The sequence below is a fragment of the Bacillus sp. 7884-1 genome (genome assembly GCF_002272245.1).
Taxonomy (GTDB): Bacteria; Bacillota; Bacilli; order Bacillales; family Cytobacillaceae; genus Neobacillus.
Window position 1 is genome coordinate 1 of sequence record NZ_NPDD01000153.1, and the last position, 49,667, is coordinate 49,667.

22 protein-coding genes and 1 pseudogene are annotated in these 49,667 nt (G+C 37.0%); 20 read left to right on the forward strand and 3 right to left on the reverse strand.

The annotated features are described in order from the left end of the window. Positions 1-149 precede the first annotated feature (149 nt). From CHI06_RS17970 to CHI06_RS18035, 14 genes are all read left to right on the forward strand, one after another. Positions 150-4,289, forward strand: coding sequence for a S8 family serine peptidase (locus tag CHI06_RS17970; protein ID WP_095250003.1), 4,140 nt, complete (start codon positions 150-152; stop codon positions 4,287-4,289). A 1,074-nt stretch (positions 4,290-5,363) separates the two neighbouring features. Next, entirely contained in the window at positions 5,364-8,522 is a 3,159-nt protein-coding gene (locus tag CHI06_RS17975; RefSeq protein WP_095250004.1) for a family 43 glycosylhydrolase, read from the forward strand. 57 nt (positions 8,523-8,579) lie between these two features. Continuing rightward, a complete protein-coding gene (locus CHI06_RS17980; RefSeq protein ID WP_095250005.1) occupies positions 8,580-8,768 on the forward strand; it encodes a hypothetical protein in 189 nt (62 codons plus the stop codon). Between the two features lie 582 nt (positions 8,769-9,350). Then, positions 9,351-10,289, forward strand: a complete 939-nt coding sequence (locus CHI06_RS17985) for an N-acetylglucosamine kinase (RefSeq protein WP_179292676.1) — start codon at positions 9,351-9,353, stop codon at positions 10,287-10,289. An 18-nt stretch (positions 10,290-10,307) separates the two neighbouring features. Beyond that, on the forward strand, positions 10,308-11,435 hold the full coding sequence (locus tag CHI06_RS17990; RefSeq protein ID WP_095250007.1) for a MupG family TIM beta-alpha barrel fold protein: 1,128 nt from the start codon (positions 10,308-10,310) through the stop codon (positions 11,433-11,435). A 92-nt stretch (positions 11,436-11,527) separates the two neighbouring features. Further along, complete coding sequence (locus tag CHI06_RS17995; RefSeq protein WP_095250008.1) at positions 11,528-12,895, forward strand: sugar phosphate nucleotidyltransferase; 1,368 nt, start codon at positions 11,528-11,530, stop codon at positions 12,893-12,895. Positions 12,896-12,922: 27 nt separating this feature from the next. Next, entirely contained in the window at positions 12,923-13,639 is a 717-nt protein-coding gene (locus CHI06_RS18000) for an SIS domain-containing protein (RefSeq protein WP_095250009.1), read from the forward strand. A 372-nt stretch (positions 13,640-14,011) separates the two neighbouring features. Further along, on the forward strand, positions 14,012-15,943 hold the full coding sequence (locus tag CHI06_RS18005; RefSeq protein WP_095250010.1) for a BglG family transcription antiterminator: 1,932 nt from the start codon (positions 14,012-14,014) through the stop codon (positions 15,941-15,943). Between the two features lie 124 nt (positions 15,944-16,067). Next, a complete protein-coding gene (locus tag CHI06_RS18010; RefSeq protein WP_095250011.1) occupies positions 16,068-19,706 on the forward strand; it encodes a hypothetical protein in 3,639 nt (1,212 codons plus the stop codon). A 147-nt stretch (positions 19,707-19,853) separates the two neighbouring features. Continuing rightward, positions 19,854-21,212, forward strand: a complete 1,359-nt coding sequence (celB, locus tag CHI06_RS18015) for a PTS cellobiose transporter subunit IIC (protein ID WP_095250012.1) — start codon at positions 19,854-19,856, stop codon at positions 21,210-21,212. A gap of 110 nt (positions 21,213-21,322) precedes the next feature. After that, the gene (locus tag CHI06_RS18020) at positions 21,323-21,859 is read left to right on the forward strand and encodes an RDD family protein (protein ID WP_179292677.1); all 537 of its coding nucleotides are present in this window, start codon (positions 21,323-21,325) and stop codon (positions 21,857-21,859) included. Positions 21,860-21,873: 14 nt separating this feature from the next. Then, positions 21,874-22,182, forward strand: a complete 309-nt coding sequence (locus CHI06_RS18025) for a PTS sugar transporter subunit IIB (protein ID WP_095250014.1) — start codon at positions 21,874-21,876, stop codon at positions 22,180-22,182. 232 nt (positions 22,183-22,414) lie between these two features. Next, positions 22,415-22,726, forward strand: coding sequence for a PTS lactose/cellobiose transporter subunit IIA (locus CHI06_RS18030; protein WP_095250015.1), 312 nt, complete (start codon positions 22,415-22,417; stop codon positions 22,724-22,726). Continuing rightward, positions 22,726-24,045 (forward strand): 6-phospho-beta-glucosidase, encoded by a 1,320-nt coding sequence (locus CHI06_RS18035; protein WP_095250016.1) that lies wholly within the window; start codon positions 22,726-22,728, stop codon positions 24,043-24,045. The genes CHI06_RS18030 and CHI06_RS18035 overlap by 1 nt, the downstream gene beginning before the upstream one ends. Positions 24,046-24,329: 284 nt before the next feature. Here CHI06_RS18035 and CHI06_RS18040 read toward each other — a convergent pair whose 3' ends face one another. Together CHI06_RS18040 and CHI06_RS31115 are read right to left on the reverse strand one after the other, a co-directional pair. After that, on the reverse strand, positions 24,330-25,115 hold the full coding sequence (locus CHI06_RS18040) for an SDR family NAD(P)-dependent oxidoreductase (protein WP_095250017.1): 786 nt from the start codon (positions 25,113-25,115) through the stop codon (positions 24,330-24,332). Positions 25,116-25,178: 63 nt separating this feature from the next. Further along, positions 25,179-25,259, reverse strand: coding sequence for a hypothetical protein (locus tag CHI06_RS31115; RefSeq protein ID WP_373558156.1), 81 nt, complete (start codon positions 25,257-25,259; stop codon positions 25,179-25,181). Positions 25,260-25,511: 252 nt separating this feature from the next. Between CHI06_RS31115 and CHI06_RS18045 the strand changes: the two genes are divergently transcribed. The 3 genes from CHI06_RS18045 to CHI06_RS18060 all read left to right on the forward strand — a co-directional run bounded on the left by CHI06_RS18045 (position 25,512) and on the right by CHI06_RS18060 (position 35,401). Continuing rightward, a complete protein-coding gene (locus tag CHI06_RS18045) occupies positions 25,512-26,243 on the forward strand; it encodes a M15 family metallopeptidase (RefSeq protein WP_257009353.1) in 732 nt (243 codons plus the stop codon). Positions 26,244-27,141: 898 nt separating this feature from the next. Then, a complete protein-coding gene (locus CHI06_RS30950) occupies positions 27,142-30,702 on the forward strand; it encodes a S8 family serine peptidase (protein WP_095250020.1) in 3,561 nt (1,186 codons plus the stop codon). A 613-nt stretch (positions 30,703-31,315) separates the two neighbouring features. Next, positions 31,316-35,401 (forward strand): S8 family serine peptidase, encoded by a 4,086-nt coding sequence (locus tag CHI06_RS18060; RefSeq protein ID WP_095250021.1) that lies wholly within the window; start codon positions 31,316-31,318, stop codon positions 35,399-35,401. A 211-nt stretch (positions 35,402-35,612) separates the two neighbouring features. Here the strand turns inward: CHI06_RS18060 and CHI06_RS18065 are convergent. Beyond that, positions 35,613-36,836 (reverse strand): annotated as a pseudogene (locus tag CHI06_RS18065) (IS110 family transposase). Positions 36,837-38,235: 1,399 nt separating this feature from the next. Here CHI06_RS18065 and CHI06_RS18070 point away from each other — a divergent pair. From CHI06_RS18070 to CHI06_RS18080, 3 genes are all read left to right on the forward strand, one after another. Continuing rightward, positions 38,236-41,748 carry a S8 family serine peptidase gene (locus CHI06_RS18070; protein ID WP_095250022.1) on the forward strand — a complete coding sequence of 1,171 codons (3,513 nt, stop codon included), beginning with the start codon at positions 38,236-38,238 and terminating at the stop codon, positions 41,746-41,748. 472 nt (positions 41,749-42,220) lie between these two features. Further along, positions 42,221-45,772: a S8 family serine peptidase gene (locus CHI06_RS18075; RefSeq protein ID WP_095250023.1), complete on the forward strand. Its 3,552-nt coding sequence runs from the start codon at positions 42,221-42,223 to the stop codon at positions 45,770-45,772. A 590-nt stretch (positions 45,773-46,362) separates the two neighbouring features. Continuing rightward, positions 46,363-49,667 (forward strand): S8 family serine peptidase (locus CHI06_RS18080; RefSeq protein WP_095250024.1); only part of this gene is annotated, 3,305 nt, incomplete at its 3' end.

Below are 49,667 nucleotides of genomic sequence, written 5' to 3' on the forward strand. Positions count from 1 at the left end.
GTTAATAGCACTTTAAAAACAATATTTTTATTAAATTTTTAAATTAAAGTTTAAAGTGTCATATGAAATCCCCCAATTTACTCTTTTAATAAATGCAAGTATATTAAAATTTGTATTTATTAATTTTTATTTGGGTGGGGTATAAGAGAATGAAAAAGAAGTTTATTAAAAAAGCGACAACTCTTGCATTGGGACTAGTTTTGGTTTCTAGCAGTCTATCAAATACATATCTTAGTCTACCAACTAAAGTACGTGCTGAGGGGACGCTATTATCGCCTTTTCAAAGTGGAGCTGTAACTAGTACAAAGTCCGAACAAATCTTGGCTTCACTGACCAAAGAGCAGCGGGACGCATTGACTAAGCTTCAAGCCACGGAAAACTATGGGCCACAAGGATTTAATGAAGAAGAATTAAAGAGTGATAATGAAATCTCTGTTATTGTCGAGTTTAAGACCAAGCCTGAGAAAGTTGCGGTTCTTGATGCTGCATTAAAGGGAAAGAAATTAACAGCTGAGCATGCGAAAAACAAAATTAACCATGAGCACGCTACTTTTGAAGAGGATGTAAAGAGAATTTTGCCATCCACTCTAGAAAAAAGTGAAAAAAAGGCTTATCAAATAACGCGTTCCTTTAAAACAGCCTACAACGGGGTTTCTATGAAACTACCCGCGAACGAAGTAGAGACTCTTCTTCAATCAGATGCTGTAAAAGCGGTTTATAAAAGTGTTACCTTTACGATCGATCCGCCAATCCAATCAGATTCTAGTAAAGAAGAAGAATCCACTAAAAGAATAGAGAGTATTCCATTTCTAGGTGTAGACAAGTTACATAAAGAGGGTGTTACTGGAAAAGGAGTGAAGGTTGGAGTCATTGACACAGGTATCGATTATCACCATCCTGATTTAAAAGATGCATTTAAAGGTGGATATGATTTTGTAGATAACGATCTTGATCCAATGGAAACATCATACGACGATTGGAAAAAGTCTGGACTTCCAGAGACTAATGAAGGTGGTTCACCATATTATACGAGTCATGGTACGCATGTTTCAGGTACGATTGCAGGGCGAGCAAAAAATACGAGCGGTGTAGCTGTAAAAGGAATTGCACCTGATGCTGAAGTTTATGGATATCGTGTTTTAGGACCATATGGAACAGGTGGACTGGAAGATATTCTAGCGGGTATAGAAAAAGCAATTATAGATGGCATGGATGTTATCAATCTATCATTAGGGATCAACATCAATGATCCACAGTATCCTACAAGTACAGCTATCAACTATGCGGTTTTACATGGTGTGACTGCCGTTGTTTCGGCTGGTAACTCTGGACCTTATTCATATACTCTTGGCTCTCCGGGAGCGGCTGCTTTAGCATTGACGGTTGGTGCAAGCAGCACACCAATTCCGGTAGCAAAATATACAGGTGCAGTAGCTGGTTCTACAACAGAATTTCTTTTAAGCAATCTATACAGTGATTTGGTAACAGATTTGAGTGTTTTTAACAATCATCAATATGATGTCATTGATTTAGGGGTCGGAAGGGACTCCGATTACGCTGGGAAGGATGTCACTGGAAAAATCGTTCTTGTGAGTACCGGCGTTATTGGGACTCAATCTAAAACCATTTATGCTAAGAATCACGGTGCCGCTGCCATCATCGCCTATAATAATATCCCAAATGCTGGGACAACGCCTTTTGTACGAGAGGATCAAAACTTCATTCCAGCTTTTTCAATCAGCTATGAGCAAGGATTGGAGCTAAAAGCACAATTAGGGGCAGGCAATACAAAATTGACTTTGAAAAATTTTAATGAAGAGTACACAGAAGGCGATCAGCTTGCTAGGTTCAGCTCTCGCGGGCCATCACGCAATAATTACGATATGAAGCCAGAAATCACCGCGCCAGGTGTGAGCGTTTTATCAAGCGTTCCAGCTTATACAGTTTATCAAAATGATCCATCTAATTATCAATTCGCTTATAACCGCATGTCTGGTACATCAATGGCCGCACCTCATGTAACAGGAATTTCTGCTTTATTACTACAGGCAAATCCTGATCTTGAGCCAAGTGATATTAAAACGATTTTGATGAATACAGCTAAACCATTAGCAGACCAGTATAGTGTATTTGAAGTAGGCGCAGGTCGTGTCGATCCATATCGTGCCGTCCACGCAGGAATGGAGCTTCAAGTTCAAGATGAAACTCCAATTCGCGTCAATGAAGAAAACATTGTCATGAAAGAAGAGACAGGCGGACTTAGTTTCGGTAATCATTATGCAAACGAGGAAACGATTATTAAAAAGACTGTAAATATGACAAATTTAGAAGATAAAAAGAAAAAGTTTGATGTGGATGTCCAATTTCAAACAGATGTAAACGGATCACTAGATGCTAGTTCTAATAAGGTGAGCTTAGATATTCCAAAGGTTATTCCAGTACAATCTTTCCAAACAAAAAAAGTGCCTGTTACATTGACAATTCCAGCGACTGCCAAAGCTGGCATTTATGAAGGCTATCTTATCATGACAAACCAAGACGACAAAAACGAACAATATCGGATTCCGTTTAGCGTTCGAACAACTGAAGAAGGAATTGAATCTACATCCCTTTCTTCAAATGCAATTGCACCTTACCATTTACAAGCGATCCCAATTAGTGCTTCTACTTGGTATGAAAGATTGAATTTCAGATTAAAGTCTCCTATGAAATGGCTGGATTTAGTTTTGGTAGATGGAAAAACTGGAGAGGATATAGGATTTTTAGAAACTATTTATACGCAAGATTTATATGATAATACGAACTATTTTGTTGAAAGGATATTTGATGGTAAATACTATGCGTTTACTGGAAATCCAGAAAAGCCCATCTCCGCTCAACAGAGTTATGTAAAACCTGGATATTACCAGATTAAAGTTATTGGTACAAGTGAGCGTGATCATTATTTTATAATGAATAATGATATATATGTTGACGTTAACAGCCCAACGTTGACAACAAATTTTGATGGAAATGAATCACCTGTCTTTGAATATCAGCCGGGACAAAAAACAGTTCCTCTTCAAGTTAAAGTTACTGATGATGAAGTGGAAAAGATGTTTGCATCGGGAATGAATGTAAATCAGTCAATCATCTCCGTCAATTATGCTATTAACGGAATCACTAAGCCTGTCCTTCCTGTTGGGACAGATGGAACGTTAAATTTTGACTTTCCGATAAATGAAACCAACCCATTCAATCGCTTTACAGTAAATGGACAAGATGGCGCGAAAAATCAGACTCCAAAGAAAAATTACTATTTTGTTAAAGCGGGTACACCGTACGGATATATGAAGACTGATAAAACAAACGTTAAAATGGGAGAAACGGTATCCGCCACCCTCGTTTTAAATAACGTAGATAAGTTAAAATCAGCAGAATGGACACTCACGAACATCGGACAAAGATTTGAAATTGTTGATGCTAAGGCGAATGATGCCCTTGCGAATTACGGTGCATCCGTGGTGAATGTTGAAACGACAGGCAACACTTCAAAAGTGAAGTTGGCTATGGATGGAACGAAAACGGTGAGCGGAAAAATTCCTGCAATCAATCTGACATTGAGGGTGAAGGATACAGCCATTGTTGTAAGTGCAGCTGTAAATCCGACGATTGCTTATACAAATGAGCTGGGTAATCGTATATCTATCTCTTCTGCGGGAATGGAATGGCAACTACAGTCAACCTTCTCAGAAGTAACTGGCACATTAAGAGGATCTGCCGTGCCATTCAAAGATTGGACAAAAATTGGTGCATCTATCCGATTAATCGATGCGAACGGCACTGAGTATGATGGCACATCGACCCTTAATGTAAATGGAGATTACCGTATTTCTAAACTTCCGATTATTGACAATTCATTCACTTGGGAAATGAAATTACCAGGACATTTTATGATGAAACGCCAAATTCAAATCGGGGTTGAGAAGAATGGAAACATTTGGGGACAGCTTCGTTTATACTATAGCGGTATGGGAGCATCCTTTTATGAGTATGCTGTTGCTGGCGATGTGAATCAAGATAATGTGATTGATATCCAGGATGCGCTAACCATCCAAAAGGCTTGGAATACAACTAACAGAGCGGCGGATATTAACTTCGACGGAATTGTGGATGCAAAGGATATGTATTGGGTTGAAAGAAACTATCTAAAACAAAACCATGAAGCTGACAATCCACCGGTACCTGTCCAACAAGTTGATGGAAAGACATTGCAAGATATTATAAAAGAATTGCAAATCTCGGCCTAGCATTTAAATTATCTTTTAATTCATAATGTGTGTGGCTCATGCCGATTAAGTAAGGCACAATTACCTTTCTATAACGAAAAGACGCTATTCCTTCTAAAATATTGGAAGGAATAGCGTTTTTTATCTTACGCACACATTTCAAAAAAGAAACAACTTCCTTTGTGGCCAATGCGTATAAGTCCAATAATCATCTAATAACTAGTCTAATAGGTACAGGTGCCTAATACTGTATATCAGACAGTTTAGAAATTGACAGGGTTGAGGTCACTGGTTCGATTCCTTCACAGAAAATCGATAAAGGCCCCGATATTCCCAAGGCCTTTTCATTTTTTTAATTTCGTTGTAAATTCTCCTGCGGTAACTATTGTTAGTAGGATTTTTACAAAGGCGTAAATGTCTGTCCACTTGAATAATTTTGTTAAAACTTTCCCCCAAAGCGCCCCCAATTCCCCCCCCATTTCTTTGGGGGAGAATACTTATTCTACTAAGTAGAGTAAAAATAAAAAACCCAAAAAGCGTTGATATAACGCAGTTTCTAGGGTTTTTGTGATTGCTATTTTATAAGCAAATCAATTAACGAGAGTAATGCTCAATGGTAGTGAAAACCTTGCATTTTTTGCAAATGACACAAATTTTTTCATGAATAATTTTGTTCTTATAATAAAACTGTTACAGGAATTTTGTTCTTATTGGAGAATTTACTAAGATAATAAAAATATTTATTTAGCCCACTGATCTCCCAAACTATACATTTCAATAAACCAAGGTGGATAAATGATATTGACACATCAAAAATCAGCATGTACTATTTACTTATCATTTATTTGAAAATTATGTATATTAAAAAAGTGCGCATGATTTTTTTTATTTATTCATGAAACCGGTTTCATGAAATGGGTTTCATTAATTAAAGAACTCTAACTTGAAAGGGGTGGTTATTCTATAAGGTTAGTCCTAGGGAATTGAAAACTGGAAATGGAAAAAACATTTACACTATTCTGGACCTCTTAGAATAAACATCTATGAAACAATCGGTCTATCAAGATTTATAGAGATTTGTAAGGAGGGGTACTGTTGGTAAAGATAAACAAAAGAATTTCAACTTTTTTGGCTTTGATCCTCATTGTTTTACCCGCGTTGTCAACTAGTAAACCTGTTTCTGCGGAGACAGTGAATTTGGATTCAGACATTCTGTATTTTGTAAATGCAGGTGATGGTACACCTAACACCGTTGAAGGAACGGACAAAATGGGACTATATTCTAGTAAAACGGAGCAGATGTATGGTAAAGATGAAGTTACAGGGAAAAAGTGGGGTTTGGTAACTACTACTAGTGGTACTAGTGGTTCTAGTAGCAGTGATAAATTAGGATCTCTTCGATATTATAATGGTCCGCAAGTCCGTGATAAGGCATTAGTATATAAATTTGAATTACCGAATGGTGACTATGACCTTACTCTAGGATTCAAAAATCCATGGAGTGGCCGAAGTGTCAATATTATCAGTGAGGGCCAAAATCTATCAAATGGCGATTATGATATTGGAAGCTATTCCACGGTTAAAGAGGTAGAATATCAACAAATAACTGTTAACGACGGAGAATTAGAAGTTAAGATCCAGGGACCTTCAACAGGAAGCTTATCAAACTATAATGATCCACTCGTTAATTACATTATCGTCAAGAAGTACCAAGCGGTTTCTCTTTTTGATTTGGAAACAAAATTAGCCTCTGCAAAAGAAGTAGCGCAAAAAACAGAAACCTACACTAAATACAGTTTAGTGGAACTTAATAAAGCTATTGTGCAGGCAGATAATTTGGTTGATAATATAAACGAAAATGGATTAGATATTAACATGAAAACAGTCCAGGCACAAATACGGACTAGTTTGAAGAACTTAGATACGGCACTAGCAGGCCTTATCGTATTCGCCCCAAACGATTCATTTAAACCTGGACAGGTTTGGACAGATACATATGGTGCTCCAATCCAAGCACATGGCGGCGGTATCATGTATGACGAGGAAACGAAGAAATATTATTGGTACGGTGAAGATAAAACCAACGGATACCTTCCCGCTAGAGGTGTTAGGGTTTATTCATCAACAGATCTTTATAACTGGCAAGATGAAGGTCTCGCTCTAACAGCCATTGAATCGATGGACCAATTTGAAACAGATCCACTTATCTCCAAACTTTATGAAGGCAGAGAAGATAAAGCTGATATAAAAAATGATATTGGTACAGACAGGATTATTGAAAGACCAAAAGTAATCTACAATGATAAAACAAAGAAATATGTGATGTGGATGCATACCGATGGTCCTTCTGCTACGTCAAATGCAAACTATGCAAAGGCGGAAGCAGGCTATGCATTAAGTGATTCTCCTACCGGACCTTTCGTCTATCAAGAAAGTAACCGTATGGACCGAGTTCCTGAAGGTGCGGAATATAATGGACAGCCAAACCAGCCTGGTATGGCTCGTGATATGAACTTATTCAAGGATGACGATGGTACAGCCTACCTAATTTATTCCAGTGAAGAAAACATGACGATTTATATTTCGAAATTGAATGACTCATATACGGATATTGTAGGCTGGCATAAGGACGGAAAGGTAGAACGCGATACTACATACAAATCTGTCTATGGTGAGGATTATGTAAGAGTATTTCCAGGTGCACAGCGAGAGGCACCCGCGATGTTCAAATATAATGGAAAGTACTATTTAATAACATCTGGTGCGACAGGATGGGCACCGAATTCAGCAAGATATACGGTTGCTGATGAAATTTTCGGAGAATGGAAACCTATGCGCGATCCTTCAATCGGTGAGAAAGCTTCCACAACATTTGATTCACAAAGCACCAATGTCATTACAATTGATGCTAAAAAGGGAAAATTTATATTTATGGGTGACAGATGGAAGGAAAGCGATTTAAAGGATTCTCGATATATTTGGCTTCCAATCGAATTTGGCCAAGGTGATGAAATTAGTATGCAATGGTATGACGATTGGAAACTGGATACTTTAGACAGAATGGGGAAAGTCACAGTTAATACGGAGCTGCCAGCCAAGGTATCTGTTGATCAAGTACCTAATTTACCAAAAATGATTAATGTGACCAATTCAGAAGGAATCCAAATGGACACGTCAGTAACATGGGACGTTAATATTGAGGCATTCTCGAAGCCTGGAACAGTAGTGGTTGAAGGGACACTTTCTGAATTAGCTAATAAAGTGATCAGAACAAAGATATTAGTTTTGCCAGAACATGTAAGATATTTTGTTCATGGTGGCGGGGCGAAAACAAATGATTACGAAACATGGTCGTCTTTTATGCAAGGTACACTCCTTAATAAAGATATCATTGATCAAAAGTATGACCCAGCAAATGGACAAACATGGGGGTATATTGGGGATCGTACAAAACCTTCGGGCAGTAACAGTGGAGATTTATTTTCTTCGTTACGTTACCTTTTAAGTAATTCCGGTGATGATCTCTCATATAAGTTTGACTTGAAAAATGGTAAATACACTGTATATACCGGACTCTACGATCCTTGGTACAGTTCTACAAAGGGTAGCAGAAAAGCTGATATATTAATTAATGGTGAAACCAAAACGAAGGGCTATGTATTTACGAGTTCTTACGATGTCAAAGGCTATAAAAATGTGAACGTAACGGATGGGAAACTTGACCTCACTGTTCGCAGGGTAGCTGGTTCACCTGATCCTCAAATCAGCTGGATTATGATTGTGGAAGAAGATACAACATCTCCTGTAATCACAGTAACCGGTAATAAGGAAAGTTATTCTGTTGATTCAAACATATCTATCACTTGCAGTGCAACTGATGATTTGTCTGGAATTGCTTCTGTCGATTGCCCGTCCATAGAAGGGCCGTCATATGATTATAGTGTAGGAGTAAATAAATTCACAGCCAAAGCTATTGATCGTGCAGGTAATGCAGCAGAAATAGAATACCAATTTACGGTAACTGTGGACTTTGATAGTTTAAGCCGATTAACCGAATCTTTTGTAACGAATACGGGGGTTGCTGAATCACTGACTACCAAACTTAATGGAGCAAAAGAAGCAGCAGCGAAAGGTAATCAGAATGCCGCAGAAGGTAAACTTAAGGCGTATGTAAATGAGTTATCTGCTCAAAGTAATAAGTCACTTACGAAAGAAAAGGCAAATCTATTAATTTCTTTGTCTGGAAATCTGTGAATAAAAAAGGTGATTTCATCATATTTATCATCAATGAGAGGTTAAAGAGGTGAAAACATGTTACGCAATGTTGGCAAAAGATTCATCTGGTTCCTGTTCGGAAGTACGGTTTTTGCTACTTTTATCGGATATGTCTTGTTTAAGGCTGGCCTCATTTCATTTCAAGGTATTCCTAAATCCCAAAGAGCATTGAATATTAAAGAACGTGATCGAAGCAAAAGAGTCGGTAGAATTCGAGTTACTTAGAGATTTCTAGATCACCACTTTAAACTTTTAGTTGCTCAAATCTTTAAAATAGGAAATAAATAAACAATTAAGATGAAGTCATTAATAACCAACTTGGTATGCCTATGGGCTGCCAAGTTTTTTGTCATTTTATGCTAACAGAAACTTATTGTGTAGGGAAATGAGTTACATGCAACATAATAGTATAAACATCCAGAAGGTTAAATAATGGATGAAAAATACATAACTCTTCAATTAAAAAATTGTAGTACGACCACTGCCTTGGTCTGCACTACTGAAGGAATTTATACCTTTTCACATATATACAAACACACGGCAACCCCTTGGAACAAAATGGGGTAACCGTGTGTTTTTCAGGTTCTATGGAAGGACGACTGGCAATTATCTGCATTTAAAGCTTCTTACTATTTTTCGAAGCTTTACGATAAAGTCCTCTATCTACCATGGTATCCCTTTAATACACCGGGAAAATGACAATTAATATTGCGAAATATGTTGGAAAAAATCCAACTGTTTAATGTATTGAGTGGTAAGTATACTAGAAAGAAATAAATGATTAATGAAAGGATGAATGAACTGATAATGAGTAATAGATTGATTATTGGATTGGACGGCGGAGGAACGAAAACGAGAGTCATGGTCAAAGAACGACAAGACGGAGAAATACTATTTGACCAAAATTTTGGGATGTCAAATTATAATAACATCGGCGTAGAAGGTCTTAAACCAGTATTTTGCGAAATTTATGAAGCTTTATTTACTTGTTTTCAAGAGCAACTGCAAGATGCGATTCTCGTACTAGGTTCTGCAGGTGTTGATAGACCGAAGGATGTTGAAATCTATTTGACTGCATTAAAAGAAAGCGGATTTACTTGCCATCTAGAAGTGGTGAATGATGCAGAAATTGCTCTTGTTGGCGGCAACGGAGATCGAAAAGATGCTTTGATGATCGCTGGAACAGGTTCCATTGTTGTGGGAGTTGACTCAAAAGGAAAAATCGTACGTTCTGGTGGATGGGGCGGATTGATAAGTGATGAAGGAAGCGGTTTCCAAATTGGTCGACATGCGATTGCAGCTGTTATGCAAGAGTACGACAAAGTTATTGCACCTACATCCTTTACTGAAAAGTTGCTGGCTCATTTTCAGTTGACTTCTCCAGAAGAATTTATCGATTTATTATATTTGGAAGATAAGCTGCCAGTTGACAAGGTAGCTTCATGTACGCCAATTATTCTAGAAGCATGGGCAAAAGGAGACGAAGCTGCTCGGACGATTGTTGAAGCCGAACTAGAGAAATTAGTTCGTTTAGTCGTTGGAATCAGTCGACAAATGGGATCAGGAAAATTCCGTCTCTCTGTTGCAGGCAGTTTGTTGACGAAATCAACAGATTATTTCGGTACGTTAAAAGAGAAGTTAAGAGTGGTTTTACCACATGTAGAGATTTCTCCACCACTATATGATCCCGTATTCGGTGCCATCATTATTGGTGCGCGGGTACAAGTAAATACAAATTATGAATAGTAAGGAATGTGACGTAACATGCGTGAAATAGGAATTAGTGTGTATCCCAACTTTTATCCATTAGTTCAAATCAAAGATTATTTGGAAAAGGCCCATTCGTTGGGTTTTAAAAAAGTATTTGTTTCACTGATTTTAAATAATCATGGTTTTGAAGGTGCAGAGGACGTAAATGCAAACACTTGGAATGACATCCTGAGTTACTGTAAAAAACTTGGTATGACTGTATCAGCTGATATGAATGATGAAGTTTTCAACGAGCTGGGTTGTATATTGACCGATCTTACAGCGTTACAAAATATGGGCATCACAAAACTCCGTATTGATGGAGGTTTTACGAGCCAAGAAATAGCACTTCTTTCAAAAAATCAGCAGGGGATTCAAATAGAAGTAAACGCTTCGATGTCTTCTTCTGATAATCAGAATGGAAGCGCTATACGTGAATGTCGTGAATTTTTAGAAACGGTAGAAAAAGAAGGAAATATTGGTCAACTAACCGCTTGTCACAATTTTTTCCCGCTGCCAGATACAGCATTGTCTCTTGAGGACATTCGTCCAATTAACGACTTGTTTGCCTCATTCGGTGTGCCGGTCGGTGGGTTTGTTGCATCGCAGCTTTCACCTAAAGATTTGCACCACTTAGGTCATGGGGTTTGCACGATTGAAAAACACCGCTTTTTGCCTTGTCATATTGCAATGTTAGAGTTATTTGCAAATGGTTTTGATGATGTGCTAATTGGTGACTCGTTTGCCGACCTTTCAGAGCTTATCGAAATGGCAAGGTGCTACAAACAAGATTATATTGAGATTCCAGTAGTATTTAATCAGTTTGTTCCTCATAATACAAAAATGACAATTCAAGAGTCAGTCCTAATTTCAAGAGTTGATCAGCCTGCAAATCTAATTCGGGCGACTGATACGAGAGGAATGGAAGTGCCTCCTTGCTTTTGTGCACCAAGAGGAAAGCATACGATTTCTGTTTTAAATAATAGAAGTGCGCAATATGAAGGGGAATTGCAAATCTCATTGAAAGATTTAGGACAATCGGTTGAGCACAATGTGATTGGATTTGTTCATCCTTTTGCAAAAGATTTATTGACTTATCTTTTAGCAGGCAGAAATAAATTCCGATTAGTAGAATATAAGTAAAAAATTTTATAGTAGATGAATGATTTTAGACTGTTATTTGATGTGTTTAAAAAACAAAGTTATAAAACGTTAATGAAACCAGAGGTGATGGAATGGTGAAAAGCGCCATTATTCTTGCGGCAGGCAAGGGCAGTAAAATGTTCCCTTTCAATGCGGTTCGCTCCAAAACAACAATAAAAATCGCAGGGAAGCCATTAATCCGCTATAACATTGATTCCATTGTGGAAATGGGAATAGAAGAAATTGTTGTTGTCGTTAATGAAGAACATCAAAGAGAAATAGAAAATCTTTTATCAGATATTGAAAACGTTAAATTTGTAAGTGATCAAACCAATTTAGGAAGCGCAGAAAGTCTGGTAAAAGGAGCTGAGAAACTCTCTGATACGAAGGACTTTATCGTTCTCTATGGGGATACCATCGTTGAACAAAAGGATTTAGAGAACTTAGTGAATTCAATAAAACCTGCTGTGTTGTTGAAAAATTTAGAGGAATCCTCAAGAAACTGGATTGGTGCGAGTATTGAAAATGGGTTCGTTCAGTCGATCGGTGCCCACTATCGTGGGAACAGCATTACCCATCAATTTGCAGGATTTCACTTTGACGATACAATTTTAGATTATGTGAAAAGAACTCCAGATTATTTTCCAGATGTAAAAGTAGGTGTAGGTGTTCCAAAAGAGAGATATATTGAAGCTGGGCTTCTGAAATCGCTTGATAAACTAAAATTGAATGCTATCGAATGTAGTGGATATTTCTTTGATATTGACAAGCCTTGGCATATGTTACAAGCGAACCAATTTATGGTAGATCATTTTTGTCATGCACTAAAAGAGAACCAACTTGCAGAAGGTGCGACGATTTCAGCACATGCAACCATTCATGGCCATGTAAAACTGGGCAAAAACTCCTCAATTGGTGAACGAGTTGTCATTCACGGTAACCTGATTGTGGGTGACAATACAAACATTGATAATGGAGCCATTTTTAATGGCAATGCTGTGATTGGTGATCATACAAAAATTAGTAATTACTGCATCATTTACGATGGAGTATCGATAGGATCGAATTGTATATTCGACCATTGTGCAGAGTTCCTTGGCGGAATGGTGATGGATAAGGTATATCTTTACCACTATGGCGAGTTTTATGGTGCAATTGGCAGTCATACGGATATCGGAGCAGCAACCGTTTGCGGAACATTACGCTTTGATGACGGAGAAACGGAGCACGTTGTGAATGGACGAAAAGAAGTACCCTTACATTTTTCAAATGCTGCTTATCTTGGCGACTATTGCAGAACGGGCGTAAATACAATTATTATGCCTGGTTGTAAAATAGGTGCTTATAGTGTTCTCGGAGCTGGTGCAATCATAGATAAAGATATTGAAAAAAATAGCCTTGTTTTCGTGAAACAAGATCTAATTATTAAAAAATGGAGCGAAAATAAGTACGGGTGGTAACAAATCAATAAAAGGGGAATAGTCATCATGGAGAATTATTACCAATATGTGACAACAAATCTCGAAAAACTGTATACGACACAGATTGATAAAATGGATGAAGCGGCCACATGCATTTTTGAAGCACTTCAAAATGGCGGACGCTTCCTAGTTACAGGTTCAGGTCACTCCCATATGTTTGCAGAAGAATTTTACGTAAGAGCGGGTGGATTTGCACAAGTCTCGCCTATTTTGCCAAATGAGTTTTTATTACACGATCATCCTTTAAAAAGTACTGTGATTGAACGCTTAGAAGCCTATGCAAAAGTTATCTTTGATTTATATAAAATCAACTCAAAGGATGTACTTGCCATTGCTTCCAATTCAGGAAGAAATGGAATGACGGTTGAACTTGCAAAAATGGCACAGGAGTGTGGTACAAAGGTCATTGCTTTTACAAATCCGAATCATCCTGCAGGTTCAAAATCAAGACACAGTAGCGGAAAATATCTATTTGACTTCAGTGATGTCGTGATTGATAGTTGCACTGGACCTGGTGATGCTTACTTTTTTGTAGAAGAAGCAAACACAGGTATGGGGGCAACTTCTACTATGGCGGGAGCTTTTGTAGCTCAAACCATTTCTATATTGTTAGCAAAAAAGTATCACCAAGCTGGACTGAAACCGCCAGTGTTTAAGAGCTCTAATGTTGATGGCGGAGATGAATGGAATAAAGAACTTTTTGCAAGGTATTATGGTGTTTAATTTAGCCCTAATAAGTAACTGGTAAAGTGAATAGGAGCTTAATGAGAAAAGTGTTCCCAAGTCCTGGGAACGCTTATTTGGCTTATAGGAAATTTTCCATGTACTGGACATGGAGGAAAATTTAAGGGATATAGAAGTGTTACTTAACTTGTATGAAGTAATACTTAATTTTTAATCGTGTAGAACTATGTTAAGATTCGTTCAGATTATTTTTTAAAATTGTCGATCGTGCCATTTAGCTTCAAATTTATGAGCTACTATTAATTTGTTTCAAATTGCTAGGAATAATGGAAAAAATCAAACTGTTAAATGTATTTGGCGGGTAGTAAACTTAAACCAACTAGAAGAGTTTCTAGAGTGATGGGGTAATGTATGCGAAGAGATCTAATTTTACAATATTTGTATCAAAAAGGCAAAACACTTACATCGCATGAACTTGAATCAGAATTCGCCATTTCAAATCGGACATTACGAAATGAATTGAAAGAATTAAACGTTATTGGAGAAAAATCTGGATTTGTTATTCAGAAAAAACGCGGTGAAGGATATTTACTTCATGTAGAAAATCAAGAAATGGTTCAATCGTATTTAGAAGAAATTAAGGGAGCTTTAGCCCCGGATTTACCTCGTGTTCGTGTAATCAATATTATTATGCTATTGCTTCAAACGACTGAGTTTCAAACCATTGACATGTTTGCTGATAGCCTAATGATCAGTAGATCGACAGTTCTTAGCGACATGGTTGAAGTTGAAAAGCAAGTTAGGATTTTTGATTTAAAAGTAGAAGCAAAATCACGTTACGGTGTTCGTTTACTAGGTGACGAAACAAATTTTAGAAGGGCGTTTTCCTATTTCTTAAGTCAAAAAGAAACAGGATTGTTAAAAAAATCTAATTATCTAAATTTCGAGAAAGCGTTTCCATTTGAAGAAATTAGAACTGTTTTGAGTGAAGAGGTACAAATCAATCATTTGAAATTAAGTTATTTTGCCCTTGAGAACATATTAATGCATATTCAAATACTCTCGTTTCGAGTAACTCAACACAATTTTATATTGCCTAATCAAGAAAAGAAGTTAGATGTTTCCCTGATTAAGCCATCTTATATGAATATAGCCAAGAGAATTTGTGAAGTACTTTCTGAACTATATCATGTTGTACTACCAGAGAGTGAAATGATCTATCTTGCTGCACATATAAGTGGTAAATCGAGTGTGGATGATATTGAGGAACAAGAAAAGAATGATTTGGAACAAAAACTAAAGCATTGTTTTGAAAAATTAGATCAAACTTTCTTGACACAGTTTTCAGGTGATCAACAACTTTTAGATATGCTTTTGATGCATATGTATCCTTTGTTAAGAAGAATATATTTCAACTTAAAGCTTACAAATCCATTGATAGATGACGTATACAGTAGATATTCCGACGTCTTTATGATTGCTTTAAAATTTTCTGAAATGATAAAGGAAATTTGGGGATTCGAACTTTCTAGTGATGAAATGGGATACATTACCATGCATTTTGCAGCTCATATGGAAAGAGAGAAGCAAAAACAATTAAGTTCCTATAAGAAAATTCTACTATCGTACGGATCAGGAGCAGGGTCGGCTGATTTACTTAAAATGAGACTCGAAACACTTTTCCAAGGTGCAGCCATTAATGTCGTTCTATACAGTGAACTTCAATCGGTTCATCTAGAAGAATATGATTTATTAGTTTCATCTCATCCGATTCGTTTTGACAATAGTTCAATTCCATATATTCAAGTAGCACCAATACTAACTGAGACGGATATCCAGAGAATTCTTCGTACGCTTACTGGGTATCCAGCGAGTAGAGTTAAGGAAAATGCACCAACACTCTTATCTCTGTTTCATTCAGAAATGTTTTATATAGAAGATACTAGAGAGTCTTTTGACTACAAAGCTTACATTAAAGAAAAAGCGAAAAGAGTTGTTGAATTGGGTTTTGCAACACCTGACTTTCCTGATTTGGTTGTCGAACGGGAAGAAAAAATATCGACGATTCTCCAAAATGGGATAGCAGTGCCACATGCATTAAAAATGGTTGCTATTCAAGATTCGATAAGTGTTGTGATATTTAAGAATCCAACAACTTATGATGGAAAGGTAGTACAAATACTATTTTTAATTAATCTTCGTGCGGGAGACTTGTTTTTACACAAGGAGTTAAGTCGATTAGTTTTACATTTAATGGAGCATCCCGAAGCGAAACAGAGAATTCTGAAATCAACTAACTTCAATGATTTTCAATACGAGGTTTCTAAAATATTATTCTGCTAGACTTACAAGATTCAGCCAATTATATGAAAGGGGTTGATAGTAGAAGGGGAATGAAGGGTTTAGAATGTATGGTTAAATCTCTGAGTAGAAAATGGATTCGAATATATTATATAGGAGGAACATAATGAAAAGAAGTAAATTGCGTTTTGGTAAACCTGTTACGGTTGCTGTTTTAGCTGCTACAATCGTTGCTGGTAATTTTAGTGGTGTAGTTGTTAAAGCTGCTCCTACTATTTCAACTCAATCTTTTACTGTAGCTCCTGTTTCAACTGGCACAAGTATTTATATGAACACTACACATATCACTCATGCAAAACCTACTGGTTTAGATACAACAAAGCCAGTAAAATGGACAACTTCTGATCCATATGTTGCATATGTTGATATGGTTGGCAACGAAAAAGGTGATTTCAGCGGAAAGATTTTAGGGGTATCTGGTGGTACGGCAAAAATCACTGGTACTGGAGTGGATACAACTGGTGCTGCTAAAACTGTCGTGATTACTGTTACTGTAGTAGAAGCACAAGCTACTACTAATCTTGAAAAATTAGTTTACTACTATAATGCTGGGGATAATAGGATACCAGCTGCCCTTTCAACATCGACTTGGAAAACAACTAATATTCCTTCGGCTCCAGCAGGAAAGAAGTTCCCATCAAAGAGCTATGTAGGATATGTTGAAGGAGAAGACGGTGTAAAATGGTTAATTTCAAAAGACACTTTAATCAAGTCAAATGACAAAATCATCTTGGGTGATGAGAGAGCGCATGGAGTAATTACTGGTATCGTATCTGATGCAATTACACTTTACGATCCTAACTTATCTTCGGCTGATCAAATTCAATATTTGCAAGGTGGGAGATATATTCCACAAACTGGTGAATCTTCAGGTTCTGGTACTAATAATGCTGGTAATACTGCAACATTTAACGCAAAAGAAGTGATTACCAACATCATGCCTGATGGTAATAATGGACTTTGGATTCTTGGCGAAAAAGGAAACGCAACTCACATTGTGAGAAAGCAAATGTCCTTACAAAGTAAAGCATTACTTCAAACAGAAATTTCAAGAAACTATACAGACAGATACGGATTCCAATCTGGTAATATGAGATTCACTACTCAAGAGGACATGATTAAAGCGCTTATGACAGGTGATAAAGATGTTGCTAGAGGAAACTATGATACAGACAATGACGGTCTTTGGACGACAATGTATGCTTCTGGTGAAATCTGGAGATACAACTACATGAAAAATACATTTGGTCCAAATGATGAAAGAACAAAAGATGCAAAAGCATCTGCTATTCGTGCAGTTGAATCAATCGTAACGCTTGGTTATGTATCTGGTACGCAATTAAAAGTTACTTCTCAATACAATGTAAACGACTATGTGTACGTTGTTAACTCTTATGGTGGAAGCGTAAAAACTATCGCTGAAGCAAAAGCATGGCTTACTGCTAACGAAGGAAAGCCAGTATTCGTTGATGAAAAGGGTAAATATACATTGACTGACACTGGAAATCCTGCTTCTGCTGGTTTCTTTGCTCGAACGTACAAAGTAGACACAAGTAACAATGGCGCTACAATTCCAGAAGCTAGGACATGGGATAATGCATGGATTCAAAAGAAGGCAGGACAAGCTGAAGATATTAATGGAAAAACAGTTTGGTATAATGTCCCTGGATCTTTCAAAAATGGAACTCAAACTGATCTTAAAGCATATGACACAGTTGCAGTACCTCCACGTTTAACTGAAATATTTGCAAACCAAAACGAAGGTTTTGATGCGGATTCAATGGATTTAGACTCAAATAAAGTTTATTACAAAGCAACAACATCAACAGATGAATTAGTAGGTCATTATTTTACATTAGACCTAGCATATAAGGCATTCAAAGAAGATGATCCAGAACTAGCAGCGCTTATCAAAAATGATATGATTAACCACACAAATGCACTAGTTCTAAACAACTATTTCCAATTGACTGTTAATGGTGAGAACCCAGCTGAATCTCGTTTTGCTAGTGGTTCTGTTCCTGGAAATGGATTAAACGGTCCGAATGCTCCAACTAGATGGGCAAATATGAACCCTGAATACCTTGATGGTAATAAGGATGCATGGGGAAGAGACGCAGACTATGAAGACGGTCCATTAAATGCGCAATTACAGTTACAAGCACTTGTAGTTGCAAGAGATTTGGGTACGTATACTCCTGAAGAAAAAGCAATCCTTGAAGATCAAGGCATTGATGTAATTGAACCACTTGATTATGCAAACGAATACAAAGTAATGAATGGCGTAAAAGCGTCAGAAAAAGCTAATGAACACAATGATTTTGAAGTAAGATATCCAAAAACATATAACTCAAAATCGATGCTTGATATGACATTACAATATCTTGCAAGATACTTTGGTATTGCTGCTCATAACGGTGATGATATCGGTGTAAGTGGTGTAACTCACGAATCATACATGAACTATTCTGATGAAGAAGAAGAAGCACTAGCATACTACACATTATCTCACCATGCTGATAAGTTTAACGGTGACGAAATCTTAGAAGGCATGAACCAATGGTGGACAAACGAAAAGAGAGAGAAAAACCCATTCATGACAACTTTCTACGCGGCTTCTCTAGGTGCATTGAAAGCTAAAGGTATTGATATCGGAAACGCACAAGTTGACCTTGCAGGTTCAGATTGGTATATGACACGTATACCTAACAATTTCATGAACTTTGATGTATTATCAGCAAACAGAAATGACGTAACACACGTAGCACCAAATCTTATGGTTGACCAATTAATCCCTCGTGATGAAGTTATGATGTCCAAGTATAACACAAACATTTTTGGAACGATGGATAGAAGAACGATTGACTCTGGTAACAGTTTAACAATGGAATCTTCAACTGTCATTTCAATGCCTTACTGGATCACTCAAAACCCTGAAGATGCTGCTTATGTAGAAGATTTAGGATCAAAAGTTACTACACCAGTTAATAATGGTACAGAAAATCTTGAATACCCAACTAATCTAGCATCTATGAATCCGCATGCTAAATATAATGCAGACACACATACATTTACAATTAACGTAGGTGATTCTGTAAAGCTTGATGCTAAAACAACGGGATATATTAAGAATGTGTCTTGGGCAACGAATGCTTGGGATCAAGCAGGATATATCAATGGATTACCTACACAAATTAATGCTGAATCAGATGTATTTCAAGTTATTGACCTAAGAAATATAGCAACATACGGTGATGAAGGAAACGTAAGACCAACGGATTTAAGTGTAAATGGCGAGTACTATGGTGCTTATGCAACTGGTTTAAAACCGGGAACAGCTACCGTTACGGCGTATGTTATTGATGGATTCTTTAGAACGCCTGCTAAAATAACATACACAATCAATGTTGTTGATCCTAAGAAATCAGCAAAGCCAATTGCTCCTACTGTGCTTGACAAGAATTCTTTTGCCTATCCAACATGGTTGAAAAATGCAATGGCTGATTCAAAATTAAATACAGATGGAAATAAATTTGTAGAAGTTAGTTACGAATCATCTTCACCAGACGATGTAGCTGTTGATAGTGAAACTGGAGAAGTTACGTATAAAACAGATAAGCAAGCTTTCATCATTGCTACTGTTCTATACTCTGCAATGACAATTGATGGAGAGCCTAGATTTGAAAACGATAGCCACGTGATGACTTTTGTAAGACCTGTTTCTAAGAATTCGCATCATAAATAATATTAATGTAAACAGTAGCTGCCTTACTATAACTATTTGCCTAATATTATTCCTTATTTAAATTAAATAAATTATGTTAAAAGGATCTTGGTATAAGGGAAATTTCTGATTTACCAAGATCCTAATCCTTTTAGGAGTGATAATTCAATGAAAAGTAATTTTTTTGAAGAGAAATTTTTACCGATTGCTTCGAAAATAGGTAATCAAAGACATTTGCTTGCCTTACGTGACGGTATTATGTTTGCAATGCCTCTTATGATAATTGGTTCGTTTTTCATTATCGTAGCTTGGTTAGAAGCAGAATGGTATCAAAACTTCATGGCAAAAACCTTTGGGGACAATTGGAATGCTTTTGGAGACATCGTTTATAACGGTACAATGGGTATCATCGCTTTAATTGCTGTATTTGGTGTAGCATACTCACTAGCAGGCAGTTATAAAGTCGATGGAAAGAATATTGATGGTGTTCCAGCTGGTGTTTTAGCATTAGCAGGATATTTAATTGTTAACATTATGAGCACTTTCACAGTTGATGAAGAAAGCGTATCCGCTTGGTCACCTGATATTTTTAGTGCACAGTATTTGTTTGTTGGATTAATTGTTGCCATTATTACCGCTGAAATTTATCGTTTCTTCTTACAAAAGAAGATGATCATTACATTACCAGATACTGTACCACCAACTGTTTCACGTTCTTTTACAGCCCTTATTCCTGGTTTGGTTATTATTATTTTCTTCTTATTTGTTAGATTTATATTTGCGCAAACTAGTTGGGAAACTTTCGCAACTTTTATACAGGTCGTTGTCACACAACCATTTACGATCTTAGGTTCAACCTACATTGGTACGCTTATCGCAAGTTTAATGGAACATCTCTTATGGAGTTTTGGAATCCATGGTTCATCCATCATCACTTCTGTAATGGAACCTATTTGGATTACAAATGCAGATGCAAACTTAGCAGCAGTAAAAGAGGGTGCAAAGACACTGCCGCATATCATTACGTATACATTCTATGAGAATGGTATCTGGATGGGTGGATCAGGTGCTACGTTACCAGTTGCTATCTATATGATGTTTTTAGCAAAATCAAAACTGCTTAAGAAAGTTGGACGTTTGGCGATGGGACCTTCCCTTTTTAACGTCAACGAACCCATAGTGTTTGGAGTTCCGGTTGTCTTAAACCCATTCTTAATGATTCCTTTCATGCTGGCACCAGTAGCAGTTTTAACCGTTACTTATTTTGGGACGTCGATGGGTATTTTCCCACAAACGACGGGTACGATCATTCCGTGGACAACCCCATATTTCATCAGTGGTTATCTTATGACTGGCGGTAAAATTATGGGTGTGGTCATGCAATTGGTTGCTTTTGCCGTTGCCTCTGCAATTTGGTTCCCATTCATTAAGATGTGGGATAAGAAAAACTTAGAAATGGAGAAAGCTTCTAATACTAAGATGTGGGATAAAAAAAACTTAGAAATGGAGAACGCTACAATTAATTAAGGCGTGACTTCTTTCGGGTGTCAATCTTTTCAAGTTTGACACCCATTATATCCGTTATTGAACACGCTAGATCCAAACGGACGTCTTAATTTTTTATGCGAATACCTACTATGGACATCAAAAAGAAAATATTTACTCCGTTACGATTAAAAAGAATGGCTGCTTTTGTAGTAGATGCGGTGATTATCTCAATCCTACTTTCCATTGTTTATCGAATATCAGGATTTGCAGACTTTCCTGGAGTCTTAACAAAGATGATTGAAATTCAAAAAACAATGAGTGAAGCAGCTAGTCAAGAGGCTACTGTACAGGTAATGGCTCTTTTTAATGAAGCTTTTCTCCAATCGCTTCTAATCTGGTTTTGTTATGATGTCTTAACAACCTTATTATTAAGAGGTTCTACAATTGGGAAGATGATTTTTCGATTGAAACTAACACACATCCATAACAAAAAAGGTAAGCTTGCTTATGGATTATTAGTGATTGTTAGAAGTTTCTTTAAATTTTTATCGATGTTTCTTTTTCAGGGCCTTCCTTTTTTGATATCCGTTATAAGCATATTTGCTAATCCAAACTCATTAGCTGCACACGATCGATTAGCTCGATTAGTCGTAGTCAATAAGAACGTCGTTACTAGCTTAGAATAGAAGGGGAAAAAATAATGAATATTTTACTTTGTTGTGCTGCCGGCATGTCTACAAGTCTAATCGTTACAAAAATGGAAAAAGCTGCTGCGTCAAAAGGGATTTCAGCACACATTTGGGCAGTTTCTGAATCTGTTGTTCGCTCAGAAATCGAAGAGGCGGATGTGTTATTGTTAGGACCACAAGTACGTTTTCTTTTGAACGAAATGAAAAACATCTGTGGGGAGAAAAACATTCCAGTTGAAGTTATTGATATGATGAATTATGGCATGTGTGATGGTGAAGCTATTCTCGAGCAAGCAATAAAACTAATAGTAAATAAGTAGTATACAATTCTGTAAGTCTCTCTTCCTATATAATGCCTCTTGAAAGCAAATGACTTTGAGTTCAAAGGACATTATGAATGACATGAAAAAACACATGAAAATAAAAAATTTTAAGTTTGAAAATTTTATGGAATACAAGAATACCCAAAGGGGTTTTTAACATAGAAAATTTGTGGCCATAAGCTTTGCAGAGTTTCAAAATTTCTCTTGAAAGAGAAAGGAGGTCAGTTTTATGGTAAAACATGAAACAGAAATTTTTACATTGATTTTACATGGTGGAAATGGTCGAAGTGCAGCAATGGAAGCCATTCATGCCGCAAAAGAACAGAATATGGATTTAGCACGCAAGAAATTAAAAGAAGCAAGTGATTCTTTAAATGAGGCACATCATATTCAAACATCGCTCATTCAATCAGAGATTGGTGGAAATCCAACAGAAATTTCACTTTTAATGATTCATGCCCAAGATCACTTGATGAATGCGATGACCGTAAAAGACTTGGCAAAAGAGTTCGTTGACATGTATGAAAGGGGCCTCAAGTAATGTCAAAGAAATTTAAAGTTGTGACAATTGGTGGGGGCTCTAGTTATACGCCGGAACTAGTTGAAGGCATTATTAAGCGTTATGAAAAAATACCAGTTACAGAACTTTGGCTTGTTGATATCGAAGCAGGTCGCGAAAAATTAGAAACAGTTGGTGCGCTAGCAAAGCGTATGATCAAAAAAGCTGGGGTTCCAATGGAGATTCACCTTTCGTATGATCGTCGTGAGGCTTTGAAGGGTGCTGATTTCGTTACGACACAACTTCGTGTTGGGCAATTGGCTGCACGTGCACTTGATGAAAGAATTCCATTAAAACATGGTGTAATCGGTCAAGAAACCAATGGTGCAGGTGGTTTGTTTAAAGCGCTCCGTACGATTCCTGTTATACTGGATATTTGTAAGGAAGTGGAAGAGCTTTGTCCAAATGCGTGGGTACTTAACTTTACAAACCCTGCAGGTATGGTGACAGAGGCAGCATTAAGATATTCAAATGTTAAGAAATTTATTGGCCTTTGTAATATACCGATTGGAATGGAAATGGGTATTGCGAAACTTTTAAACGTGGATCACTCTCGTATTCGTATTGATTTTGCAGGTCTTAATCATATGGTTTTTGGAATAGAAGTTTATCTAGATGGAGTAAGTGTAAAAGATAAAGTTCTTGAAATGATCATGGATCCTGCCAATGCAAGTTTTGTAAAAAATATTGACGCGGAGGAATGGGCACCTGAATTCCTAAAAGGTATCAATGTCATCCCATGCTCATACCATCATTACTACTACAAAACATCTGAGATGTTGGCAAGAGCATTGAAAGAATTTGAGTCTAATGAAACACGTGCAGAAGTCGTACAACGGATTGAAGCATCTCTATTTGAAAAATATAAAGATGAAACGCTAGATGTAAAACCACCTGAGTTAGAAAAACGTGGTGGAGCCTACTACTCCGATGCGGCTTGTCGTTTGATCTCATCTATTTACAATGATACGCGAGATATTCAACCATTGAATACAATGAACAAGGGGGCAATTTCAGGCTTACCATATAACGGTGCTGTTGAAGTTAGTTGTGTCATTACGAAGGATGGTCCGGTTCCATTATCGATGGGAGAATTGCCAGTTCCAGTTCGAGGATTGATACAAACGATTAAATCTTTTGAGCAGATGGCCATTGAGGCTGCGGTAGAAGGAAGTCGTGAAAAAGCAATCGTTGCATTGACGATCAATCCGCTTGTTGCAAACGATAAAATGGCTATAGCGATTGTAGACGAAATGCTAGAGGCACACAAAGCATATTTACCAAGGTTTTTTAAAAAATAGCCAATCTGATTGTCAGGTATTTTATCTGATTTCTTGATAATAGAAAAAAGTCGTATACACTTAAAGCAACGTTGATACATAAAACCCACCGGATCATTATTCGGTGGGTTTTGTTGATGATCAACAAAGTTATTTAAGAGAGCTTTATCATTGAACAATCGATCAATTCGGATGTAATAAGTTCTATAAGCATTATAAAAATCAAAATTAAAAAAACAGAGGAATTAGGTAGCCTCTGTTTTTAGTGCTCTATTAAATTATCGAACTAAGGCTGGGTATAAATATTACTTAGCCCCGAGTCCGCCATCAATACCCAATATATTTCCATTACAATAATCAGAGGATGCCGAAGCAAAATAAATGACAGCTCCAGCTATATCACTATCTCTGCCTAATCTCCTTGAAGGAGTCTTAGTACCTTCCCCGCCCAATCTATTTGCAAGTGTACCTTCTACTTGCGGATCATTCATTCCAGTAGTCATGATTCCAGGTGCAATAGCATTCACAGTCAGTCCATGACGTGCCCACTTGACTGCAAGATCCTTCGTTAATGTGTTAACGGCACCTTTACTTGCTGCATATCCTACAGAGTCTACTACTTCTGGGTCCGTACCCCTAGTTGCAACAGTTGAAGAAACGTTAATGATTTTTCCGTATTTATTTTCAATCATATGTCTTCCAACAGCCTGGCACATTAAGAATGTACCTGTCAAATTTGTATCGATCATAACTTGCCATTCTTTAAAAGGCATCTCCGTCGCAGGGATTTCATAAGCAACTCCACTAGCGTTGACTAAAATGTCGATCTTGCCAAATTGAGAAATTACCTTCTCTACAGCTTGTCCAACAGATTCAGGATCTGTTACATCCAATGCCAGGGCAAATGCTTGTCCTCCTAACGTTTCAATTTCTTTTACAGCGTTCTCGCAAACTTCTAAACGACGTGAACCTACTACAACGTTAGCACCAGCTTTTGCAAGTGCAATTGCCATTTGACGGCCTAACCCGCTGCCGCCTCCAGGAACGATTGCTGTCTTTCCTGTTAAATCAAAAAATTGGTTCAATGACATGCTGATTTCCCCCTGTATTAGAAATATTCAAAGATTTTAAAATCTTAACAATATTCATTATACTTATAAATGATAATTAAATAAAATTAACGATTTTAATGTGTAAGTAAGTATTACTAATATTAAAACAGGGGCTGAGGTCACAAAATTCAGTTTCAATTTATTAAATTATACGGAAGTGGGGGGGAGCTAAAAAATATCTTCATTACCAGGATTGATGAAGTTTCTAGTCTTAGCGTTTATGTAAACTTTAAAAAATCGGTAATATTAAGCTTTACTTCATAACATGTTAAGCTTTCTGTAGTTCATAAAACCAAGTCACCATGATAAAATCTATCTGTTAATTTAAAATCCAAATGAATCTATGTATACAGTTTAATAATGGATGTGGCTAAATTGGACAAACTATTAATCAGGGACTGCATTATTATATTTGCAGTGTTATTAACTAGTTTTACAGATATTAATCGAGATATAAAAATCAAACCTGAATCAACAACGTCCGTACATGCAAAACAGAATGATGAAAGTATCCATGTTGACGTTAACCCAAAGAGCATTTCTGTTCTCGTAAATAACCTACATAAGCTTCCAGAAAGTTATTCCCCACCAGATCTTATTTTTGTGGATATTCCATTTATTTTCCAAGAGAAAACTGAAAAGCGAAAAATGCGTTCAGAGGCAGCAGGAGCGATTAAAGACCTATTTACTGATGCAAAATCACAAGGTATTTCATTAATAGGTGTTTCGGCTTATCGATCACATGCAACTCAAACAGCATTATTTCAGTCTTATGTAAGTAAAGATGGATATGAGGAAGCAAAAACATACAGTGCTTTGCCTGGCACGAGTGAACATGAAACCGGTCTTGCAATCGATGTTACTGGAGGAGATGGGCAGTGTCCTGCGGAAGACTGCTTTGGGGGAACAAAAGAGGCCCTTTGGCTAGAGGCGAATGCAGCGGATTACGGCTTTATTATTCGATATCCAAAAGGCAAAAAAGCCATTACTGGTTATCAATATGAGCCTTGGCACCTACGTTATGTAGGTAAATCGATTGCTCTTAAAATCATGAACAATGGAATTACACTGGAAGAATATTTTCATGCAGAACCAGTTAATAAGTAATAAAAAGAGTCCATTTCCTAAAGGAGCTTGGCAAATATTTACCTTTTATTTCCATCTTTATTTACTCGCCCAGGAAGCGATAAAACAGGCATCAAATGAAATTTCACCTGCCGTAACTCATGTACAAAAGTCATCTCAAGTACAATCGACAGAATGTTAAAAATCGTTTTTGCCTGATATTACAATGTAAATAGTTGCAGATCCCCATGATAATATCAGGGGATTTTATTATAGGGTTTAATTGTTGTTGTTCTTAAGCTACCATGAAAATAAGTTTCTTCAGATTAAAAAATGACAATACTTAATAAGACCCTACTCAATCATTTAAAAAAGTGGAGAGCGATAATAAGTTAGACATATTATTTTATAGGCTGCTACTAGGGCTTGAATTCGGTACTATACTGGACTCAGGCCCTTTAATTTAGCTTTAATTCATTTGGAAATTCAGTTATCAACTTGTACTCAATGCGTTTTTCTTCTGAATGGACATCTAGTTCTTTATACCTGTTTTAATCGACTCATTTTATTGAAAAATCATAAAATTCGATTAATTTTGTTTATTTCCCCCGATTTTAAAGAAAAATCACTCCTCTAATAATATTAATTTCGACAAAATCAATAAATATTCTTCCTAATAATAGTTTGAAATCTCTTTTAATATTGTTTAAATGACAATCTTTTTGTGGAATTTTAAACATATATGTCTATTGAATTATGCGTTAATCCCCCAATTTACTATGTTTTACAGTGTAGGTACAATTTGGATTATATTTATTTACTCATTAGGGTTAGCTTTAAGCGTAAAATTATTATTCCTATAATTTTATTAAATTCCTAATCTCAACAATGTAGGGAAATAAATATCAAACTCAAAAAATCAAAAAAAGGAGAGACGTAAATGAAAAAGAGTAAATTGAAGGCATTGAAAGTCATGACAACAGTAGCTGCAACCTCCTTACTTCTTTCATCATTCACAGCGTTTGCGGAAACGAATGACACTTCAACCGAGCCCCAAGCGTTTGAAGATATTGCGGAACAAGGAAGGAAATTATTTTTTGATAAGGACAAGATGGAGCCTGGTAGTGACAATTTTTATAATAATGATATTAAAAAAGAAGGTTCGAATAAAGCCTATAACCCAAATGATGTTGTTCGTTTAATCGTAGAGGTGGAACAACCAACAGATGTGGACAATACATCTAAAAATAAAAAATCATTAATGAAGCAAAAGCAAGACAAAGTCATCGATCAAATCTCAAAAGCGAAAGCTTCAAAATCAAATTCGCCAGCAAAGGTGAAGCATCGGTATTTTGAAGGGTTTAACGGATTCAGTTTAGAAACAGAGTTTCAAAATATGAATAAAATCCAGTCTATTCCAGGGGTTACCAATGTACATATAGCCAAAACATTCCAACCAGCTATGGGAGCAAGTAAAGAATTAGTACAGGCTCAAAAGGTATGGGAAAAATATGGTTATAAAGGTGAAGGATTAGTAGTTGCGGTCGTAGATTCCGGGATCGATTATACTCACAAAGATATGAACCTATCTGATGCTGCCAAAGCAAAAGAAAAATGGACTCAAGAGAAAATTAATCAAAAATTTGCAGAGACAGACGTAAACGAAATTTGGTATTCCGATAAGGTTCCAACAGGTTATGATTGGGCGGATAATGATACTAATGTCATTCCTGGGAAAACTGGAAGTGCTCACGGCACTCACGTTGCTGGTACAGTTGGTGCAAATGGAGACGAAACGAATGGTGGTGTCGCTGGTATCGCACCAGGTGTGCAGCTGTTAGCTGAGAAAGTATTTTCAGATAATGGTGGCGGAGCCTATGAGGATGATATTATCGCAGGAATAGAGCATGCCGTTACAATTGGTGCTGACGTAATAAACATGAGTTTAGGTGTAGATGCAGGCTATGTAGGGGAAGAAGATGATCCGATTCAAAAAGCCATTCGATTTGCAACAGAACAAGGTACCCTTGTTGTCGTGGCGGGCGGTAATTCATCCTACAGTACAAAGAATAATCTCATTCCTTCTTCATTAAATCCTTATGCAGAAAATCCTGATATTGGAACAGTTGGTGCACCGGGTGTAAGTCCATCTGCTTTATCAGTTGCTTCCTATGAAAATACTAAGCTTCATTTAAATGCATTATCTGAATCAAATGGTCTATCGTTGCCGTTTCAAGATCAAACACAATTCGGTCCAACATTCAACTTTAAATTATCAAAGTTTTTATCTCCAAATGAAACCTATGAACTGGTCTATGTAGGGGAAGGAACGAAAAAAGTTGATTACTATAATAACAATGTATCGATGGTTAATGGAAAAATTGCTGTAGTAAAGCTATTAAATACCTACACTTATTATGGTCCTATTCAATCTCAAGCAAAAGCAGCCGGCGCAAAAGCAATTATCATTATTCCACCTACAAATATGGCTGATTATCCATATTTATATTTAAGTCCATATGGCATTCCAGCTGCGACCACAGGTAAAAATCCTGGAGAAGCATTAGTGAATAAACTAACAAGTGGTCAAATTGTAAAAATGAAATTAGCTGGTGACACTTGGGTAGATAACCCAGTGAAAGACACGATGTCCTATTTTTCATCCATTGGTTCTCCGCATACATTAGATTTTAAACCAGAGATTTCAGCTCCTGGAGGAAATATTTATTCCACTGTACCAGGAAATAATTATGATTTAATGAGTGGGACATCCATGGCAACTCCTCATGTTGCAGGCGGCTCGGCATTGTTATTGCAGGCCCTTTATGAAAAAGGATTAGCACATTCTAAAGATACCGTTCTAAAAGCAAAACTTGCTTTAATGAATACGGGCAATATTGTCATGGATCCAAGAACAAATGGAGAAGTTCCATATTCACCACGTGTACAAGGATCAGGTTTAATGCAAATTCAAAATGCGATTAATACACCTGTTATTGTTGCAAATAGAAACACGCCTTTAGAACAAGCTGGAGCGGTAGCTTTAAAGGAAATAATAGGTCAAAATACAAGCTTTAAATTAAAAATGGAAGCATTCGACGCTCCTAAAGGTAAAAATAATAGTGATGATATTGAATACAAGGTTTATGTCGATGTACTAAAAGATAAGACGGAAATGAAGGAATTTGATTTAGACGACGATGGTGACTTAGATTCCAAGGAGTATTTAACATTAACTAGTGAACGTATTAATGGTGCAAATGTCACAGTAAATGATAAAACAGTAACAGATAAAACAGGAGCATTAATTAAAATTAAACCAGGCCAAACAAAAATGCTGACTGTAAATGTAACGTTACCAGATTCCTTAAAGAAAAATAGTTTTGTAGAAGGATATGTTCGTCTCGTTCCAGTAGCTGAAGACCAGGATAAAGCAGTTCCACTTTCCATTCCTTATATGGGTTTCTATGGGAAATGGGATGAACCACAAAATATTGATCCTGCAGCATGGAAGACCGATGCCTTCTTAGGTTATACTGCACTTTGGGATGACGTATCAGAACGTTATCCAATGGGATATGATCCATATACTGGAACATTTAATACTGACCGTATCGCATTTTCACCAAACTTCCTTGTACAAGGTATCTATGGGACATTTACAGCATTACGTAATTTACAAAAAGTTGAAATGTATGTAGAAGACGAATCGGGAAATCTCATTAAAAATTTAGGTGACTTTAGCGAATACACAGGAAAGCCATGGAAATTCAGAAAAAATATAATTTCATATGGGGATAGAATGTATAGCGGATATCGATGGGATATGAAAGATTTATCTGGACAGTTTGTACCTAACGGAAATTATCGTTATGTAATTAAAACGATATTAGATTATGAAAATGCAAAACCACAGATAGTTAAAATGCCAATAAAAGTAGACTCCATTGCTCCAACGATTTCTGATATTCAGGTGAAGCCAAAGGAAGGTAAATATGAAATAACCTTTAAGGCCGAAGATAATGAAAAGGGTAGTGGCTTTTATGCTAGTATTATTTGGTATAATGGGAAATATTTAAGCTTAAGACCAGGAGTAACCTCTGCAATTGTAAATGAAGAACCGAAAAGTGTTGTCGTTTTAGCATCTGACTATGCTTATAATCACACTTACCTAGTTTGGGGAGATCCAAGTTATATTAATCAAGATATGGTGATTTCCTATTACGGCGTCACTCCAGTTAATAATGTTAACAGTACTAACCAGGCAAAAATTACAAGTTTTGCTAATAACCGAGTAGACTGGACGATTAATATCAAAGATGTAAGTGGAAAAATCGTCGATTCATTTGAAGTCAAAAATGAATATACACTAAGAACACAATGGGCACCTAAAGCGGGTCTCCCAAATGGTACGTATTCTATTTCGTTGGATATTGTCACGAAAAGTGGTTTGAAAGTAACAACAAAGTCTAAACAAGTAACAGTTAACCAATTACCATAATAATAGATTTTGATTTGAAGAAATAAAAAACGACAGGTTGCGAACCTGTCGTTTTTTACTCTATTCGATTGTTATGATGCCACTTTCACCTTGTCCTGTTTTTTCTAGTTTCTTTATATTTTGCTTTGATAAATTGGTAAAGATGACTGGAGTTACAATGGATGGTACGGATTTCTTTATGTTCTTCAAATCAAATTTTATTATCTCTTGCCCCTTGAACAACTTTAAAGATCTGTTTTTTTCTAGAATTAATGTAATTATGTCAAAGGTACTATATCTCTATCTAGTTCTTTAGTGGTGTTTTAATTAATTGCATTTTTGTTAAAATCATAAAAATCAATTTATGTTTCGTGAATTCCCCCCATTTCATAAAAAGAACCTCCATAAAAATATTCATTTCGACAAAAATTTTCCATTAATAACATAAAATTCTATTAAAATATTGTTTAAACGACAATCTTTTTGATGGAGTTTTCAACACATAAGTCTATTGAACTGTGCTTTATCCCCCAATTTACTGTGCTCTATGTTATAGGTACACTTTTGATTGTATGTATCTACTCAGTAGGGGTTCAGAGATACATAGAAAAAACTAAAAAAAGGAGAGGTTATAATGAATAAAAGTAAATTGAAAGCATTTAAAGTCATGACTACTGCAGCAGTAACATCCTTAATGCTTTCCTCATTCACAGCTTTTGCGGAAACAAACAACCCTTCAACTGGGGCCCAACCTGTAGTGTATGAAGTAAATCAGTCAAAGGTTGACCAAGTATTAAAGCAATTAACTCCCGAACAGCGAAGAGCTATTCAAGATTTGACACAAACGACCACAGCAGGAATTCAGTTGTCCCCTGAGACTGACTTATCAAGTGAACAGGAGATTTCTGTGATTATTGAGTTTAAGAACAAGCCTGCTAAAACAGCAGTCTTAATTGAAAAATTGAATGGTAGAGAGCTAACTCATGAGGATGCCGAGAAATGGGTCGAAGAAGACCATTCTGTATTTCAGCAGGACTTAGATGCTTTGAAGATTAAAGGAAAAATCACGACTACTTATAAGCAGGTGTATAATGGGGTTGCTTTGACTCTGCCAGCTAACGAAGTGAAGAATTTACTTAAATCGAAAGCCGTAAAAAATGTTTGGGAAAACCAAGAGTTTCAATTAGATCTTCCTTCTGATTCTGTAGAACAAGGAACAGCTGGAACTTCTGCGTATACGGGAAGTCAACCACATGCGACTTTGGGTGTGGACAAACTCCATAAAGAAGGATTTACAGGGAAGGGAATCAAAATCGGGGTATTGGATACGGGAATAGACTATAACCACCCTGATTTAAAAGACGCTTTCAAAGGTGGATACGATTTTGTAAATGATGATAACGATCCGATGGAAACGACGTATGAGGATTGGCTAACAGCAGGTAAGCCTGTAAACGAAGGCCGTTCCTATTCCACGGATCATGGAACGCATGTATCCGGGATTATAGCTGGTCAGCAGAAAAATATCGCGAATTTCGCGACAAAAGGCGTAGCGCCAGAGGCCGATTTATATGTGTATCGCGTGCTAGGGCCTTATGGATCTGGATCGGAAGAGAATATTGTAGCGGGGATCGAGCAATCGATAAAAGATAAGATGGATGTCATCAATCTCTCGCTTGGAAATAGTTATAATAGTCCATTATCCCCATCTTCCGTTGCCATCAATAATGCAGTTTTATCAGGCGTCACCGCTGTTTTAGCTGCGGGGAATGCAGGGCCAAGCTTCTATACTCTCGGTTCGCCATCCGCTTCTCCATTAGCCATAACAGTAGGATCGACAAACACAGAGATCGCTCTACCTGGTTTTATCGGAACTTTCAAAACAGCCGACAAACAAGGAACAGTTGAAACTCGTTATTGCACAACGGGATTTGGTAATGAATCCAGATTACTTAAAGGTCAAACCATTGAAATGGTAAATGCAAATTCAGGAACAGAGGCTGATTACGCTAGTATTGATGTCAAAGACAAAATCGTTCTTGTATCAGTAGGAGGAGGTCTACAAATTGGCAAAATAGTAGCCATTGCAAAAGAAAATGGGGCAAAAGCAATATTCATCGATGGAAAGTATGGATCCGGTTATATATCGGATAGACTTACGGAGCAGCCCAATTTTATACCGACTCAAATCATAACCGTAGAGCAGGGAAAAGCATTTAAAGATATGTTGAAATTAGGAACGGTTTCCTTTACGTTTGATGAAGTAAAAGAAAAGTATACAGCTACCGATGATACTTTATCTTTCTTCAGTTCTCGCGGACCAGCGCGAATTACGTACGATATCAAGCCGGAAGTTGTTGCTCCAGGCGGTACGATTATGTCCACTGTGTCAAGTTCCTACCGAGGAAAAGATTATTTAGGGAATTACGAATATGCGTATGATAAGTTTTCTGGAACTTCCATGGCGTCGCCGCACGTGGCGGGAATAGCAGCATTATTACTTCAAGCCAATCCAAAGCTTTCGCCAGGGGAAGTAAAAAGCACCCTAATGAATACCGCAGACGCTCTCATAAGCAAAGATAGCGTATATGAAGTTGGAGCAGGACGAGTAGATGCTTTTGAAGCCGTTCATGCAGTCTCTTCCTTCAAGGTTGCTGATGAAACCGTGACCTTATTTAAAAATGAAAAAGAAAAAAGTATTAAGGAAATTACAGGTGCACTCAACTTTGGAACTGTTTTTGCGACAGAAAACGCCATAGAAGAGTTGAAAGAAATTGAAATTCAAAATAGTAGTAGCCAGGATCAGCAATATGAAGTCAAAGTGAACTATCAAGCTGTTAAAGGTTCTCTTAGTGCTGTTGAAAATGGCGTTGTATTGGAAACGGCTTCTTCCGTAACTGTGAAAGCAGGAGGGAAAGAAACAGTCTCCACTAAGATTACGATACCGTCAACAGCAAAAAACGGCACATACGAAGGATATGTCACGTTTACGAATAAAGATAACACGGAGGACACCTATCAAATTCCATTTGCCATCCGAAAAGTAAAAGAGGGTGTCGATTCTATCAATATGATAAACACTTTCACAACAATCCAGGAGAACGGAGTATCAAGAGTCATTAATTTTTTACAAGGTTCTTTTAAATTGAGTTCCCATATGAAAACGATTGATTTGTTCTTAACAAATGCTGCAACAGGTGAAGACATGGGATTTGTCGGACAGTTTGATGGTGCTTGGATCAATGAGAATCAATCTGTACCAGCGTATTTCACCGGAAGCTATTTTCCATTTACAAATGATAAAGAAAAACCGCTTTCGTATGAACCACAAATTGCTGAGGCAGGTTCTTATAAGTTAAAATTTGTTTTCACAGATGATCAAGATAAAGAAACAATTTTTGAGAAACCTTTCATCATTGATAATGAGACCCCAACAATCGAAACAGAAATGGAGGCAGGAATCGTGGAAATGGACCCTGCTTTAACTTCCATTCAAGTAAAGGGTAAGATACATGATAAACAAATTGAAGAAGCGGTTGCATTAGGGTTGCAGGCGAAGCAAGGCAATAACGGTTTAAACTATCGCTATAACAATAGTTCTTATGCACAGCAATACCCTGTTGATGAAATGGGCAACTTCAATTACAGCACAGGCTTCCCAAGCACTCAGAAGTTCCTGCCAATCAGTTTTTACGGTATTGACAGAGCCGGACTTCCTTCTGTTCAAAAGGAATTCTATTTTGTCAAAAAAGGGACGAACTACATCTCCACCCTTGCTGATAAAAAAGAGGCAAAAACAGGTGAAGTAATCAACTTTATTTCAAAAGCACACAATAGTACTAGCTGGAAGGAATCGAAATGGAATTATCAGTTCAAAAAAGATTATTTGGCGATAGAGGCAATTGAGGTTTCTGAAGAACTTAAAGGTAAGGTTTCATTGGAAACAACAGAAACAAGTAATGGAATAGCAGTCACTCTAAAGGCTTTGGAAGGATCCATTTCTGCAATGGATAATCTACCTTTATTAAATGTAAAAGCTAAAGTAAAAGATGATACATTCACTGATTCCTATGTGGCAATGGCAATAGTAAACCCAACTTATACAGATGAGAATGGTACGAAAACAACAGCGTTTGCTGCACATCCCTCTGTAAGAGTATGGCCGAAATATTCAAGACTGACAGGTAGTATGGATGGTGAAGCTATTTATTACAGAGATGGTTACGGCATCCTGCGTTCTACTAATGTCGACTATTTTGCACTAGGAGCGACAATTAAAGTGAAGGACGAGAACGGCAACTCGTTTGTGGGCCAAGTAATAAAAGACGCCAAATTCATTGTGGACGGATTACCTACGGACCGTAAACCTTTAACATTCCAGTTCGATGTACCAGGTCACTTTACAGTAGAAAAAACGTTCACCATCGGCCGTGAAGGTGTTATCGGGGAAATACGATATCTTCCGTTCAAATCTGCTTTGGGTGGTGATGTCAATAAAGACAACGTGATCGATATTGATGACGCCGTCTACCTGAAAAAACACTGGAAAACATCTGATCGAAACAGTGACATCAACTTCGACGGTACGGTAGATATGAAGGATATGGAATTTATCAAGAAAAATTATCTGCTTGAAAATCCGACGATAAAGGCTGCCAAAAATCCAAAAGAAAATGCAAATGGAAAAACGCTTGAGGAAATTATTAGTGAACTAAAGTGATTTTAAAAGGAGTTCTCTAATCTATTTTCATTATTGTTACTCTAGCAGATTTTCTAATTAGGAAGCTAGCCTTTAAATAGGGCTGGCTTCTTTTTTTATAGGCTACCCTGAAAATAGACTCTAAAAAAAGGCAACACCAAACTAAGGGAGCTGAATTTGAATTTTTTTGATCCCTTCATTGCCCTCTATTAAGGTTGTAAATTAAATTGTATTAAGCAGATTGTGATGACAGAGTTACTTCGTATCCTAGGCTTGCCAAGTGTTTTATGGCTTTTTGCTTTTTTACATCAATGACTTGCTGTTCGTAATGATTTGAACCAAATTCCTTATAAACTTCTTTTTTGGTTAACAGATAATAGGCGATTACTAAAATTTGATGTGCAATGGCCACTCTTGCTTTTTTAGTTCCTCGTCTTCTTTTTAAACGATAGTATTTTGCGGCTAAATAACTATCTTTTTTACGGATTGCACTGGCTGCTGATTCAATTAATGCACTTCTAAGATATTTGTTACCATCTCTTGTTCGTGTCTTCTTTTTTTTACCTGCGCTTTCATTTTGTCCAGGTGCCATGCCAGCCCACGATGCCAAATGGGCAGCACTTTGAAATCTGGTCATATCAAGTCCTACCTCAGCTATTATTTGTTGGGCAGTCTGGATTCCAACACCAGGAATTGAATCCAAAAGTTCATTTTCTTGTTGTGCTGACTGTTATCGCTCATCAATCTCTTTATCCAATCCTTTAATTTGATTCTCGAGATATTCGATATGATTAAGTTGGTTGTTAAGCATAAACTTTTGATGGCTACCAATTAAACCATGTAAAGAACGTTTTAGAAGATCCATTTTTTTTCGTAGTTGTTGTTTTGCAAGCTGAGCTATGGTTTCAGGGTTAGTGTCACCGTCAATGATTTGACGAATCATCAATCGTCCTGAGACACCCAATATATCTGTTGCAACGGAACCTAGTTTAATGTTTGCTCCTTCTAAAACTTTTTGAATACGATTTGACTCACGAGCTTTTTCATCTATTAAACTTCTGCGATAACGAACAAGTTCCCGCAGTTCTCTTTGGTCGCAATTTGGAATATAACTAGGCTTTAATAAACCATGTTTAAGAAGGTCTGCGATCCATTCTGCATCCTTTACATCTGTCTTACGACCAGGCACCTGCTTGATGTGTTGAGCATTGACAACATAGGTTTTAATAGAAGAATCAGTTTCTAAAAGATTATAAACGGGCTTCCAGTAAACGCCTGTACTTTCCATTGCCGCATGGGTACAGCCAGAAGTCTGGATCCAATCTAAAAGAAGAATAAGATCATCAGTCATTGTACCGAAGGTACGTATTTCTTTCTTCTTTGGAGTTAAAATGCAAGCTGTAATTGAATCCTTGTGGACATCCATGCCACAAACATACTCACTAATAATCTCCATAAAATCACACCTATCTATATAGTGATAAACAGTGATCATTTATGGGAAGCTTATTGTGTAATCTACCCTACGTGCTTCTCCGAAGAGAGCGACAAAACATGGTACACTTACTTCCCGCGGTCCGTCTCTGTAACGAGTTCAAGACATCAAGCCTAATCGACCTCTTGTAAATAACCACTGCACTACCGTTATGGGCAGCGATGAATATTTTCATGCGCCATGGTGCGAATTTTAATTAGCATGGTTGTCTCTGTTAAAGCTTAATGTTGATTTTTACGGCTGAAATAAGAGAAGTTGTTAATTATTAACGGCTTATGTCCCCGTCAGTAGCAAAAATGAGGGAAAATGGTAACGAATAGAGTCTATTCGTGCCCGTCAGCAGCAAAAATGAGCCCAACGGTAACGAATAGAGTCTATTCGTGCCCGCCAGCAGCAAAAATGAGCGACAGGCAGCATCCAAGAGGCCTTTATTCTTTGTTCAAATATCAACAATAGAGTTTAACAGAGCCTTTTTATATAAAATTAGCTCTAGGCGCCAAAGACTGGTGGGCTTCACTATTGTATTTTTACCATGCTAGAAGATAAGCCAGCATGGATTCGCTCAATCTCTGTGTTTCCAGTGTCTTAATCTTGAGAAAACCAGACTTACTCTGCTAAACGGGAGATTTGCGCTTATGTTGCTGAAATTGTTTTGTGGGTTCATGTGTAAGTAAAATCGCAATAGTTTGAAAAAGTTACTCAAGGAAGGTTCATATGAGTAAGTAAAATCACAAAAATTTCAAAATTTGTAACTCATGGAGGGTTCATGAGTAAGTAAAAACGTAAAAACCTCAAAATATGTAACTCATGAAGGGTTCAAGTAAAACATATAAAACAAGCTTATCCCGATATTTGGGAGCCATTTGGACTTACAAAAAGATGACTGAAAAACCTGTCTTCTTTCTTATGAATTTGTCGATTAGATGGAGATAGGTTCGTATACCTATTGGATAACGATAAAAAAATATATTAATTTACATCCAAAGTACTACAACTCGTCTAGTTCTTTATGATTATTTTAATAAACTTACTTTTCTGTAAAATCATAAAATTCAATAAATTATGGTATTTTCCCCCACTTTAAGCGAGAATAAACTTCACTAATAAAATTGATTTCGACAAAATCTATAAGTTTTCCCCTTGTAATAACTTATAATTCGACAATCTATTTAATGAAATTACAAACATATAAATCTATCGAACTATACGTTAATCCCCCAATTTACTATTACTTTTTGTGTATTACAATTTGAATTGTATTTGTTTTCTCGAAAAGGGATAGCGTTAGGCGTAATGCTATTAAATTACTAACCTCATTTAGAAGATAAATAAATATAAAGCTAAAAAAGGAGAGACGGAAATGAAAAAAAGTAAATTGAAAGCGTTTAAAGTCATGACTACTGCAGCTGTCACATCCTTAATTCTTTCGTCATTTACAGTTTTTGCGGAAACGAATGACCCTTCTACGGAGCTTCAAACATTGGGGGAGACAGCGGAGCAAGGAAGCAAGGATCTTTATAGTAATGCTGTTAAAAAAGAAGGTTTAACTAAAGAGTATAGCCCTAATGAAAAGGTCCGACTAATCGTTGAAGTAGAACCACCAACTGATGAGGAGAAATCATCAAAAAATAAAAAGTCAATAATGAAGCAAAAGCAAGACAAAGTTATTGATGAAATCTCTAAAACGAAAAATTCTAAGGTAAATTCCGATACGAAAGTGAAACACCGTTATTTTGAAGGTTTTAACGGTTTCAGTTTAGAAACTGAGTTTCAGAATATGAAAGAAATCGAGTCTATTCCAGGGGTTACGAATGTACATATTGCTAGAACATTCCATGAAACGATGGCAGCTAGTAAAGAATTGGTACAGGCTCAGAAAGTTTGGGAACATTACGGCTATAAAGGTGAAGGATTAGTTGTCGCGGTCGTAGATTCCGGGATTGACCATTTGCACAAAGATATGAAACTATCTGATGATGCAAAAGCGAAAGAAAAATGGACTCAAGATAAAATGAATCAAAAAATGGCAGAAACAGACGTAAACGAAATTTGGTATTCCGATAAAGTCCCGACAGGTTATGATTGGGCAGACAATGATACAAATGTCATCCCTGGATTAAATGGTAGTTCACATGGAACACACGTTGCTGGAACAGTTGGAGCTAACGGGGACGAAGCAACTGGTGGGGTCGCTGGTATTGCTCCAGGTGTTCAGCTATTAGCAGAAAAGGTATTCTCGGATATGGGCGGCGGAGCCTATGAGGATGATATTATCGCAGGAATTGAGCATGCCATTACAATGGGTGCAGATGTTATCAACATGAGTTTAGGTGTTGATGCGGGCTATGTTAGTGAAGAAGATGATCCGACTCAAAAAGCGATTCGAGTTGCGACAGAGCGTGGAACACTTGTTGTAGTGGCAGCTGGTAATTCCGCTCATAGTACGAAAAATAATACATTTCTTGACTCTGCTTCAAAGCCATATGCAGAAAATCCTGATATTGGGACAGTTGGTGCACCGGGTGTAGGTCCATATGCTTTATCGGTAGCATCCTATGAAAATACCAAATTGCATTTAAATACTTTAGCAGATACAAATGGTTTTAAGCTTCCTTTCCAAGATCATACGATGTTTCCTGCAAAATATAATTTTAAACTTTCAAAATTTTTAAATCCGAATCAAGAGTATGAAATGGTGTATGCAAACGAAGGACGAAGCAAAGCTGATTTTCCTGCCAATAAAACTGGCTACATTGCAGTAATAAAGTTATTAAATGAATATTCTTACTATTCTTATATTCAATTTAACGCAGAAAGGTATGGAGCAAAAGCGGTAATCATAATACCAGCTGATAATATGGCGACTGATTATCCTTATCTAAGATTATCTGAATATTCCATTCCAACTGCTTCAACAGGTAAGGCTCCAGGGCAAGAACTATTAAATAAACTTAAAAGTGGTCAAATAGTCAAGATGAAATTAGCAGGGGAAACTTGGATAGATAACGCAAAGAAAGACAACATGTCCAGTTTTTCATCCTATGGTTCTCCAAGTACATTAGATTTTAAACCAGAGATTTCTGCACCTGGTGGAAATATTTATTCAACTGTTCCAGGAAATGATTATGAAATCATGAGCGGTACATCCATGGCAGCACCTCATGTTGCTGGCGGTTCCGCATTGTTATTGCAGGCACTTTATCAAAAAGGATTAACCCATTCAGAAGATACGGTGTTAAAAGCAAAGCTTGCTTTAATGAATACAGCTAATGTTCTCATGGATCCAAGAACAAACGGTGAAGTTCCATATTCACCACGCTTACAAGGATCTGGCTTAATGAAAATTCAAAATGCCATTAACACACCTGTCATTGTGACAAGTCGAAACACGCCTTTAGAACAAGCTGGAGCCGTTGCTTTAAAGGAAATAGGACAAACTACAAGCTTTAAATTAAACGTGGAAGCGTTCGAAACTCCTAATGGAAAAAATAATAGTGAGGATATCGAATACCAAGTTTTTGTAGATGTTTTAAAGGATCAGACGGAAGTGAAAGAATATGATTTAGACACAGATGGTGACTTGGATTCCAAGGAGTATTTAACTTTAAAAAGTGAACGAATCAATGGAGCAACCATCACTGTCAATGATAATAAAGTAACAGAAACAGAAGGGGCACTACTTAAAATTAAACCTGGTCAAACAAAACAGCTGACAGTTAATGTGAATTTACCAGATTCCTTAAAGTCAAATAGTTTTGTAGAAGGATTTGTTCGTCTAGTTCCAGTTGCCAAAGACCAAGATAAAGTCGTACCTTTATCTGTACCATTTATGGGCTTCTATGGAAAATGGGATGAACCACAAAATATTGATCCTCCAGCATGGGAGAAAGATGCATTTTTAGGTTATACAGCACTTTGGGATGGAACATCAGAACGTTATCCAAAGGGGTATGATTCTAGTACGGGAACGTTTGATCTTAACAAAATTGCCATCTCGCCAAACTACCATCTAAATGGTATCTATTCTTCATTTACAGCTTTACGTAATCTACAAAAAACGGAAATGTTTGTTGAAGATCAATCAGGTAATATCGTTAAATATTTAGGTGACTTCAGTGAATATACAGGGACACCATGGAAATTCAGAAAGAATGTCATGTCATTTGGGGACACTTATTACAATGAACTCTATCCTTGGGATATGACAAATGAGTCTGGACAATTTGTACAAGATGGAAATTATCAATATGTGATTAAAACGACATTAGACTATCCAGGTGCAAAACCACAGGAAGTTAAAATGCCTGTAAAAGTAGATTCGACACTACCTAAAGTTACAGACATTACTGTAACTCCAAAGGATGGAAAATACGAAATTTCCTGGAGAGGCACAGATAATGAAAATGGAAGTGGATATGTTGCTGCAATGGTTTGGGTGAACGGAAATTATTATCTACCAGGAAAAGCGACAACATTACTCTTAAACTACGAACCGAAAAGTATTGTAGTAATTGGAGCAGACAACGCGTTTAACCACTCTTACACCGTTTGGGGAGATCAAGATCCAAAATATATGAGTGAATGGATGGTCCTTTCCAATTCTAGTGTATGGCCGACTAAAAATTTAAACAAAAACACTCCAACAGAGGTAGATTACTTTGCCCAAAACAGATCGGACTGGACATTTAATGTTAAAGATGCAAATGGAAATATAGTCGAGACGTTTGAAGTTAAAAATGAAAAAGAAGTTCATAAAAAATGGGCACCTAAACCGGAGTTACCAAATGGAAATTACTTTATCTCAGCTGACCTAGTAACAAAAGACGGTTTTAAAGTGACAACAACTCCAGTTAAAGTAACAGTACTTCAATAAACTAAAAAAAATACTGGAAGCTAACCATAAAAAGGTTTAGCTTCCTTTTGATACCATATTCCTTTCTAGGACTTTATACCCATTTTGATTAATTTATTTTTTTATAAAATCAAAAAATCTATTAATTAGGTGTATTTCCCCCGAATTTAAGACAAAATACTCCACTAAAAATATTGATTTCGACAAAATCATAAATATTTTTCCCGATAATAACTTGAAATTCTATTTAAATATTGTTTATTTGACAATGTTTTTAATAAAATCCCATAGATGATTATAAGTCTATTGGACTATGCGATTATTCCCCCAATTTACTGTGTTTTATGGTGCATGTACAATTTGAATTATATTTATTTACTCATAAGGGTTAGCATTAACCGTAAAGTTATTATTCCTATAACTTTATTAAATTCCTAATCTCGTAATCGTAGTGAAATAAATATAAGACACCAAGAAAAAGGGAGAGACGTAAATGAATAATAGTAAATTTAAGCCATTAAAAGTGATGACTACTGCAGCTGTAACTACCTTACTCCTTTCATCATTCACAGCTTTTGCTGAAACGAATGACACTTCAACCGCGTCAGAAGCCTTTGAAAATATAGTGGAACAAGGAAGGAATTTAGTTTTTGATCAAGACAAGTTAGATCCTGTAAGTAATGATATATATAATAAAGACATGAATAAAGAAGGTTCGCTTAAAGCCTATAACCCAACTGATGTTGTTCGTTTAATCGTACAAGTGGAACAACCAATAGATGTGGACAATTCATCTAAAAATAAAAAATCATTAATGAAGCAAAAGCAAGACAAAGTCATCGACCAAATCGCTAACACTAAATCAAAAACGCCTTCTAAAGTGAACCACCGTTATTTTGAAGGGTTTAACGGATTCAGTATCGAAACAGAGTTCCAAAATTTAAAGGATATCCAATCTATGCCGGGCGTTACGCATGTTCATGTTGCTAGAACATTCCAGGCAACGATGGACGTAAGTAAAGAATTAGTACAAGCTCAAAAAGTATGGGAGCAATACGGATATAAAGGTGAAGGCCTAGTAGTAGCAGTCGTTGATTCCGGAATTGATTATTCGCACCAGGATATGAAACTATCGGATGATGCAAAAGCGAAAGAAAAATGGACACAAAATAAAATGAATCAAAAATTTGAAGAGACAGACGTAAACGAAATTTGGTATTCCGATAAAGTTCCAACAGGATATGATTGGGCAGACAATGATACAAATGTTATTCCTGCACCAACTGGTAATCCACATGGTACACACGTTGCAGGAACTATTGGAGCAAACGGTGACGAAACGAATGGTGGTGTTGCGGGTATTGCACCAGGTGTTCAACTTTTAGCTGAAAAGGTATTTTCAGATAAAGGTGGCGGTGCCCAGGAAGATGATCTTATAGCAGGTATTGAGCATGCCGTTACAATGGGTGCAGATGTTATCAACATGAGTTTAGGTGTAGATGCAGGCTATGTAGATGAAGAACATGATCCGGTTCAAAAGGCAATCCGAGTGGCGACAGAACAGGGTACACTAGTTGTCGTGGCAGCTGGTAATTCAGCCTACAGTACAAAGAATAACATCACTGGGTCGTCATTGAAACCATATGCAGAAAATCCTGATATTGGAACAGTTGGTCAACCGGGTGTTAGTCCATCTGCTCTAACTGTTGCTTCCTATGAAAATACAAAACTGCATGTAAATAAACTAGACGAAGTAAATGGTATATCGCTCCCGTTCAAGGATCAAACGCAATTCCCAGCATCGTATAATTTTAAAGTCTCAAAGAATCTTTCACCAGATGTTAGCTACGATATGGTATACGTAAACGAAGGAAAGTATGCTACAGATTATCCTAAAGGCAAAACTAACTACATTGCGGTAGTAAAACTATTAAATGCATATAGTACTTATTCATCCGTTCAAATGACAGCTAAGAGTGCCGGAGCAACTGCAGTCATTATGATACCGCCTGCTGGTAAGGGTGTACCTGATTATCCTACTTTAAGTTTAAGCCCAGTTGCAGCAATTTACGCACGAACTGCCACAACAAGTATAGCTGCAGGTGAAGCATTACTGAAAAAAATGAGTAGTCTGCCAAGTGGTCAATATTTAAGTATGAAATTTACAGGCGCTACTTTGGTAGATAACCCAGCGAAAGACACAATGTCCCATTTTTCAAGTTTAGGTTCACCTAGTACATTAGATTTTAAACCAGAGATTTCTGCTCCTGGTGGAAATATTTATTCCACTATGCCGGGAAATGCTTATGAAGTGATGAGTGGGACATCAATGGCAACACCTCATGTTGCAGGCGCTTCTGCATTGCTATTGCAGGCACTTTATCAAAAAGGATTAACCCATTCAGAAGATACCGTTCTGAAAGCAAAAATTGCTTTAATGAATACAGCTAATGTGGTTATGGATCCAAGAACGAATGGAGAAGCTCCATATTCCCCACGTGTACAAGGTTCTGGGTTAATGAAAATTCAAAATGCGATAAACACTCCTGTCATTGTGACAAGAAAAGACACGCCTTTAGAACAAGCTGGAGCGGTTGCTTTAAAGGAAATCGGTCAAAATACAAGCTTTAAATTAAACGTGGAAGCATTCGACGTTCCTAAGGGTCAAAATAATAGTGCTGATATTGAATACAATGTGTATGTTGATGTACTAAAAGATAAGACTGAAATGAAAGAATTTGACTTAGATGCTGATGGGGTATTGGATTCAAAAGAGTATTTAGCATTATCTAGCGAACGTATTGATGGAGCGACTGTCACTGTAAATGATAATACAGTAACATATAAAACAGGAGCATTAGTTAAATTCAAACCAGGTCAAACAAAACTGCTTACTGTTAATCTAAATTTACCAGATTCCTTAAAGAAAAATAGTTTTGTAGAAGGATTTGTTCGTTTAGTTCCAGTAGCCAAAGACCAAGAAAAGGCAGTACCTTTAACGGTTCCTTATATGGGCTTCTATGGGAAATGGGATGAACTACAAAATATCGATCTTCCAGCATGGGAGAAAGATGCATTTGTAGGATATACGGCACTTTGGGATGATAGTTCAGAAAGATATCCATTGGGACATAACCCGGTTACTGGTCAATTCCATCTTAACCGTATTGCATTCTCGCCAAACTTTCAAAACGTAGGTATCTATTCGACCTTTACAGCCTTACGTAATTTAGATAAAGTTGAAATGTATGTTGAAGATCAATCTGGCAATCTCATTAAAAATTTAGGCGATTTTAGTGAATACACTGGAACACCATGGAAATACAGAAAAAATATTATGTCATATGGTGATAATAAGTATGACGGATATAAATGGGATATGAAAGACACATCCGGTCAATTCGTACCAGACGGTGTATACCAATATGTTATCAAAACAACATTAGCTTATGAAAACGCACGCCCACAGGTGGTTAAAATGCCAATGACGGTCGATTCAGTCTCTCCGACCGTTTCCAATATTCAAGTAACGCCAACGAACGGAAAATACGAAGTTTCCTTCGATGCGCAAGACAATGCAAGTGACTTTAATTCTGCAGTTATTTGGATTAATGGAAAATTTCATAACCCAACACCAGCAATTGGGCAAAAATCTATACTCACTACTACAGAACCGAAAAGTATTGTGATTTTAGCCTTGGATTTTGCAGGAAATATGTCTTGGACTACGTGGGGAGATCCGAGCTATATAAATTCTGGAATGGTGATTCAAACGGTCCAAGTTTATCCTAATACCAATTTGAGTCTAACCAAACCAGCAAAAATCTCCGCCTTTGCTTATAGCCGAGTAGACTGGACGATTAATGTGAAAGATGCAAGCGGAAAGATTCTTGATACATTGGAAGTAAAAAATGAACATGCACTAAAAACAAGTTGGGTACCTGAGGACCTTCCAAATGGTACGTATTATATCTCAATCGATGCAGTTACAAAAGACGGTTTAAAAGTAACAGCACCACCTAAACAAGTAACAGTATTGCAATAATAGGAAGCAAGGGGACGGTTCTTCTGCTTCCGATCCCCAAAACTTTTCAGTTTTGCGAAGTTTATAGATTTGATACAGATGGAGCTGACCCTTGCAAAAGGGTTGGCTTTTTTCTTTTATTTCACATGATCAAAGAATGTAAGGGCCATTCGGTAATTAATATTATATTTCTACATTATATGTGTCCAAAATACCATATTAGATTCTAGTTCTTTATACACATTTTAATAAACTGATTTTTTTATGAAATCGTAAAATTCTTTTAATTATGTTTATTTCCCCTAATTTAAGAGAGAGTACTCGACTAATAATGTTGATTTCGACAAAATCTAGAAATATTTTTCTCGTTAATAACTTAAAATTCTATTTTTATATTGTTTAACTGACAATCTTTTTAATGAAACTTTTAACATTTAAGTCTATCGAACTATGCTTTATTCCCCCAATTTACTGTGATTTTTGGTTTATGTACAATACTAATTGTATTTAATTATTTGGAAATGGTTAGTAATGGTAATTTTGATAAATTACTAATCTCGTAAAATGTAATAAATATAGAACTTAAATCAAATAAAAAAGGAGCAAAGTTAATGACCAAGAGTAAATTGAAGGCATTTAAGGTGATGACTACTGCAGCTGTAACATCTTTACTTCTTTCATCATTTACAGTTTTTGCGGAAACGAATGAAACCTCAAACGAGTCACTATTTACCAACTCAGTATTGGAGACTAGTTTGTTAGAGAACCAACAGACTGATCAAGAGAAGGTGACATTAGAGCAAGCCCACAAGCCAGTTGATTCTCAATATGCTCCTAACGATTCTGTACGAGTGATTGTGGAAATGACAGGAGAACCTGTACACAGTGCTAAAGGAAATGAGGCTGAAAAGAAAAAATTAAAGCAAGCTCAAAAATCATTGATCCAAGAGATGAAAGAAACGAAAAAGTGGAATGTGAAAGAGCGACATCACTTTGTGACAGGTTTGAATGGCTTCAGTATGGATACACAGTTTAAAAATATCAAAGAAATCGAAAAATTACCTGGAGTGGCTCGTGTACATATTGCACAAACCTATCAACAAACGATGAGCTCTAGCCAATCCATCGTACAAGCGAAAAAAGTATGGGAAGAGTTAGGGTACCATGGTGAGGGGATGGTGGTTGCTGTTGTCGATACCGGAGTGGACTATCGCCATCAAGATCTAACCTTGTCTGACAAAGGAAAAGAGAAAGCCAAGTGGTCTTCTGCCACTATAGAAGCTAAATTAGCTGAAACAGCTGTTGATGATCGCTGGTATACAGATAAAGTACCAACTGGTTACGATTGGGCTGACCGAGATCAAGATGTTCTCCCTCATGCTACCTCACATGGAATGCATGTAGCAGGAACGATTGGAGCCAATGGAACCGATGAAATAGACAGGGTAAAAGGGATTGCACCTGATGTACAGATCCTAGCGGAAAAAGTCTTTTCCGATTATTATGGAGGGGCATTTGCAGATGATATCATAGCCGGAATCAATCACGCGGTAGAAATGGATGCCGATGTCATCAACATGAGCTTAGGAACTGACGGTGCTTTTGTGGATGAAGAAGATCCAATCCAAAAAGCAGTTCGTACTGCTACAGAGAATGGAGTATTAGTGGTTGCAGCAGGTGGAAACGCATACTACAGTACTAGAAGTGGATCAACCGCATATTCTCATGCACCATATGCTCAGAATCCTGATATTGGAGTAGTAGGAGCACCTGGTTCAAGTCCATTTGCTTTACAAGTAGCTTCTTATGAAAATGATAAAGTCCATATGGACACACTTACTCTTCCAGATGGGAAACCACTTATTTACAAACGCCATGCAGGTTATGTTCAAATGGCAAATGTATTTGCTCCAGGTGAAGAGATTGAGTTAGTTTATGTAGGTTATGGTAGTACCCAGGATTTCGCTGGAAAAGATGTAAAGGACAAAATCGTGGTTGCAGAACAACAATGGGCGGGTAGTGAACAATACATACAATCTCCTACTCAAAAGAATGGAGCAAAAGGAGTAATAATGGTACCTTTAGCTACACTAGGAAATTATGCCAAATTACTTTTTTCTCCTTATGGCAACATTCCAGGAGTTAGTACTGGGATTGCTGAAGGAAAGGACTTAATTCAACGTTTGAAAAATGGTGAAAAGATTAAGGTTAAAGTGGGTAAGGGAACCTTAATCGATAATAATACCAAGGGGACCATGTCTGGTTTCTCATCATATGGAGCACCGCATACCCTTGATTTTAAGCCTGAAATCACCGCACCTGGTGGTAAGATTTATTCTACTGTCATGGATAACAAATATGAAATATATAGCGGAACTTCGATGGCTTCGCCACATGTAGCGGGTGCAGGAGCCCTAGTGTTACAGTCGCTTTATGAAAAAGGCGTGACAAGAGGTTCAGATGCTATTTATCGGGCGAAAACAGCTTTGATGAATACAGCTCAAATCTTAATGGACCCTACAAAAGAAAGTAACATTCCATATTCTCCACGTAAACAAGGTTCAGGGATGATGCAGATTGCTAATGCACTAAAAACACCTGTATTAGTCAAAGATAAGTTTGCTAATCCAGAAAATGCAGCTGCTGTGGAGTTAAAAGAGATTAAGCAAGATAAAGTGAAATTTATGCTGGAGGTAGAGGCGTTAGCGGGTAAATCTACCCCAGAAGAGATTACTTATGATGTCTACCTAGACCTTTTAACAGATGATACCGAGCAGAAAGACCTAGATTTAAATCGCGATGGGAAAATTGAAAAGACGATGGAAGTGCTAAAGCTAACAAGTAACCGGATCGAAGGAGCAGCAGCGAAGATCAACGGAAAAGATTTTAGCCATACAACACCTGCCACCTTTACCGTAAAAAAAGGTCATCTTCAAGATTTAGAAGTGGATATTAAACTTCCAGATGGATTGAAGAAAAATATATTTGTTGAGGGATTTGTTCGCTTTGTTCCGAAAAATGGAGATCAAGCTTCGATTCCGTCATTAACCATTCCGTATATGGGCTTTTATGGTGACTGGGATCAACCTCAGAACTTAGATGCACCGATGTGGGACAAAAATGCATTTTTACAAGAAACAGCTCTATTTCCTTACTATGGTCAGAAAAACTGGCTTGGCAAACCACCTGTAGCACTTGGGTATGATAAAGCGGACAAAACATTCTCAGAAGAAAGAATGGCCATCTCTCCACATGCTGCGAATCAAGGTGTTTATTCGCAGTTTACCACCTTGCGGAATGTAAAAAAGGTGGACATGTACGTTGAAGATGCATCAGGTAATCGAGTTCGTTATCTTGGAGATTACAGTGATTTTACTGGAACAGGAGAACCGTGGAAATTCAGAAAAAATATAATGTCAAATGGCGAGTTCACTTGGGGTGGGTATATCTGGAATTTGAAATCAGATGATGGAAAATATGTTCCAGACGGAAAGTATCAATTTATTATGGAGAGCACATTAGATTATGAAGGAGCACGTCCACAAAAGACTAAGCTTCCGATTAATATAGATTCTGTTGCACCAAAAGTAGAAAATATTCAAGTCAACAAAACACCAGAAAATAAGTATTTGATTACTTGGGACATGATGGATAATGCAGGGGGAAGTGGCTTAACAAAATCGATGGTTTATGTCAATGGCAGTGCTAAATATATTACTGCAACACAAACGTCCTTGCTAGTAAATACTGAACCGAAAAGTGTAATCGTAGTACCATTTGACTGGGCTGGTAATGTCACTTATGAAGTATACGGAGAACGCTCGTATATAGATCAGTGGTTATTCCTTTCAGCGTGGGATGTATGGGGTAGACCAATAACGCAACAGGAGCCAGGTCATATTTTGGCAATTGGCAT

What these genes read in the sequence shown, in the direction of transcription:
- CHI06_RS18000 (WP_095250009.1), top strand. Translation starts at nt 12,923, where the DNA reads ATGGAGAATTATTACCAATATGTGACAACAAATCTCGAAAAACTGTAT.
- CHI06_RS18005 (WP_095250010.1), top strand. Translation starts at nt 14,012, where the DNA reads ATGCGAAGAGATCTAATTTTACAATATTTGTATCAAAAAGGCAAAACA.
- CHI06_RS30950 (WP_095250020.1), top strand. Translation starts at nt 27,142, where the DNA reads ATGAAAAAGAGTAAATTGAAGGCATTGAAAGTCATGACAACAGTAGCT.
- CHI06_RS17970 (WP_095250003.1), top strand. Translation starts at nt 150, where the DNA reads ATGAAAAAGAAGTTTATTAAAAAAGCGACAACTCTTGCATTGGGACTA.
- CHI06_RS18020 (WP_179292677.1), top strand. Translation starts at nt 21,323, where the DNA reads ATGGACATCAAAAAGAAAATATTTACTCCGTTACGATTAAAAAGAATG.
- CHI06_RS18075 (WP_095250023.1), top strand. Translation starts at nt 42,221, where the DNA reads ATGAATAATAGTAAATTTAAGCCATTAAAAGTGATGACTACTGCAGCT.
- CHI06_RS18060 (WP_095250021.1), top strand. Translation starts at nt 31,316, where the DNA reads ATGAATAAAAGTAAATTGAAAGCATTTAAAGTCATGACTACTGCAGCA.
- CHI06_RS17980 (WP_095250005.1), top strand. Translation starts at nt 8,580, where the DNA reads ATGTTACGCAATGTTGGCAAAAGATTCATCTGGTTCCTGTTCGGAAGT.
- CHI06_RS17985 (WP_179292676.1), top strand. Translation starts at nt 9,351, where the DNA reads ATGAGTAATAGATTGATTATTGGATTGGACGGCGGAGGAACGAAAACG.
- CHI06_RS18035 (WP_095250016.1), top strand. Translation starts at nt 22,726, where the DNA reads ATGTCAAAGAAATTTAAAGTTGTGACAATTGGTGGGGGCTCTAGTTAT.
- CHI06_RS18040 (WP_095250017.1), bottom strand. Translation starts at nt 25,115, where the DNA reads ATGTCATTGAACCAATTTTTTGATTTAACAGGAAAGACAGCAATCGTT.
- celB (WP_095250012.1), top strand. Translation starts at nt 19,854, where the DNA reads ATGAAAAGTAATTTTTTTGAAGAGAAATTTTTACCGATTGCTTCGAAA.
- CHI06_RS18025 (WP_095250014.1), top strand. Translation starts at nt 21,874, where the DNA reads ATGAATATTTTACTTTGTTGTGCTGCCGGCATGTCTACAAGTCTAATC.
- CHI06_RS18070 (WP_095250022.1), top strand. Translation starts at nt 38,236, where the DNA reads ATGAAAAAAAGTAAATTGAAAGCGTTTAAAGTCATGACTACTGCAGCT.
- CHI06_RS17990 (WP_095250007.1), top strand. Translation starts at nt 10,308, where the DNA reads ATGCGTGAAATAGGAATTAGTGTGTATCCCAACTTTTATCCATTAGTT.
- CHI06_RS18010 (WP_095250011.1), top strand. Translation starts at nt 16,068, where the DNA reads ATGAAAAGAAGTAAATTGCGTTTTGGTAAACCTGTTACGGTTGCTGTT.
- CHI06_RS18030 (WP_095250015.1), top strand. Translation starts at nt 22,415, where the DNA reads ATGGTAAAACATGAAACAGAAATTTTTACATTGATTTTACATGGTGGA.
- CHI06_RS17995 (WP_095250008.1), top strand. Translation starts at nt 11,528, where the DNA reads ATGGTGAAAAGCGCCATTATTCTTGCGGCAGGCAAGGGCAGTAAAATG.